The 55551-nt window shown below is 51.6% G+C and carries 61 protein-coding genes and 2 tRNA genes (1 of these 63 only partly in view); 33 read left to right on the forward strand and 30 right to left on the reverse strand.

The window, feature by feature from the left end; translation table 11 throughout:
* Positions 1-158, reverse strand: a 158-nt coding sequence (locus GKC03_01040; GenBank protein NYT11120.1) for a zinc ribbon domain-containing protein, incomplete at its 3' end; no start/stop codon positions are given.
* An 83-nt stretch (positions 159-241) separates the two neighbouring features.
* Positions 242-1033, reverse strand: coding sequence for a glycosyltransferase (locus tag GKC03_01045; protein NYT11121.1), 792 nt, complete (start codon positions 1031-1033; stop codon positions 242-244).
* Positions 1034-1276: 243 nt separating this feature from the next.
* Between GKC03_01045 and GKC03_01050 the strand changes: the two genes are divergently transcribed.
* The 4 genes from GKC03_01050 to GKC03_01065 are packed head-to-tail and all read left to right on the forward strand — an operon-like array spanning position 1277 to position 4909.
* Entirely contained in the window at positions 1277-1735 is a 459-nt protein-coding gene (locus GKC03_01050) for an N-acetyltransferase (protein ID NYT11122.1), read from the forward strand.
* Entirely contained in the window at positions 1732-2832 is a 1101-nt protein-coding gene (locus tag GKC03_01055) for a DegT/DnrJ/EryC1/StrS family aminotransferase (protein NYT11123.1), read from the forward strand. The genes GKC03_01050 and GKC03_01055 overlap by 4 nt, the downstream gene beginning before the upstream one ends.
* Positions 2829-3782, forward strand: coding sequence for a Gfo/Idh/MocA family oxidoreductase (locus tag GKC03_01060; GenBank protein ID NYT11124.1), 954 nt, complete (start codon positions 2829-2831; stop codon positions 3780-3782). The genes GKC03_01055 and GKC03_01060 overlap by 4 nt, the downstream gene beginning before the upstream one ends.
* A gap of 11 nt (positions 3783-3793) precedes the next feature.
* Positions 3794-4909, forward strand: a complete 1116-nt coding sequence (locus GKC03_01065; GenBank protein NYT11125.1) for a glycosyltransferase family 4 protein — start codon at positions 3794-3796, stop codon at positions 4907-4909.
* Here GKC03_01065 and GKC03_01070 read toward each other — a convergent pair whose 3' ends face one another.
* Entirely contained in the window at positions 4910-6391 is a 1482-nt protein-coding gene (locus GKC03_01070; GenBank protein NYT11126.1) for a flippase, read from the reverse strand.
* A gap of 305 nt (positions 6392-6696) precedes the next feature.
* Here GKC03_01070 and smc point away from each other — a divergent pair, with 305 nt between their 5' ends.
* The 3 genes from smc to GKC03_01085 are packed head-to-tail and all read left to right on the forward strand — an operon-like array spanning position 6697 to position 11697.
* Complete coding sequence (gene smc / locus GKC03_01075; GenBank protein ID NYT11127.1) at positions 6697-10290, forward strand: chromosome segregation protein SMC; 3594 nt, start codon at positions 6697-6699, stop codon at positions 10288-10290.
* On the forward strand, positions 10287-11198 hold the full coding sequence (locus GKC03_01080) for a hypothetical protein (GenBank protein NYT11128.1): 912 nt from the start codon (positions 10287-10289) through the stop codon (positions 11196-11198). Before smc ends, GKC03_01080 begins: the two co-directional genes overlap by 4 nt.
* A gap of 1 nt (position 11199) precedes the next feature.
* Positions 11200-11697, forward strand: coding sequence for an SMC-Scp complex subunit ScpB (locus GKC03_01085; GenBank protein NYT11129.1), 498 nt, complete (start codon positions 11200-11202; stop codon positions 11695-11697).
* On the opposite strand, the gene GKC03_01090 is transcribed toward GKC03_01085, so the two are convergent.
* The gene (locus GKC03_01090; protein NYT11130.1) at positions 11698-12714 is read right to left on the reverse strand and encodes a TIGR00341 family protein; all 1017 of its coding nucleotides are present in this window, start codon (positions 12712-12714) and stop codon (positions 11698-11700) included.
* A 160-nt stretch (positions 12715-12874) separates the two neighbouring features.
* Between GKC03_01090 and GKC03_01095 the strand changes: the two genes are divergently transcribed.
* The 7 genes from GKC03_01095 (at position 12875) to glmM (GKC03_01125) (ending at position 20066) form a co-directional block, all read left to right on the forward strand.
* The gene (locus tag GKC03_01095) at positions 12875-13090 is read left to right on the forward strand and encodes an RNA-binding protein (GenBank protein ID NYT11131.1); all 216 of its coding nucleotides are present in this window, start codon (positions 12875-12877) and stop codon (positions 13088-13090) included.
* 50 nt (positions 13091-13140) lie between these two features.
* On the forward strand, positions 13141-14103 hold the full coding sequence (locus tag GKC03_01100; GenBank protein ID NYT11132.1) for an NDP-sugar synthase: 963 nt from the start codon (positions 13141-13143) through the stop codon (positions 14101-14103).
* Positions 14104-14202: 99 nt separating this feature from the next.
* Positions 14203-15852 (forward strand): iron ABC transporter permease, encoded by a 1650-nt coding sequence (locus GKC03_01105; GenBank protein ID NYT11133.1) that lies wholly within the window; start codon positions 14203-14205, stop codon positions 15850-15852.
* Positions 15852-16943 carry an ABC transporter ATP-binding protein gene (locus GKC03_01110; GenBank protein NYT11134.1) on the forward strand — a complete coding sequence of 364 codons (1092 nt, stop codon included), beginning with the start codon at positions 15852-15854 and terminating at the stop codon, positions 16941-16943. The genes GKC03_01105 and GKC03_01110 overlap by 1 nt, the downstream gene beginning before the upstream one ends.
* On the forward strand, positions 16944-18026 hold the full coding sequence (locus GKC03_01115; GenBank protein NYT11135.1) for an ABC transporter ATP-binding protein: 1083 nt from the start codon (positions 16944-16946) through the stop codon (positions 18024-18026). It begins immediately after the preceding gene.
* Positions 18019-18702 carry a DUF47 family protein gene (locus tag GKC03_01120; protein ID NYT11136.1) on the forward strand — a complete coding sequence of 228 codons (684 nt, stop codon included), beginning with the start codon at positions 18019-18021 and terminating at the stop codon, positions 18700-18702. Before GKC03_01115 ends, GKC03_01120 begins: the two co-directional genes overlap by 8 nt.
* 8 nt (positions 18703-18710) lie before the next feature.
* Positions 18711-20066: a phosphoglucosamine mutase gene (gene glmM, locus GKC03_01125; GenBank protein NYT11137.1), complete on the forward strand. Its 1356-nt coding sequence runs from the start codon at positions 18711-18713 to the stop codon at positions 20064-20066.
* Here glmM (GKC03_01125) and GKC03_01130 read toward each other — a convergent pair.
* From GKC03_01130 to GKC03_01145, 4 genes are read right to left on the reverse strand one after another with little or no spacing between them, the layout of a single operon-like run.
* Positions 20061-20633 carry a TMEM165/GDT1 family protein gene (locus GKC03_01130; protein ID NYT11138.1) on the reverse strand — a complete coding sequence of 191 codons (573 nt, stop codon included), beginning with the start codon at positions 20631-20633 and terminating at the stop codon, positions 20061-20063. The genes glmM (GKC03_01125) and GKC03_01130 overlap by 6 nt on opposite strands.
* Positions 20634-20636: 3 nt before the next feature.
* Complete coding sequence (speB, locus tag GKC03_01135; protein NYT11139.1) at positions 20637-21491, reverse strand: agmatinase; 855 nt, start codon at positions 21489-21491, stop codon at positions 20637-20639.
* A 3-nt stretch (positions 21492-21494) separates the two neighbouring features.
* Positions 21495-21881, reverse strand: a complete 387-nt coding sequence (locus GKC03_01140; protein ID NYT11140.1) for a translation initiation factor IF-5A — start codon at positions 21879-21881, stop codon at positions 21495-21497.
* Between the two features lie 42 nt (positions 21882-21923).
* Positions 21924-22961 carry a ribosomal biogenesis protein gene (locus GKC03_01145; GenBank protein NYT11141.1) on the reverse strand — a complete coding sequence of 346 codons (1038 nt, stop codon included), beginning with the start codon at positions 22959-22961 and terminating at the stop codon, positions 21924-21926.
* A 210-nt stretch (positions 22962-23171) separates the two neighbouring features.
* Here GKC03_01145 and GKC03_01150 point away from each other — a divergent pair, with 210 nt between their 5' ends.
* From GKC03_01150 to GKC03_01160, 3 genes are read left to right on the forward strand one after another with little or no spacing between them, the layout of a single operon-like run.
* The gene (locus GKC03_01150) at positions 23172-23771 is read left to right on the forward strand and encodes a hypothetical protein (GenBank protein ID NYT11142.1); all 600 of its coding nucleotides are present in this window, start codon (positions 23172-23174) and stop codon (positions 23769-23771) included.
* Entirely contained in the window at positions 23759-24652 is an 894-nt protein-coding gene (locus tag GKC03_01155) for a RimK family alpha-L-glutamate ligase (protein ID NYT11143.1), read from the forward strand. The genes GKC03_01150 and GKC03_01155 overlap by 13 nt, the downstream gene beginning before the upstream one ends.
* A complete protein-coding gene (locus GKC03_01160) occupies positions 24639-25109 on the forward strand; it encodes a GNAT family N-acetyltransferase (GenBank protein ID NYT11144.1) in 471 nt (156 codons plus the stop codon). Before GKC03_01155 ends, GKC03_01160 begins: the two co-directional genes overlap by 14 nt.
* Before the next feature lie 51 nt (positions 25110-25160).
* Here the strand turns inward: GKC03_01160 and GKC03_01165 are convergent, their stop codons facing one another.
* Positions 25161-25349: a helix-turn-helix transcriptional regulator gene (locus GKC03_01165; protein ID NYT11145.1), complete on the reverse strand. Its 189-nt coding sequence runs from the start codon at positions 25347-25349 to the stop codon at positions 25161-25163.
* Positions 25339-25740, reverse strand: coding sequence for a DUF2178 domain-containing protein (locus tag GKC03_01170; GenBank protein NYT11146.1), 402 nt, complete (start codon positions 25738-25740; stop codon positions 25339-25341). Before GKC03_01170 ends, GKC03_01165 begins: the two co-directional genes overlap by 11 nt.
* A 167-nt stretch (positions 25741-25907) precedes the next feature.
* Between GKC03_01170 and GKC03_01175 the strand changes: the two genes are divergently transcribed.
* Positions 25908-26525 carry a histidine phosphatase family protein gene (locus tag GKC03_01175; GenBank protein NYT11147.1) on the forward strand — a complete coding sequence of 206 codons (618 nt, stop codon included), beginning with the start codon at positions 25908-25910 and terminating at the stop codon, positions 26523-26525.
* 23 nt (positions 26526-26548) lie between these two features.
* Here the strand turns inward: GKC03_01175 and GKC03_01180 are convergent, their stop codons facing one another.
* Positions 26549-27169, reverse strand: coding sequence for a class II aldolase/adducin family protein (locus GKC03_01180; protein ID NYT11148.1), 621 nt, complete (start codon positions 27167-27169; stop codon positions 26549-26551).
* Positions 27159-28172: an S-methyl-5-thioribose-1-phosphate isomerase gene (mtnA, locus tag GKC03_01185; protein ID NYT11149.1), complete on the reverse strand. Its 1014-nt coding sequence runs from the start codon at positions 28170-28172 to the stop codon at positions 27159-27161. The genes GKC03_01180 and mtnA overlap by 11 nt, the downstream gene beginning before the upstream one ends.
* Before the next feature lie 169 nt (positions 28173-28341).
* On the opposite strand from mtnA, the gene corA reads away from it, so the two are divergent.
* Together corA and GKC03_01195 are read left to right on the forward strand one after the other, a co-directional pair.
* Positions 28342-29406, forward strand: coding sequence for a magnesium/cobalt transporter CorA (corA, locus tag GKC03_01190; GenBank protein ID NYT11150.1), 1065 nt, complete (start codon positions 28342-28344; stop codon positions 29404-29406).
* 94 nt (positions 29407-29500) lie between these two features.
* A complete protein-coding gene (locus tag GKC03_01195) occupies positions 29501-30247 on the forward strand; it encodes a helix-turn-helix domain-containing protein (GenBank protein NYT11151.1) in 747 nt (248 codons plus the stop codon).
* Between the two features lie 94 nt (positions 30248-30341).
* On the opposite strand, the gene dapA (GKC03_01200) is transcribed toward GKC03_01195, so the two are convergent.
* The 4 genes from dapA (GKC03_01200) to GKC03_01215 all read right to left on the reverse strand — a co-directional run bounded on the left by dapA (GKC03_01200) (position 30342) and on the right by GKC03_01215 (position 33646).
* Complete coding sequence (gene dapA, locus GKC03_01200) at positions 30342-31808, reverse strand: 4-hydroxy-tetrahydrodipicolinate synthase (GenBank protein NYT11152.1); 1467 nt, start codon at positions 31806-31808, stop codon at positions 30342-30344.
* 3 nt (positions 31809-31811) lie between these two features.
* The gene (gene dapA, locus GKC03_01205) at positions 31812-33236 is read right to left on the reverse strand and encodes a 4-hydroxy-tetrahydrodipicolinate synthase (GenBank protein NYT11153.1); all 1425 of its coding nucleotides are present in this window, start codon (positions 33234-33236) and stop codon (positions 31812-31814) included.
* A gap of 208 nt (positions 33237-33444) precedes the next feature.
* Positions 33445-33517: transfer RNA gene (locus GKC03_01210), tRNA-Val, on the reverse strand.
* On the reverse strand, positions 33503-33646 hold the full coding sequence (locus GKC03_01215; protein NYT11154.1) for a hypothetical protein: 144 nt from the start codon (positions 33644-33646) through the stop codon (positions 33503-33505). Before GKC03_01215 ends, GKC03_01210 begins: the two co-directional genes overlap by 15 nt.
* A 40-nt stretch (positions 33647-33686) precedes the next feature.
* Between GKC03_01215 and GKC03_01220 the strand changes: the two genes are divergently transcribed.
* Positions 33687-33929, forward strand: a complete 243-nt coding sequence (locus tag GKC03_01220; protein NYT11155.1) for a hypothetical protein — start codon at positions 33687-33689, stop codon at positions 33927-33929.
* Between the two features lie 13 nt (positions 33930-33942).
* The gene (locus GKC03_01225) at positions 33943-34923 is read left to right on the forward strand and encodes a bifunctional N(6)-L-threonylcarbamoyladenine synthase/serine/threonine protein kinase (protein NYT11156.1); all 981 of its coding nucleotides are present in this window, start codon (positions 33943-33945) and stop codon (positions 34921-34923) included.
* A 1-nt stretch (position 34924) separates the two neighbouring features.
* Here GKC03_01225 and GKC03_01230 read toward each other — a convergent pair whose 3' ends face one another.
* Genes GKC03_01230 through GKC03_01245 form a run of 4 tightly spaced genes read right to left on the reverse strand, consistent with a single transcriptional unit; the run spans position 34925 to position 37813 of the window.
* Positions 34925-36271, reverse strand: coding sequence for a DHH family phosphoesterase (locus GKC03_01230; GenBank protein NYT11157.1), 1347 nt, complete (start codon positions 36269-36271; stop codon positions 34925-34927).
* A 6-nt stretch (positions 36272-36277) separates the two neighbouring features.
* Positions 36278-36733: a 30S ribosomal protein S15 gene (locus GKC03_01235; protein ID NYT11158.1), complete on the reverse strand. Its 456-nt coding sequence runs from the start codon at positions 36731-36733 to the stop codon at positions 36278-36280.
* A gap of 58 nt (positions 36734-36791) precedes the next feature.
* On the reverse strand, positions 36792-37163 hold the full coding sequence (locus GKC03_01240) for an NUDIX domain-containing protein (protein NYT11159.1): 372 nt from the start codon (positions 37161-37163) through the stop codon (positions 36792-36794).
* On the reverse strand, positions 37160-37813 hold the full coding sequence (locus tag GKC03_01245; GenBank protein ID NYT11160.1) for a fibrillarin-like rRNA/tRNA 2'-O-methyltransferase: 654 nt from the start codon (positions 37811-37813) through the stop codon (positions 37160-37162). Before GKC03_01245 ends, GKC03_01240 begins: the two co-directional genes overlap by 4 nt.
* A 76-nt stretch (positions 37814-37889) precedes the next feature.
* Between GKC03_01245 and GKC03_01250 the strand changes: the two genes are divergently transcribed.
* The 4 genes from GKC03_01250 to GKC03_01265 all read left to right on the forward strand — a co-directional run bounded on the left by GKC03_01250 (position 37890) and on the right by GKC03_01265 (position 39904).
* Positions 37890-38357, forward strand: coding sequence for a hypothetical protein (locus GKC03_01250; GenBank protein ID NYT11161.1), 468 nt, complete (start codon positions 37890-37892; stop codon positions 38355-38357).
* Between the two features lie 129 nt (positions 38358-38486).
* The gene (locus GKC03_01255) at positions 38487-38840 is read left to right on the forward strand and encodes a hypothetical protein (GenBank protein NYT11162.1); all 354 of its coding nucleotides are present in this window, start codon (positions 38487-38489) and stop codon (positions 38838-38840) included.
* 1 nt (position 38841) lies between these two features.
* Positions 38842-39117 carry a hypothetical protein gene (locus GKC03_01260; protein NYT11163.1) on the forward strand — a complete coding sequence of 92 codons (276 nt, stop codon included), beginning with the start codon at positions 38842-38844 and terminating at the stop codon, positions 39115-39117.
* Between the two features lie 133 nt (positions 39118-39250).
* Entirely contained in the window at positions 39251-39904 is a 654-nt protein-coding gene (locus GKC03_01265; GenBank protein ID NYT11164.1) for a DNA alkylation repair protein, read from the forward strand.
* Between the two features lie 6 nt (positions 39905-39910).
* Here the strand turns inward: GKC03_01265 and GKC03_01270 are convergent, their stop codons facing one another.
* Positions 39911-40855, reverse strand: coding sequence for a hypothetical protein (locus tag GKC03_01270; protein NYT11165.1), 945 nt, complete (start codon positions 40853-40855; stop codon positions 39911-39913).
* 2 nt (positions 40856-40857) lie between these two features.
* The gene (locus GKC03_01275; protein NYT11166.1) at positions 40858-43530 is read right to left on the reverse strand and encodes a phosphoenolpyruvate protein kinase; all 2673 of its coding nucleotides are present in this window, start codon (positions 43528-43530) and stop codon (positions 40858-40860) included.
* 116 nt (positions 43531-43646) lie between these two features.
* Here GKC03_01275 and GKC03_01280 point away from each other — a divergent pair, with 116 nt between their 5' ends.
* The 3 genes from GKC03_01280 to GKC03_01290 all read left to right on the forward strand — a co-directional run bounded on the left by GKC03_01280 (position 43647) and on the right by GKC03_01290 (position 45600).
* A complete protein-coding gene (locus GKC03_01280) occupies positions 43647-44426 on the forward strand; it encodes an inositol monophosphatase (GenBank protein NYT11167.1) in 780 nt (259 codons plus the stop codon).
* A 122-nt stretch (positions 44427-44548) separates the two neighbouring features.
* Positions 44549-45223: an NADH kinase gene (locus tag GKC03_01285; GenBank protein ID NYT11168.1), complete on the forward strand. Its 675-nt coding sequence runs from the start codon at positions 44549-44551 to the stop codon at positions 45221-45223.
* Complete coding sequence (locus tag GKC03_01290; GenBank protein NYT11169.1) at positions 45220-45600, forward strand: hypothetical protein; 381 nt, start codon at positions 45220-45222, stop codon at positions 45598-45600. The genes GKC03_01285 and GKC03_01290 overlap by 4 nt, the downstream gene beginning before the upstream one ends.
* On the opposite strand, the gene GKC03_01295 is transcribed toward GKC03_01290, so the two are convergent.
* Positions 45597-46823, reverse strand: a complete 1227-nt coding sequence (locus GKC03_01295; protein ID NYT11170.1) for an NTP transferase domain-containing protein — start codon at positions 46821-46823, stop codon at positions 45597-45599. The two genes, GKC03_01290 and GKC03_01295, sit on opposite strands and share 4 nt — an antisense overlap.
* Positions 46820-48121: a phosphoglucosamine mutase gene (glmM, locus tag GKC03_01300; protein NYT11171.1), complete on the reverse strand. Its 1302-nt coding sequence runs from the start codon at positions 48119-48121 to the stop codon at positions 46820-46822. Before glmM (GKC03_01300) ends, GKC03_01295 begins: the two co-directional genes overlap by 4 nt.
* A gap of 273 nt (positions 48122-48394) precedes the next feature.
* Here glmM (GKC03_01300) and GKC03_01305 point away from each other — a divergent pair, with 273 nt between their 5' ends.
* Entirely contained in the window at positions 48395-48607 is a 213-nt protein-coding gene (locus tag GKC03_01305) for a hypothetical protein (GenBank protein NYT11172.1), read from the forward strand.
* An 82-nt stretch (positions 48608-48689) separates the two neighbouring features.
* Here the strand turns inward: GKC03_01305 and GKC03_01310 are convergent, their stop codons facing one another.
* A complete protein-coding gene (locus tag GKC03_01310) occupies positions 48690-49250 on the reverse strand; it encodes a 3'-phosphoesterase (GenBank protein ID NYT11173.1) in 561 nt (186 codons plus the stop codon).
* 237 nt (positions 49251-49487) lie between these two features.
* Between GKC03_01310 and GKC03_01315 the strand changes: the two genes are divergently transcribed.
* Together GKC03_01315 and GKC03_01320 are read left to right on the forward strand one after the other, a co-directional pair.
* Positions 49488-49572: transfer RNA gene (locus GKC03_01315), tRNA-Leu, on the forward strand.
* A 149-nt stretch (positions 49573-49721) separates the two neighbouring features.
* Positions 49722-50174, forward strand: coding sequence for a hypothetical protein (locus GKC03_01320; protein NYT11174.1), 453 nt, complete (start codon positions 49722-49724; stop codon positions 50172-50174).
* Positions 50175-50177: 3 nt separating this feature from the next.
* Here GKC03_01320 and GKC03_01325 read toward each other — a convergent pair whose 3' ends face one another.
* The 3 genes from GKC03_01325 to GKC03_01335 form a co-directional block, all read right to left on the reverse strand.
* Positions 50178-51500, reverse strand: a complete 1323-nt coding sequence (locus GKC03_01325; GenBank protein NYT11175.1) for an MFS transporter — start codon at positions 51498-51500, stop codon at positions 50178-50180.
* 71 nt (positions 51501-51571) lie between these two features.
* Complete coding sequence (locus tag GKC03_01330; GenBank protein ID NYT11176.1) at positions 51572-51907, reverse strand: DUF1634 domain-containing protein; 336 nt, start codon at positions 51905-51907, stop codon at positions 51572-51574.
* A 10-nt stretch (positions 51908-51917) separates the two neighbouring features.
* Positions 51918-52757, reverse strand: coding sequence for a sulfite exporter TauE/SafE family protein (locus tag GKC03_01335; GenBank protein NYT11177.1), 840 nt, complete (start codon positions 52755-52757; stop codon positions 51918-51920).
* A gap of 97 nt (positions 52758-52854) precedes the next feature.
* On the opposite strand from GKC03_01335, the gene GKC03_01340 reads away from it, so the two are divergent.
* Positions 52855-53709: a hypothetical protein gene (locus GKC03_01340; protein NYT11178.1), complete on the forward strand. Its 855-nt coding sequence runs from the start codon at positions 52855-52857 to the stop codon at positions 53707-53709.
* On the opposite strand, the gene GKC03_01345 is transcribed toward GKC03_01340, so the two are convergent.
* Both GKC03_01345 and GKC03_01350 read right to left on the reverse strand, forming a co-directional pair.
* Positions 53710-54345, reverse strand: coding sequence for a 50S ribosomal protein L15e (locus GKC03_01345; GenBank protein NYT11179.1), 636 nt, complete (start codon positions 54343-54345; stop codon positions 53710-53712).
* A gap of 476 nt (positions 54346-54821) precedes the next feature.
* Positions 54822-55551, reverse strand: the 3' end of a protein-coding gene (locus GKC03_01350) for a DNA polymerase II (GenBank protein ID NYT11180.1). The gene runs 1709 nt beyond the window's last position; 730 of the gene's 2439 nt are visible here — the last part of the coding sequence; its start codon lies off the right edge, out of view; its stop codon occupies positions 54822-54824.

Raw genomic sequence — 55551 nt, forward strand, 5'->3', positions numbered from 1 at the left:
TCGTATCCTGAATAGTCTCTTTGGATCGGCTGGGAGTAGTCTGGCTGCGATGCCGTGTAGTCGGTCTGTGCTTGCTGCTGCGACAGGTTGGATCCGCAAGTGGGACAGTAATTCTCACCAACGCCAACATTCTTGCCGCAGTTTGGACAATATGGCAAGTTCGTTCCTCCCTTTGGAGTTACATCTCACTTTCCATATTAAAATGTGTCATATGATTACCAGAAGGTGAATTTGTACTGAATTACCTAGGATAGGGCCCCTTGTTGCCAAAGAACTTGAAAGCCACATATCCAGCCATCGCGCAGAACAACCTTAAAAGGGCCCAGGCGTTCATCTTCTGCCTGAACATTTTAAGAGGATCGTATGAACCCCAAAGTCGACCGTGCTTCAAAGTCAGCTGTTTCCTCCCGACACCATTCCAGAAAGCCTGCTTGAAGAATCCGTAGACCGTACCCCTGGCCCGATGATAGATGATCGAGTTTGGGTTGTAGATGAGCGAGTATCCAGCATCCACTGACCTGAAGTTGAGGTCGATATCCTCCGCCGTTATGAACCATGGATCGAAGAAGCCAACCTCCTCCAGCACATCCCTGCGGAAAGCCATGTTGCAGCTTGGAAATGAAATATCGAACCCCTTGTGGAAGAGTTCAACTCTTTCAAGGTCCTCCCATGCACTCAAACCTATGTTGATGACCTTGCCTGCAGCCATGTCCGCCCCTTCCATTATCGTCCTTCTGATCTCCTTGATCCAGAAAGGGTTGGCGATGCAGTCTCCACCCACGAAGGCAATGATATCTCCTTGAGCCATTGAGATGCCGAAGTTGGTGCTCTCACCTCTCGTTCCCGGTTTGATATACAACTTGATGAAATCGTGTTTATCCGCATACTCTTGGACGATCTCTCTGGTGCGGTCCTTGCTCTTGGCGTCGACCACCACCACCTCCAGAGGCTGTTCTTGGACGATCAGGCTGTCGAGGAGGTCCGCAATGTTGCGCTCCTCGTTCATGACATTGAGCACTACACTGACCTTCATGTTGACTTGCCCTCATGGTCTGGGCCGCTTATCTCAGTTTCGGAATAGGATTTCCCTTCGGAATAGATACTTACGATATTCCTAAATAGTAACATGAATAGGCTCGTCAAAGCTCCGGATGTAAATGAAGGGAACACATCTGCCATTCATTTTCTCCACGGGCAGATATTAACAATGGATTTCGAGACCTTTGGCCATGAAGGACAACTTATTAAGTTAGGGAAATCATTCAATGGCACTGACATGAAGCTCATGGGCAAGTTCTACCAGATCGAGGACTGCAAGATCGGCGAGGGGACCGTTGTTTGGGATTTCGTCAACCTCTTTGGATGCACGATAGGGAAGGGATGTAGGATTGGATCCTACGCAGAGATCGGAAGAGGCGTCATCATAGGCGATCGTTGCAAGGTGGAGCCGTATGCTTTCATTCCCCCTGGTGTCATCATAGAGGACGAAGTATTCATCGGCCCTCATGTCTGCTTCACCAACGATTACTACCCAAGGGCGGTTGGGGATTGGGAAATTGTGCCAACCACCGTCGAGAAGGGGGCGTCAATAGGAGCGAACAGCACCATACTATGCGGGATCACGGTCGGAGAAGGGGCCATGGTCGCAGCGGGTTCAGTCGTAACTAAGAATGTCCCTCCAAGGACATTGGTTGCCGGAAATCCAGCGGTTGAGAAGGGGATGGTCAGAAAATGAGAATAGGCCTTTGCAAACCGGTCGTCACGGAGGAGATGATAGAAGCCGCAACCGACGCTCTGAGGAACGAGAGATTCGTTCTGGGTGAGAGCGTTTTCAAGTTCGAGGAGGCTTTTGCCGACTACGTAGGAACGGAGCACGCCGTCTCCGTCTCGTCAGGAACCGCAGCCCTTACTCTCACGTTGATCGCTATGGGCATCAAAGGGAATGAGATACTCACTACCCCATTGTCTTTTGTGGCCACCGCCACCAGCATCGTGCATGCCGGTGGGACGCCCCGTTTTACAGACGTCCAGGAGGACGATTTCCTCATTGACCCCACGGACATTGTTACCAGGTTGACTGAACGGACAAAGGGCGTGGTACCAGTTCACCTCTTCGGGCACCCTTGTGAAATGGATGCAATATTGGAGATTGCCTCTGAAAGGGGATTGGCGGTCGTCGAGGACGCTGCTCAGGCGCACGGGGCCAAATACAAGAACAGGAGGACGGGGTCTCTGGGCGACGCCGGATGCTTCTCCTTCTACTCCACCAAGAACATGACAGTGGGTGGCGATGGAGGTATGGTTACCACAGATGATGAACGACTGGCCGAGGACATTCGGAAGTTGAGGCACTGTGGCAGGGTCTCCCAATATATTCATGATGTATTCGGTTTCACCTCGAGGCTGAATAGCGCTAATGCCGCCTTTGGGTTAGTTCAATTGAAGTACTTGGACGAATGGAATGAGCGGAGGAGGGCGATAGCATCACGCTATACTGAACGCCTCCGGTATTTGGAGGGAATAACGACTCCACCCATGCCTTCCAGGTATCGCACACCTGTTTTTCATTTGTATGCGATCCGAGCAGAGAACAGGGACGGGTTGGCCAATCACCTGAACACCCAGGGGATTGAGTGTGGTATCCATTATCCAGTTCCAATTCACCTGCAACCCGTTTACAGGGAGGTGTACGGTTACAAGGAAGGGGAATTTCCTGTGAGCGAGTCGTTGACCGGTAGGCTACTCTCTCTGCCAATGTTTCCGGAGATGACCGACGAAGAGGTCGACTACGTCTGCGAGTGCATAGAAGATTATTACGGAGGGCTTGAATGAGGAACATCAATGTTGCTGTTCTAGGTACGGGCTACTGGGGAAGGAAAATAGTTGATGAGTACTGCAATATACCGAGTGTTAAGCTCAAGGCCGTTGCCGACATCTCGGATGAGAATCTGGAATTCTGCCGGGACAGGTACGGGGTTGAGAACCTCTACAAGGATTATCGGGAAGTCATAGAGGACGACTCCATCACTGCTGTGAATGTATGCCTCCCCAACAACCTTCATTATAAAGTGTGCCGGGAGGCCCTTGAATCAGGGAAGCATGTCCTGGTCGAAAAGCCGATGACTCTTACATCTGAAGAGGGTTGGGAGTTGGTCAACCTGGCTCAGGAAGACAACCTCACTCTGTCCGTAGGGCATATATATCGTTTCAACAACGCCATGTTGGAGATCAAGCGACTGATCGATCAGAAATTCTTCGGAAGGGTGTTTCTCATGAACTTCGAGTGGAAGAATTTGGAGAGGCCTTTCCAGGACAGGGACGTCATAGTGGACCTAGCACCTCATTACTTCGATATTATGAACTTCCTCCTGGGGGACTGGCCCTCTAGGATCACATGTATCGGACGTCCCTATCGTAGGGGCGAGCTGGAGGAAGCGGCCTACATCATATCCGAGCTCAAATCGGGCACCTTGGCACACGCTGACATCAACTGGCTTTCACCCAAGAAGGTAAGGCAGATCGAGATTGTTGGAGAGAACCGATCTGTCATCATCGACGCTGTCGCCCAGGAAGCCACGGTGCACGAGAGCGGTTACACATATCGTTTGGGCATTGAACGCAACAACACAATAAGGACAGAATTGGTACACTTCCTTCAGTCGATCGGCGATCCGCTCACCGAGACCAGGAACAGCGGCATCATCGGTGTCAAGACAGTGGAGATGATCGAGCAGGCGAAGCGTTCCCTTGTCGAGGGAAAGACCGCAACCCTTCCCTATTAGGAGGTGATCCGGTGGGGCGCAGGATTCTCATGCTCCTTGCCGATGAGTACCGTCCCGATCCGAGAGTTCGAAAGGAGGCTCTTGCGCTGGTCGAGGATGGTATCAATGTTACCATTCTCTCATGGGACAGGGGACACCACCATGAATCAAGATCGGAAAAAGAGGGCTTGAAGATCGAGTGCGTCCGTACTGGAAAGGTGTACGGGCTATTGAAGCTGGGTTTGAATTATCCACGTTTCTTCCTCAAAGCCTTTGGAATCAGCCGCAGAATGGACTTCGATTCAGTGCATGCCCATGACCTCGATACCCTTCTTCTTGGGGTGGCAATAACCCGTCTGAAAGGCGTACCATTGGTCTACGACGCCCATGAGCACTACGCTGCCATGGTCGCAGGTGATGTTCCCCCATTCTTTGCTAGAGTTTTCGACCGTTTGGAGGCTTGGGCACTACGATATGTTGATCTACTGGTGACGGCGAACAGTAAAATCGAGGAATATCTTCTTCCTCATCTCCGTTCTCCAAGAGTGAATTCCGTGGTAGTGATGAACTGCATCGATTATGTGGACCAAACTCCAACCCACAGGGATCATGATGGTATCATTGTATTTTACAGCGGCTCGCTTGAGTCAACAAGGTACGTCGAAGATATCGCTCTTGCCACCCTTGATATTGAAGATTGCACATTCAAGGTTGCTGGAGACGGTCCACTTCGCCAGAGGATCGAGCAACTATCGAAGACCCAGGATCGCATTATATTTATGGGGTATGTTCCGCATCAGGAGCTTCTCGAATCGATGATCGACATCGACCTCGTTGCTTGTTTGATGGACCCTTCGAACGAGAACAATAAGATTGGGACACCGAACAAGCTGTTCGAGTCGATGGTCCTCGGAGTTCCAGTCCTGGTGTCTGAGGGAACACTCAGTGCTGAGATCGCATTGGAGGAGGGGTGTGGAATCGCGATCAATTGGAGCGAAGGTGATTTCAAGGAAGCAGTTGAAACGATAAGAGATTCCCGGATGAGAAGGGAGATGGGTGACAATGGTCGAAGGGCGGCCAGGGAAAAGTACAATTGGGGCATCATGAAGAAGAGGCTGGTGGATGCCTACCGTTCCCTTTCCCCATGATCACTTTCTCTTCATCTCGGAGACGATGTAGTCTTTCATTTCCTTGGGATTGACCACGTTCAAGAAATAGTCAATATCCTCGCGTTTGAGCTCACCGAACAGCGCGAGTAAGCCACCGAATATAGCCAGTGTCACTGCCATGTATCCGAAAAGGTCCCACCACCGCTCCATCGGCCATATCATGGAGAGGCCTACAAGCGCCAGTCCGGTAATGGCTGCTGCCGGTATCATGAGGAGTAGTCGTGGATTCATGGTGGTCTTGGTCAACTTCCACACGATGAACCTGGTCGTAACAAGAAGTGTGGCGAAGGAGAACACCCTGGCCAGCGCCGCCCCTTCACCAGCAAGTCCCGGGAGCTCAAACCCGATGAGGCTTGGAGGAACCAACAGAAGGAGGAAGGCGATGTTGACCGAGAGGCTTACAGCCCATAACTTTGCACTCAGATCTGGCCTATTCACAGCGTTAATCTGGGAGAAATATATCTCATTCAGAAGGATTATGAGAGTAGAGACTGAGAGTAGTCTTAGAATGTCTCCCGCGATCTTGAATTCCTCTCCGCCAAGGATGATCATGCAGACTTCCGGTCCAAAGACCCATATAAGCGTCACGGCCGGGAAAGCTATCATGGAGATGTAACGTTCTGCCTTCCTTGTTTTGTCCCGTACTTCATCCAGATTCCCCTCAGAATGCATCTTGGAGAAAGCCGGGAATGTGAGTGTTGATACTGCCAGACCTATCATTAGCAAGAGCTCAAGGATGCGAGATGCACCTGTGTAATATCCAACATCAGTACTTGACCAAAAGAATCCTATGGTGACCTTATCGATGTTACCCATCAACGCGCTCATGATAGATATGGTGGCGATGGGGATCGCGAATACCATGTAGCTCTTGAAGAGTACGGGTTTCCGAATTCTAAGGTGCTTCTGAGACAGTATGAACAGCCCGGTAATGGCCATTGCCAGTCCACCCAAGACATATGCGTACGATAGCGTCAGGTCGTCCAGCCTGTTCAATGAGATGAAAATAACGAGGGGAACCCTGATCAGGGGATCCATTAAGAGGGTGATCTGGGTCTTGGCTGACTCTAGCTTGGCGTCAAATGTGTATGTTGCTAGATGGGCTACATCATAGAATACATGGTAAAGAATGAACATGAAAATTATGTTCATGGAAGAGTCTGTCAGCTTGAAACCCAGCAGCTCAGTCCAAACGAATAGGCTAGAGAGGACTATCACCACCATTGTGCAGGTAAGCAACAGCTTGACGATCAGATAGGTGCTTACGCAATCTGAAGGGTCCTTTCCTTCAGAGAGTCTTTTCAGGTGGGCCGCATTGAAACCAAGATCGGCGATGCAATTGAAGGTCGCCACAAGGGCCAAGGACCAAGAGATGGTGCCGTAAGTATCAGCACCCAAGTATCGGAAGATGAACATTAGTCCTATGAATCCCAATCCGGCCGATACGGCCCTTGAGGTCATTATAAGAACAGACCTTCTTCCGATCAAGGTATCAATGGTCGATATCCAGAAGTGTATTTAATTCTGTTCAAAGGAGGAATGTCCGACAAATGCTCTCGAATTCCCTCAGATTGTAAGGGCTGGCCTTAAGGGATTTGATTTCTGTTATCGAGATGGGATTTGAGTGTATGGATAAGCCAAATATTATATACCCAGTATCCTATATAATCTACCGTCCGACAGTCGTCGGACCAATGATGGGATGCGAGTAAGGGCCTTGCAGAGATCGAGGACTCGATTTTCGCTTCCCCCTTAGGGGGAGGAACATGCACCTCAAGCAGATCGAACTTGAGAACTTCAAGTCCTTTGGGCAGAAGCTTACTATTCCCCTGCTCGAGGGATACACGGCCGTCACTGGGCCTAACGGGTCGGGAAAGTCGAACATATCAGATGCCATACTGTTCGTCCTGGGACCAAAGAGCTCAAGGGCTATTCGGGCGGGCAAACTAACCGACCTGATATTCAATGGTGGAAAGTCCAAGAAACCTTCGACCTTCACCAAGGTATCACTGTTGTTTGACAACCAGGACCGAATGATCCCATTGAACAGTGACATTGTGAAGCTGACACGTTTGGTAAAGCTGTCTCAGGTTGGAGAGGGCTACAATTCATATTTCTACGTGAACGGACGCAAGTCCACACTCACCGAGTTCGACTCCCTCCTGTCGAACTCGAGGATCTCTGCTGATGGTTACAACCTCGTGCAGCAGGGTGACGTGACAAACATTGTGGAGATGACAGATCTCGAGAGAAGGCGGATACTGGACGATATCTCGGGGATCTCTCATTTCGACAATGATATCGCCAAGGCCGAGGAGCAGAGGAGGGAAGCCGAGCAGAACATAGAGCGTATCTCAATAATACTCACAGAGCTGGAGCGGCAGATTGATCAATTGGAGAAGGACAGGCAGACCGCCACCAAGTACCTCGCAATTCAGGATAGACTCACCCTCTCTAGAGCTCAAATGGCCCATAAGAGGAAGGAGTCTACTGTCATCGAGATACAGTCCATCGGTTCTCAGATCGAGGACCATGATCGTGAGATTGAGGGCCTCAAAGCCCGACGTCAGGAGATCATTACAAAGACCCTGGAGATCGACGGTCTCATGAGCGATGTGGAGAGGGAGATCGACGAGAGGGGCGGTGAAGAGTTCCGCGAATTGAAGGAAAGGATCGATCAGGTCAGGATCGATCTGGCCCGCACAAAGGACGCGATGGAGCGTGCCCTTGATGATGTCCAAGAGATTAAGGACCAGCAGGAAGAGAGGAAGGAGGAGTTCGAGGCATTAGACCAGGAAATAGGTTCCTTGGAGAATGAGTTTGGAGAGATCATTTCCAGCATAGATCATGATTCTAAGGTTCTGCAGAAAGGACGTGATGAGGTCGCAGATCTCGAGGGAAGTATGAGAGAGTGCGATTCGGAATTGGACAGTCTGGAGAAAGAGGTAGTTGACCTAGATGGAGTTGTCCGCTCCAGTGAGGAGGAACTTCATGCCAAGAGGCTGGAGAAGGACAGATCCGCGGATCGCATGGAGAGGCTCAGGGCAGAGGTCGCGAACATTGAGGAGGAGATAAAGAACCTCGAATTCGAGGTCAGCGACATCGACTGGAACCTGAAGGAGATCCGGACAGAGGACAAGGATTCATCAAAGAAGCTAAAGAAGGCGGAGGAGGATTTCCACACCAAGAAGCGTTTGGAGGAGAAGCTTGGCCGCGAGGCCGAGGATCTCGAACGGGCGATACACCGATTGACCCGTGAATACAATCATTTAAAGGCAGAGGCGGAGGCCGCTGAGAGTGTGGCCCGTGGTTACACCCGGGCAGTGAGCGCAATACTGGAAGCGAGGGATAGGGGCCAGATCAAAGGGATCCATGGTACCATAGCAGAACTGGCCAAGGTTGACGATAAGTACGAGACGGCCCTCAACATAGCCGCGGGGGCGAGGATGCAATCTATTGTAGTAGACGACGACGAGGTCGCATCCAACGCAATCCAGTTCCTGAAGAAGGGCAACCTGGGAAGGGCCACATTCCTTCCATTGAGCAAGATGAGGGAGTACCGACCGAAAGGAAGGTCCCTGATGATAGTCAAGGAGACCTTGGGTTTCGCCATCGACCTCATCGACTTCGATGAGAGCTACCGGTCCGCGTTCAGCTACGTCTTCGGGGAAACCTTGGTTGTCGAAACGCTCGCAAAGGCAAGGAAGCTGATGGGCGGTGTCCGGTTGGTCACATTGGAAGGGGAGCTGATCGAATCCTCCGGAGCTATGGTCGGAGGAACCATTCAGAGTTCAAAGCTCAAGTTCGGAGTCTCATCCAGGGGTAAATTAGAGGAGATCGGCAGGGAGCTTCAGGCCACCACCACACATTCCGAGCAGGTCGCTTCTGAGCTAAGGCAGGTTCGAGCTGATCTGATCGAAATCGAGCGTATGATCCGCGAGATCAATGGTTCGTTCGATCTCAAGGGGGACAGGGTCAAAGCCCTTGAGACGAAGAAGCAGTCCATTCTTGTGAGGCTTAAGGAAACCAGGTCCCAGCGAGCTGAGAGGATCGAGGAGAAGGAGAACCTTGAGGGCCAATTAAAATCCCTTATCGAGGAAATCGAGACATTGGTATTGGAGCTTGACAAGCTGAAGGGAGAGCGAGAGGAAAAGCGGAAGAATATCCTGGAACTTGCCCCCAAAGACCTGTCCCAAAGACTGAAGGATCTGCACTCTCACATCAATCAGATTACATCCAATCTTTCCGAGCTGAAAGGCAGGAAGGAGGGTCTTGAGACCAAGATCCGCCTTCTCAGGGAGAGGAGGGAAGAACTCGCTTCATTGGACAAAGAGCAATGCGAGAAGATATCCTCGCTCGAGACCGAAGCCATCGCATCGGGAGAGATGCTCAACGGACTCAACGCTGAGTTGAAAGCCCTGCGCAAGATCGAGGAGTCAATGGGCGAGGAGATGGAATCGCTCAGGCGCAGGAAGGAGGATCTGTTCAAGGAGAAGACCCGGCTGGAGGCAGAGAGGGATACCATTGATAGTAAGATCGAGACCTCCTCTGATTTCTCCATAGGCCTCAGAACCAAGTTGACAATAGCTGATGAGAAGCTGAAGGAGATAGAGGACGAGATCAAGCAGTACAATGTGGAGGTCGAGCTTCCGCTTCCCACCCTTGAGCGCTTGAAGGAGACCATCAGGGAATGCGAAACATCGCTGGCAGGGATCGGACCTGTGAATCTCAGATCCATCGACGATTACGAAGAGAAGAAGAAGCGACACGAGAACCTCAATCTTGAGGTTGAACGTCTGGAGACCCAAAGAACCGATCTCCTGGGATTGATGAAGGATCTCAATGAGAAGAAGAAGGGATCGTTCCTCCAGGTATTCGAATCGGTGGGAGAGAACTTCAGGCGAGTCTACGCAGAGCTTTCCGGTGGAGGTGAGGCAGAGCTCGCTTTGGCGAATCCCAAGGAACCCTTTGAAGAAGGGCTCATCATCCGTGCCAGGCCTAGGACCGGGAAGACACTGAGGCTGCAGGCGCTAAGCGGAGGGGAGAAGAGCCTTACCGCCCTTTCATTCATATTCGCCATTCAGGAGTACCAACCCTCGCCATTCTACCTCCTTGATGAGGTGGACATGTTCCTGGATGCGGTCAACGCGGATATGGTCGCAAGGCGCATACAGAATGCCTCAAGGAGCGCCCAGTTCGTGCAGATCACCCTTCGAAAGGTGACCATGGACAAGGCTGATCATATCCTGGGTGTCACCATGCAGGAGGCCGGTATCAGCAAGGTGATAATGCGCCCCAACATGAACGAGGAGATCTTCACTGAACCAAAGAACGAGGTGGCAACGGAGGGAACGACATGATCTCCCGCGACAGGCTTGAGAGGGTTCTGGATCATCTGATGTTCCACAAGGCGATCATCTACGAGGAGGACCGAGCCCGCAAGATCGACCAGTACTTGGATGTTCTGAACAAGTCAGAGGAGAACGATTACTTCTCCTCCGCTGACGATACTGACCGCTCCTTCGAGGTGGTTTTTGAACTAGTGATATGCAATGACCTCGATCCCTGGGACATAGATCTCATGGAGTTCGCCCGCCTCTATGCGCGGCGGATCGAGAACAAGGAGGTCGACTTCATAGTTGCGGGTAAGTTGCTGCTGCTGGCCTGGACGATCCTTAGGAGGCAGAGCGAGGAAGTCCTCAACTTTCAGGAAAGGGTGGATCAGGACGAGCTCTTCTGTGTCGAGTGGGACACGGATTCCCTGGATCTGTTCATCGAGCACCAGGAACCCAACTACTTCGATGATTTCGATCCGGAAAGCGTGGAACTCTGCGAGGTGATTCGCCACAAGGAGCGGAGGCCGGTCATGCTCGTCGAACTTCTGGATGCCTTCGAGGAGGCACGTAAAGAGGCAAAGATCAAGCTCGAGCGCGCCTTAATGAGAGCTCAGGTCCAGGAGGAGATATTCGATGAGAATGCTCATCAGGAAGAGCTTGAGAAAGACGTCGAGGAGGTGTGGGAACGCATCCTCCGCTGCGGAAGTGGTCCTATAAGCATTGACGACATCAGCAATGGCGTCAAGGAGGATCTGATCATGGTTCTGGTGTCTCTTCTGTTCCTGACCAGGATGGGCAAGATTTCAATATGGCAGGAGGACCTGCCCCACGGGAAGATATTCTTTGAGGTGAAGATGCCATGGGACATCGGCACTCTGGAGGATGTCTCCGAGGCAAAGGTCGAAGTGGTCGATGACAAGGCGGTGATATGATTTGGACCCCATCAGAATCGTTGAGGCCGTGCTTTTCTCCACGTCCCGACCCTTGAGGGTGGCAGACATTGCTAGGGAAACGGGTTTGCCACAGACCACCATTAGGAAGGCGATCAAGGATCTCGCTTCCGAATATGATGAAAGGGGGTCGGCAATCGAGATCGCAAAGATAGGTCCCTCTTTCTCCATGCAGCTCAGGGACGACATGGCAGTTGCGGCGACACCATTCGCCGAGAAAGAGGTCCCTGAGGAGGCGCTGAAGACCGCCGCTATGATAGGATATCATCAACCAATCCTGCAGAGCGATCTTACCAGGATGTTGGGAAGCGGTGTGTACGATCATGTGCGAGCTCTTCGTTCATTGGGTCTGATAAAAGCGAGAAAGGTAGGACATACCCTGGAACTGACTACCACCAAGCGATTCTCTGAATACTTCGGCATCTCGAACACTGACCGAGAGGGGATCAAAGAGTGGTTTGAGTCAAAGATAAAGGAATGATCATATTGCTCCCTGCGAGAACAGGATGGCCAGAATCAACAACAACAGCAGGGCTGTCCACAGCATTATTGAATTCCTAATCGATTTCTTGGCCTTCTCGGCTTCCCACCATTTTCGGGGGGTTATCCCCTTCGCCAAGAAGACCATCACTCCCGAGAGGTTGATACAGATGAGGTTGATCAGGAAGAGTATGCCCGCTCCTGCCGCCAGATCCCAGTAGCCTCCGGCAAGTAGTAGTCCAAATGTCACCAGTGGAGGAACCAGGGCTACCGCAACCATCACGCCCACCAATGCAGTGGCAACCCCCACAGTTATAGAAAGTACCCCAGCAGTTCCCGAGGCAAGGGCGAGCAGCACATCGGGTAAACCCGCAGACGTCCTCGATGCGATCTCGAATGTCGTTGGGTCCACCTTGAAGATCAGCCCCATGATCACGGCGAACAGCACCGCCATCGATATGCCGATCAAGTTGGCTTTCTGGGATTTGAAGGCCAGTTCCCTGTCGCCCAAGGTGGTGGCCATTGAGAAGGCGACGTTCGGACCGAGCATGGGGGCTATAACCATTGCGCCTATTATCACCGCCACGTTGTTGGTGTAGAGTCCTATGGCCGCTACCACGGCGGAGATCACAATCAGGCTGAGAAAGGTGGTGTTGATATCCGTCATATCGGTTATGTCGTTGTAGAGTTCTTCGCGGCTGATCCTGAGCGGCACCCTCTTCTTCACGGGTTCCTTACCTTCCCCCCCTTCCTTTGTCTCCTCTGGTTCTTTGGGTCGAGGAAGGGAGGCCTCCACCGGAAGCAGGATCACCCTAAAACCCTCTGCCCACGCAAGCTGACTCTCCAGGTCGTCCAGGATCGGCTCGGCATCCTCAGCCTTCACCAGTATGATGAAGATGGTCCTTTCATCGGGAAGGCTTTCCTCCCACATGTCGAGTTTCTCATGTTCTTTCATGATGTCAGGAATCCTGTGACCCCTGCCCTTTGGAACGATTACCTCGATCAATCTCTGAGCCATTCCCTTTCTCCTTAGATCGAATGAATTGACAAAGAAATATTTAATTCCCAGATAATAGACCTTCCTACTCTGCGGTATAATGGATGAATAGTCGCTCTCTTCCATTCATTGATAAGGAAAGGTTTAAATGCGGTACCCACAATCTCAGGGAAGTGATATCATGGTGATGCCACTGGCGTTACTCGAGAAATCGTTGGATAAGAAGATATCTCTCCTCCTGAAGGACAACAGGATATTAGAGGGCAAGCTGATTGGATATGATGACTACATGAACATGGTCCTTGAGGACACTGAGGAGAGGACTTCTGAGCAGACGCGCCGACTCGGCATCGTAGTTCTCAGGGGAAACAATGTGGTGAGCATTTCACCGATGTGAAGCTCCATATCTAGGATCCCCGATCCATTTCAGTTTTTCCGGTGTAGGAGATGAAGGCTGCAATACTAGCGGGTGGGTTCGGAACAAGGTTGCGTCCTCTCACTCTTCATACGCCCAAGCCTTTGATCCCCTTGTTGGGAAAACCACTTGTCATGCATATAATCGATGCCCTGCCCAGTCAGGTTAACCAGGTGGTTCTGGCAGTCAACTACATGAGGGAGCATATCGAGGAATACTTCCAGACCCACGATGTGGGAAGAGAGGTCATCTTGGTGGAGGAGAAGGAACCTCTGGGTACCGGCGGTGCGATCAAGAACCTGAGCACCTACCTGGATGAGAGGTTCATCGCCTTCAACGGAGACATCGTATCCTCCGTCGACCTTGACAGCCTGGTCAGCTATCACGAGAGGTGCGGGGGAATTGGAACGCTCTCCCTATGGAGGGTGGATGATCCCACCGCCTTTGGAGTGGTTGCCCTGGAAGGAGATGGGAGGATCACCCAGTTCCAGGAGAAACCGTCCCCGGAGGAGGCTTGTTCTGACCTGATCAACGCCGGTGTATACATCTTCGAACCCGAGATCCTGGATAGGATAGGTGAGGGAAAGGTCTCCATCGAGAGAGAGGTGTTCCCAAAAATACTCGATGAAGGGCTGTACGGATTCAAATTCCACGGTTATTGGGTCGACTGTGGCACGGGTGAGAACTTCCTGCTAGCACAGCGCATCCTGCTCGAACTAAACGGGGATAGCACTTGGGACTGCGAGATCAATGGCGGGGTGGAGATTGTCCAGCCCAATCATATGACTGGAACCGTGATGTCAAATTGCAGGATCGGGCCCTTCGTCTACTCTGAGGAAGGAGTGAGCGTTGGAAGAGGGAGTGAGGTGAGGTCAAGCATCCTGCTTCAAGGCACCAAGGTTGGCCAAGATGCCCTCGTCGTCAACTCCATACTTGGTCCTGGTACCCAAGTCGAAGATGGCATGAGGGTCGTGGACACTATTCTAATGAAGTGAGCCCCGATAGTATCATCCTTTTAGCAACAGGAATGCAGAAAATCGGAACCGTTTTATTCGAGGATACTTTACCCAAGTCTTGCAGGGGCGACATTCACGATGGGCTTGTCAGACTCGATCTTAGGGTTAGTGTCTGGTAGGGCTTTCCGTAAAGGTTGGAAAGTCTTCATCATCGTCTTTTTCCTCATCTTCGTTATCATTCCCACCATCTATGTTCTCACCTACGTATTCACTGGATGGGGGGATATTCAGGAATATGTTCTAAGCGACAAGGAAACAATGGACATCATCGTCAATGCCATATTGGTTTCCTTCGAGATCGCTACCATCGTCACCATCGTGGACTTCATCGTGGGGCTTCCAATGGCCTGGCTCATGGTCCGGAAACAGTTCAGGGGAAAGAAGTACCTCGACACCCTGATCGATATGCCATTGGCGGTTCCCACCGCTGCTCTGGGGTTCTCAAGTGCCATCTTCTGGGCCGTCACTCCCGAGTCCGTTGAGGCCCCATGGTTCGCTGTTGGCACCATAACTTCTCCCATGCTCCTGATAATCCTCCTCCATATTGTCTTCTCCTATCCTTACATGGTGAGGTCCCTTTCCGCGATACTGGAGACCATTGATGAGAACTATGAGATCGCTGGGCAAACCCTGGGTGCGAGCAAGCTGACCGCGGTCAGAACCATAACACTGCCGCTATTCCGGGCAGGCCTGGTCACAGGTGTGATATTGTGCTTTGCTAGGAGCCTGAGCGAGACAGGTGGTACCATGATCGCGATTTCCACTATGGTCGGCGCCAAGGGTTTCTACACCGGACCAACCTTGATCGGAACCTGGAAGAAGATGTCCGAGACGAATCCAGAGCTTGTTCCAGCGCTTGCTTTTGTGAGCATATTACTCATCATCCTTGCATTGATTCTGCTGGTGGTTCTCAAGCTCGTCATCATGAAGGTGAAGCTTCCCATGAGGAGGGTGTTCCCTGGTCCTGAGAAGCTGTTCAGCAGGGGTTTGATTCCCCGCCTGAAGGACTCTGGAGCCCTGGTCTTCCTTGTGATATTCGTTCTCATCCCCTCTTTCTTCATATTCACTTATGTGTTCATCGCCTCCCCTGCTGGGGGTGACTGGTCACTGTTCTTTGAAAGTCTTGGATACTCCTTCGTCGTAGCCGGAATAGTCACCGTGATAGACCTGGCTCTGGGGGTCCCCCTCGCCATATACATCGCCAGGAACGGGACGAAACGCCTCGCAAACGCCTTGGACGTTCTGGTCAACGTTCCACTTATCGTTCCCACCGCTGCTCTGGGCTTCTCCCTTGGACTATTTTGGTCTGATCAGGGGGCCATCCCGGCTTTCCCCTTGCTGCTGGTGATCTTGGCCCATGTTGCCTTCACATATCCCCTAGTGGTCAGGAATGTGGCAGGTGCGGTTGAGGAGATAGATGTATCCTATGAGGAAACGGCTAGAACCCTGGGAGCCAAACCATTCCAGGCCTTCAGAAAGATACTCTATCCGTTGGTCAAGAGCTCCATCCTGGCCGGATCGATAATGGCATTCACCAGAAGTCTTGGTGAAACTGGAGCCACTCTTGCAGTCGTCAGCGATGCCAAGACTGTCCCCGTTTACATCGTAAACCTTGTCACGGAAGGCTCTTACTATCAGGCCGCCCTGGCCTGCATCGTTCTCATATTCGTTTCATACCTGGCAATGCTCCTTCTCAGATACGTCACAGTAAAAAGGAGGGCTGCCTGATGCCTGAGATCATCTTGGAGGATATTACTGTCACATATGGTAAGATACAGGCAATGAAGGAGCTCAATATCGAGGTAAAGGACGGTGAGTACCTATGTCTCCTTGGACCCACCGGAGCGGGAAAGACCACCACCCTTCGGGTGATCTGCGGACTAACGACTCCTTCATCAGGCCGGGTACTTTTCGATGGAAAGGATATCACCGACACGGATCCTGAGGAGCGTAGAGCGACCATGCTGTCCCAGACATATTCTCTGTTTCCGCACATGACGGTGGAGAAGAACATCGCATTCGGACCGGAGATCCGCAACTGGGACGAGAACGTGAGGAAGGAGGCGGTGTCCAGCATGCTGGACTTGGTGAGGCTCACCAAGAGAGCGGACGCATATCCCAAAGAGCTTTCGGGCGGAATGCAGCAGAGGAATGCTCTGGCAAGAGCCCTTGCCTCGGGAGCACAGGTCCTCCTATTGGACGAGCCCCTGAGAGCACTAGATGCCAGGTTGAGGCTGGATCTTCGTCAGGAGCTTCGATCACTCGCAAAATCCTTGAACATCACAACGGTGCATGTGACGCATGACCAGGACGAGGCCTTGGTCATGGCCGACAGGATCGCCGTCATCCGGGAAGGGGGAATAATCCAGGTGGGAGCGCCTCGTGAGGTCTTTGAGAATCCAAGGTCTCCATTCGTGGCCAACTTCATAGGTCAATCCAACTTCATCACGGGGGTCGTGAAGCAGACCGGAGAGACCACGGTTCTCGAGGACCGGGCAGGGAGATCTCTGCCTGGAATGCAAAGCGTTCTTGATCTGGAGGAGAAGGCCGTTATCAGCATGAAAATAGGCCAGACTTCCATATCCAAGACCGAGCCTGGATTCCTGGAGGGAGAGATTGAGCGACTAATATTCGAGGGACGCTTTGTGCATGTTGACATGCAGGTCGATGATATTGGCAGATTCAGCTGTAAGATCCCTCCAAGAAAGATGGACGAATTCCAGAGCGGAGACATTGTCCAGATTTCCTGGGAACCAAGCAAGGCGACCATATTCCCCTATCCCAAAGATGGATTGGAGAACGAGCTGAGGGTGGAATAGATGCCGGAGGTCAGATTGATTGATATTGAAAAGCGGTTCGGACCAGTGGTAGCCGTCACTGATGTGAATCTGACCATTGAGGACAGGGAGTACGTCACAATACTCGGACCATCAGGATGTGGCAAGACAACTCTAATCAAGATGATCGCTGGAATCTGGGAACCCACTCAAGGAAGAATCACCATTGACGGCAAGGATATGGAGGGAGTCCCGATGGAGGAGAGGGGCCTTGGTTACGTTTTCCAGAACATAGCGCTTTTCCCTCATCTGAGCGTTCTCGACAATGTCTCATATGGCCCCAGGGTCAGGGTCCTGGGCAAGGAATATATTGAAGAGGTGCCTAGGCGCTACCTTGGAATGGTCAATCTTCTGGATAAGATGGGGATGTTCCCCTCAGAGCTTGCTGGTGGCGAGCAGCAGAAGGTATCTTTGGCCAGAGCTCTCTCTTCTGGCGCCAAGCTTCTGCTTCTCGACGAGCCGCTCTCGGCTCTTGACGCAAGGGTGAGAATGGACCTAAGGTATGAGTTGAGAAGACTTGCCAAGGATCTGGGCCTCACCGTGATACATGTGACGCATGACCAAGAGGAAGCGATGTCAGTTTCCGACAGGATCGTGCTCATGAGGAACGGCAAGATAGTCGAGATCAACTCCCCAGAATTGCTCTACAAGGAACCGAGAACAATCTTCTCAGCGAACTTCGTGGGGGAGACAAACCTCATCGAAGGCAGGGTGGTCGGAACGGGGAAGATCACAGAGGTGGGGCTGAGGGATGGGACGATCATCGGGCTGGAAAGGGGAGGTTTCTCCAAAGGGGAGGCCGTAGTGATCTCTGCAAGGCCTGAGAACCTGTATCCCTCGGACACTGGCTTGTTCGCAAGGGTAAAAGGCTCGGTGTTCATGGGTACCTATCTTCGGGTGACCGCTCAAACAGAGGGGGATGATATCTTGGAATTCGATGTACCTGTCTCAGAGGACAAAGTTTTTAGTGAAGGTGACAACGTATGGCTTCAGGTGAATGGAAGGATGGCCATTCTTTTCAGTAGACCTGAGGAAGGAATCGAGGAGGCGGTGAAACTTGAGTGATGCCAAATCTTTAATGGACTGGTTCGGAAAGAGACGGGAATCGCTCGTCATGAAGCAGCTGAGGAGCCATGCACTGAAGGTTTACGACACCATATCGGAGCTCAACATCGCCATTGAATCAGTATCAAACGAGGATCCCAACAAGGCTCTGGGTGCCATCAAGAGAGTGCTGCTCTCCGAGAAGGCAGCGGACAACCTCGAGGAGTCGATTAGTGAGGAACTCAGCAAGGGAGATCTATCATCCAGACAGAGAGAGGATCTGCTCCACATGGTTCGAAGGATGGACTATGGTGCAGACTGGGCCAAGGAAGCGGCCATGAACCTCAACCTTATCGTCGAGGCGGAGGTCAAGGTTCCCAGGTCTCTTTGGATTCATTACTTGGACATGACGGGAATGCTCAAGGAAGCCGCTTATCACCTCAAGGAGGCCGTGGAATGCCTAGGAAAGGACGAGAGAGGCGTCCTCAACCATTGGCGCCATGTGGAGGAGATCGAGCATGACCTAGATGATAAGTATTTCCAGACAAAGAAGGAGATACTTGTCGCAGACATGGATGTAAGAGCCATCTTCCTAATGCGCGACATTCTCCACGGCATGGAGAACTCCGCCGACAGTTGCAAGGATGCAGCCGATACGATACATATTTTTGTCACCGCCGAGATGTACCAGCGGTAGGTGCATTGATGAACGGGAGACTCTTTGGCACCAATGGAGTCCGCGGCGTGGTCAACGAGGACATGAACATATGTCTGGCCATGGAGCTAGGACAGGCGATCGGCGAATTCATGGGAGGAGAGGTGGCCATCGGGACAGATACCAGGACCTCGGCCCAAATGATCAAGAGCGCCGTTTCCTCAGGGCTCATGGCCGCCGGAGCCGATGTTGTTGACCTGGGGGTAGTCCCGACCCCAGCCCTTCAGTATTTCATCAAGACCTCGGAAGCCCATGGAGGGGTCATGATAACCGCCTCACACAACCCTCCTGAGTTCAACGGGATAAAGTGTGTGGATGCCGACGGTACCGAGATGCCAAGGGAAAAGGAGGAGCTGATAGAGGCTCTATATTTCGAGAAGAGGTTTCACCACAGGGGTTGGAGGGAGGTCGGTTCGATCATTCCTTCGGCTGATGCCATCAGGCAGTATTCCAATGCCATACTGTCTCTAGTGGATGTGGATGCCATCAGAAAAGCGAATCTATCGGTAGTCCTGGACTGTGCAAACGGAGCGGGATCCCTGTGTGCACCGAATCTCCTGGAGGCGATGGGTGTAAGGGCTGTCACCCTCAACTGCAATCCACAGGGCACGTTCCCGGGCCACCCAAGCGAGCCCACCCCCGATCACCTCGGAGATCTCATCTCTCTTGTGAGAGAGACAGATGCGGACCTAGGGATCGCGCAGGATGGCGACGCGGACCGAGCGATCTTCGTCGACGAGAAGGGAAACTACCTGTACGGAGACAAGAGCCTGTCCATCTTGGCGATGACCGCGGTCCGGGAGAAGGGGGGTACTGTCGTCACACCTGTCTCGTCTTCCTCTTGCGTGGAGGACGTTGTCAGGAGGGAAGGGGGTGAAGTGGTCTATACCAAGGTAGGTGCGCCCATAGTCGCTCGGAAGATGATCGAGATCGGGGCGACCTTTGGTGGGGAAGAGAATGGCGGTCTCATATTCCCAGAGCACCAGTATTGCCGGGACGCGGCAATGACCACTGCGAAGATGCTTGAGATCTTATCGACCCAGGGGACGCTCTCCGAGCTTGTCAAACAGGTGCCAGTATATCATCTTGACAAGAGAAAGGTCAAATGTCCCAATGAGCTGAAGCAGCAGGTTCTAGGGACCATAGCCAGCATGGAATCTGACCGTAGGGTAGACCAGACCGACGGTTTGAAGATCTACTTTGATGATGGATGGACACTTGTGAGACTTTCTGGAACAGAACCGATCGTAAGAATATACTCAGAAGGCATAACTAGAGAATCGGCGAGAGATCGTGGAGAGAATTACGAAAGATTGGTGCGCGATCTCATCTCAAAAGGTCTATGATATAAGTGCCTGGACCATGAAGATCAATCCGAAGAGGATGAATATTGCTCCACTGCCCAGCCTGATATATCTCTCCGGCACTCTCCTTCCGATCTGATCCCCGAGCAGTACCATGATCGTGGTGATTATCGCAAATGCCAGCATGGTTCCTATGAACACCATCCCGGCTGCTCCAGATTCGGCGGAAAGAGCGATAACGGACAGCTGACTCTTATCACCCAGCTCCATCAAAGCTACCATTCCGAAGGTGGCGATCCCGCCTCCCCATTTCTGGAATCTCATTTCCTCCCCGTTGCCGTTCTCATGCGTGACAAGGGTGTAAATCCCAAATATGAGGAAAAGAGCGGCCGCGCCTATCTGCAGCCAGAACTGAGGTACTAGCTGGAAGATAACCTCACCAATGAGTACACCGACTGCGGTTACGAGGGCCAGCGCCGCGAGGGCGCCCAACAGGACAGTGAACCTGGAATACCTGGATGATAAGGTTATCACAGCGAACATGGTCTTATCGCCAAGTTCTGTCACCAGAATCAGAACGAAGGCCGAGATCAATGGGCCCAAGTCCATGTCTCACACTCTTTCCGCTTTCCAGGTGGTCGCTATCACTTCTCTTATCAGCCTGGCAGCAAGCGCTGCGGTATTTCCGTTGTCGTACGGCGGGCAAACCTCGACCACATCGAAGCCCACGAGCCTATGCGCTAAAAGACCGATGCATTTCTTGACATCCAGATCAGATATTCCAAAGGGCTCCGGGGTCCCGGTACCAGGGGCGCAGGAGGGGTCTATCCCGTCGATATCAAGGGTCAGGTAGATCCTCTCCTGGTGGATCATACTCAAGGCTTTCTTCACCGCCCAATCAATGCCCTTCTCCCTTATGGTGAAAGCATCTATGAACTCGGGAACATCGCCCTGAAATTCCTCACTCGACATAGACCTGACGCCCAATAAAACAACATTTTCGAGGCCGACATGCTCGGTCAACCTGCGAGTGACGCAGGCGTGACTGTATCTTCCACCCAGATATTCCTGGCGGAAGTCGAGGTGAGCGTCGATGGATATCACACCAATCTCATCGTAGCTCTCGACAGCAGGCATGGTTATGCTGTGCTCACCACCAATGATTATGGGGAATTTCCCTCCTGAAACCAAGGATGAGATACTTGACCTAGCGTTCTCCACCATCTCATCCACAGTCCCGAACTCTTCCATGTTGCCCTTATCATGTATCGCAATGTCCATAAGATCGACATCATGTTCGAAAAGGTATGTCTCAAAATTGTAGGACGCCTCCCTTATCGCATTCGGTGCAAACCTCGCTCCAGAACGGAAAGAGGCTGTCCTATCAAAAGGTATCCCAATGATGATATAACTCGCGTCCTCGATAGACGCGTTGGCATCTGCGAATGAAACGCCTGGAACTACCATAACCTATACCCTTGTGATCATTCGTCTTCCCATTGCTTCTAAGTACATGATCTCCTGACCGGCCTCGATCTGGCCCTTGTACTCGTTTTGCATGGGAAGATTGAATGTCTCATAGGTGTCCAGGTCCATGATCTGGATCTCCTCGCCCATTATCGAGAGGACCTGGCCCTTGCGCTTGTCAATCATAGGGACCTGCACCTTATGCTTCACGGGGTGCACGATGCTTCTCTTCTGGCCGTCGAATATCCCGACCGCCTCGATCCTGGCCTTGGCCTCACCGTGCTTTCCGGGCTTGGACGTTGAAATAGATACAATCTTGCAGGGCTCATCATCGATCAGTACGTACCGGTTAACCTTGAGCTCTCTCACCTCAGCTTGGGTCCAAGACATGGCTATCAATCAGGGATATGGCATCATGGATAAAAGTTTTGTTCATTTCCTCCGCTTCGACTTCTTTCTCTTAGGAGGGTTTGGATACTTCTTCTTGATTTCCTCCGCTCTAGCATCCAGCTCCTCCTTTAAGCGGTCTGCTATGAACTCACCGCCCCACTCATCTACCTTGGCGGCGATAGAAATCTTACCCGCGAGCGTGCGGGCCATCTTTCCCCTCTGCCATGGTGCCGCCCTGTGCACCAGTGGGTGCTGGTATATCACCCCATGCTTTGGTGGACGCTTGCCGTTCTTCAGGTGAAGGAACATGGCCTTCTCAGCGCCGAGAAGCTGGACGGTGCTCGAAGGAAGCTGTGAAAGGCGCTTCAATCCACCAGCCAGGGAGATCAACCTCGCGCCAAGATTGGCCGTCAGCAAATGCGTGAGGTTTGGTGCCACTTCCTCCATGCTCTCCGCCAGGTAAGTCTCCAATTCAGATTTTCTCTTATAGAGCTGGATTAGCTGGGCTGCAAGATCTCTTACGGGGGCGATGTCCCTCTCCTCCATCTCGTGTCCCACCGATTCAAGGTCAAGTTCTAGCTCCTTGATGACCGCGTCCCGATCTCCCAAATCCAGGATGAGCAAGGGGTACCTTTCGTCCCGGGCATAGTCAGAAAGCTCGGGGAAGTACAGTCCGTACCACTCGTGGAGCCGCTCGCTCATCAGGTTGATGGTCTCAATAAGGTCATCTATCGCCCTTATCGCCTGGAGAATGCACCTATCCCTGCTCACAGGTTCTCTTGTCCGAAGCTTGGCAAGGTTTACCATTACCTCATGCATGAGGTCTCTACCCAGGCCATAATTCTCTGGTTTTATGAAGGAGGAGTCGAAGAACACTGGCTTGCCTAACTTGGAAAGGCGAGGGTCCGAGACCCTGACACCCTTACCAGCGAGTTCCTCCTCCTCGAGGAGTATCTCCCCTCGCTGAACCGCGGCCATCCTTTCGGCCATGAGCTGGGGATCTTTTCCGAATAGGATGTGTTTTTTCACCTTATCCCCGTCGCATAGGAACACGCCGAACCACTTGGTGACCAGGATCATGCTACGTGAATGGGAGACCGGTTAATTCTTTTTATCGCATTCCCCAGAGGGATTTCCCCCGGGAGCTGCAATCCACAGTAAGTTTGAAATACGCAGAAATTGAATTGACCCCCGGATTAAGGGATACCTTTGAATCTCAATAGCTTAGCCCAGGAACGGGAATAGATGGGTAGTGTACTTTTTCTTCTGAATCAGGAATTGAATCAAGAAATGCTTGGACTACGCGAGAGTGAACAGCTTTGGTTCAATCTCCATGGTGATTACACATACATGACCGAAGGCTACTACCTATCTCTTGACGCAGAGGTCGCAGGGAGGAAGGTATACCCCTCCACTCGGGAGATCATGGATGCATACACTGCTCCTCTTGCCGCAGAGAAGGCAAAGCTTGGAGGCATCCCTGTCCTCGAGGGGCGCATAATAAACTTCCCCCATGATGTCAAGCCACCTCTGATTGCCTACCCCGTGAACCCATTCTCCACCGGTTACGAGATCATTGAGAACAAGGAGGAGGTGGAGACCAAGGTGAAGCGCATAACGATGTCCGGTAAGTTCGCGGCTCACGTTCAGCAGCTCCCTTCGAATTTCAGGATCGATACCGTCCGGTGCATTATGGGAAGGACGCTGGTGAAGGAATACAGGGACTTCGTGAAGCGGGCGTTTGAGGTGTTCCATCTTCCACTGATGAAAATCAAGACCGTGGTCACGCCTGCTAGCTATCTGCTATCCTCCATTGAGCCGCTGCTTCAAGAGGACCTGACCCTGAACGAGAAGAGGATTCTGGAGGGGATGGGCGTATGGCGAGAATAGCGATATTCACAGAGAGATACACCATAAGCAGGTCCCCAGAGCTCACATCCCTGTCTAACTTCAGGCTTGCCGCCTTTCAAATGGGGCATCAGCTTGATTTCGTCTTCAGGAATGATATCCAGCTGCTTGAGAACTACGATGCTGTCTTCATTAGGGCGTTAACAGATCCAATGAATGTCACCTATGTGGTCTCCAGGATGGCGGAGATGAAGGGAAAACGGGTCCTGGATGACTCGGAAAGCATCCGGATATGCTGCGACAAGGTCTACATGTACAAGCGGTTGATGCGGGACAACGTATCCCTACCGGACACCGTCTTCCTGGATTCCGATGAGGTGATCGAGGAGAATGCCCACGAGCTCTTTGAGACACTGGGCGTTCCCTTGGTCCTTAAGGCTCCTGAGTCCAGCTTCTCTGCCAAGGTGGAGAAGGTAAGCGACCCCCAGGAGTTCGTCAGGATCGGGAAGAGATTCCTTCGCAGAACCGATCGGATCATTGCCCAGCAGTTCATTCCAAGCGATTTTGATTGGAGAGTGGTCACCCTTGCTGGAAAGGCCTTGGCCGTCGTCAAGTACGTCATGCCCAAGAATGGCTGGAGGATCTATGACCGAAGGGAAGATGGCAAGACCTCTGTCTGCACTGTTCAATGTCCCCCGATGAGTGAAGTCAGCAAGGGCCTGATAGATGTTGCCCTCAGCGCATCCAGAGCAGTTGGCAATGGCCTTTATGGGGTGGATATCAAGGAGGTCAATGGTGAGTTCTTTGTCATAGAGGTCAATGACAACCCCAACATTGACGCAGGTTTCGAGGATGAGGCTAATCCGGAGATCTATTCCAGCATCGTGAAGTATCTGGTCGGTGAGGATTTTGAAGGAATTTGAGGGTCAAAAGATCTCCTTCAGACCAGCCGAAAAAGCAGATGTCTCCATGCTCGTCGATATGGAGAGCATGTCTTTCCACGAGGCGGACAAGTTCTCTAGGCGAAAGATAGGCCGCTACATTCACAATCCCTCTCGCTCGATCATTGTGGACGTGATCGAAACCGGGAGCAGACCGGTAGGTTACTCGGTCTATCTGACCAGAAGTAATTCTAGGACGATATCGCTTCACTCGGTCTGTATTATCCCAGAGATGCGTGGTAAGGGCATAATCAGAGCCTATCTTGATAAGAGACTGACAGGCTTTAGGGATGTGTACAACAAGATCGTTCTAAGGGTAAGAACAAGCAACACCGCGGCAAGAGACCTGTATCGTTCTCTTGAGTTCTCCGTTGACGGCGTGGAGGCAGGATATTATCCAGATGGAGAGGACGCCATCAGGATGACCAAGAGTCTTTGACCCCTCTCCGGAAATACGGTCAAGGAACTTATACCAACCAATTCCAACATATTATGGTTTGAAAATATCCTCTATGCTCAGTTGGAAGTAACCTGCGATCTTGAATGCTAGGTCGAGTGAGGGGTCGTACTTTCCCTTCTCTATGGCAATAATTGTCTGCCTGGTAACCCCAACTCTGCTGGCTAACTCCTCTTGGGTGAGGTCATGCATTGCCCTGAGAACCTTGATCTTATTCTGCATCAGTGAACTCCCCAAGCTTCCTCCTATAATATCCATAGAACCCAATATAGCAGAATATGAGGAAGGAGGCCATGAATCCCATGGCATATCCGGGTAAGGAGACACCCGCGTACCCCATCTCTCCTAGAGTAACCATCACTCCGCCTCCTATTCCTGTAACGACTCCAACGAACTGGACAGTCCTTCTGGAAGCGAGCTCACTTATTCGGTAGGTCCTTTCATCGATTATCGATCCATCAACTCGACGTCTCAGACCAAGTAGGCATAGAATAGCCACTGGAACAACAATCAAGGGCAGAGCATAGATTTCTAGGAATGTGGAGAGCACAACAATCAGGGCTACAATGATCAAACCCAATCTTGAGTAGAACCTGTATCTCATAGGATTCATTTCATCACCTGAATGTAAAATATATATTACATTATGTTATATTAACTTTACTTATTGTAAATATATATAGACTTATCACCACTAACTCCTGCCGACGAGAAGCACCATAAGGATTATCACGAGAATGAATGATAGCCCGGTCTGCCTATCTTACTTGGAGGTCTTTCATGGCCTGGCGAAGGATATACATACTCAGGCATGGAGAAACCGACTGGAACAGGAAAAAGCTGTTCAGAGGACGTTCTGACATCGAACTCAGTCAAAGAGGGAGAGATCAGGCGAGAGCAGCTGCGGAAACCTTTCGCAGAAAGCAGATATCGTCCATGTACACCAGCCCCGTGCTGAGATCTGTGGAGACTGCTGAGATAGTATCAGAGATTATTGGAATTCCATTCACTGAAGCACTGGAACTCTCTGACCCAGATTGTGGAAGATGGACCGGAATGGATTTGGAAAAGGTTCGAATTATCTACCCTCAAGAGCACGAATTAATGGAAAATCACCCCTCCCAGCTACGATTCCCCGGGGGAGAGAGCGTTTTTGAGGTCTATGAAAGGGTGTCCCGTTTCATTCTTCAGGATCTCTGGGACCTTGAGGATGGAAACATCCTTCTGGTGACTCACAACTTCATCTTTCAGGTGTTCTCTATGGCCGTCCTAGGGTGCCACCTAGACAGCTTATACAATTTGGAGATGGACAACGGTGCCATCTCAGAGTATGTGAGAAAAGGAGACAGGGTGATCCTGGTCAAGGTGAATGATAACAATCATCTCGAGGGGATCTGAGAGATCCTTCGAATCATAAAGGATCATATGCGGAGGATCTTCACTATCTCCTGATCAGGGAGCTCCTCTGCTCCGCCAAGCATTTCTGCCCGAACCTGGATGCTGGCTATGAACTCCATTTCCTCCAGCCGATTGAAGGCTTCATTAAGATCGGTTCCTACTGCAAGTGCACCGTGTTTCTCCATGAGGTATCCTTTGCCATCTCCCTTTGCTGACTGGAGTGATGAAGCGAGATCGGCCGAGCCCGGCGTCCTGTAAGGTACCAGTGGGACCTTACCCAGCACCACGACCCCCTCCGGAATCAGAGCGGTCTTGAGAGGTATACACTTCACGGCAAGTATCGTGCAGAAGGGAGGATGACCGTGGAGGACGGCGTTTACATCATTCCTCTTGTAGAAGGCTGTGTGTAGCGGTGTCTCGATCGAAGGCTTCTTTCGGCCCTTGAAGCTGTTGTCCCTCAGGTTAAGAACGATGAGGTCGTCTCCCCTCATCTCACCTTTCCTCACACCGGAGGGGGTTATGAGGATGGTCTCCTCATCCAATCTTGCGCTTATGTTACCTCCGGTTGCGAAGGTGAGGTTCCTTTCCGCCATGAGTTTCCCGAACCTCACGATCTCCATCCGGAGACTGCTCTCAGAGGACATCGTTCTCACCCCTAATCTTGTGAATGTCCTCCACTTTCAATACACCGATTTCCGTGATGAAGGCGGTCACCAGCTCTGCCGGAGTCACATCAAAGGCCGGATTGAAGGCCGGCGAACCTAGGGGAGCGATCCTCGTACCATTTATCATCGTCACTTCATCCTCCGATCGGTGTTCGATCGGTATTTTCTCACCGTTACTGATAGAGAAATCAAAGGTTGAGAACGGCGCCGCGACATAGAACGGAATGCCAAGCTGCTTTGCAATCACCGCTTTCTCATAGGTGCCTATCTTGTTGGCGAAATCACCATTGGATGCTATTCTGTCCGCTCCGGTGATGACCATGTCAACTCCCTGTTTCATGTAATGACCGGAGGCTCCATCTGGGATGATGGCATGGGGAATCCCCTCGTTCAGCAGCTCCCACGCCGTGAGTCGCATCCCCTGCAATCTAGGTCGAGTCTCTGAAACGTACACGAATAGTTGCTTTCCTTTGGTCCAAGCCTCTCGGATGGAGGCAAGGGCAGTGCCGATGTCAACGGCAGCAAGTGCTCCAGCGTTGCAGTGGGTCATAATCTTGGCCCCATCTTCTATGAGAGAGGATCCATACTCCCCGATACGCCTGCACCTATCCACGATGGTATCTGCGTACTTCTCCGCAGCCTGCAGGGCATCCGCTCCGGACCGGATGGAATTCAACATGTGATCCACCGCGTAGAAGAGATCGTTGGCAGTGGGTCTAGATCCCTTGAGGGTTGCTTCCGCCTCTGCGATGTCCTGCCCCCTGATAGCGGCCAATGCCATTCCATAAGCAGCGGCCGCGCCGATCGAGGGGGCACCCCTTATTGTCATGTTGGCAATGGCCTCTGCCACCTTCCGATGGTCATCGAAATCGACTATGATAAAACGCTGGGGAAGAGTCCTCTGATCGATCATTCTAACTCTTCCGTTCTCGAACCAGACCGATCTGATATCGCTCTCCCCGTTGCCTATAACCACCTTCAATTGTTCACCACTCGTAAATGGATATTAGGAATAGAAAGGTATCGTTCTCTAGGGATCCCTGACTATTTGGATTGGCTCAAACTGGGTTCGTAAAGAAACTCATAAATCTTAGATATCGATATAATATTCTGGAGGGAGCATGAACACCACTAAAAGGCTGAGCCGGGAAATGAACAAGCTCTTTAGGACCTCCTCCAAGGGGAGAGGACTTCCCCCGGGTGCCTTGGTGTTTGTGGGTGAGGAGAGGGAGGAAGAGCCCAAGATACGTGTCATCGACTACGACATGACCGAAATCCAGGAATGGAAGGAAGCCACTGTACAGGAATGCGTTCGCCTCAAAGAGACCTCCACGATTTCATGGATCAATGTCGATGGCCTGTCTAATATCGATTTGATCAAGGAGCTTGGCGAAGCGTTCGGCCTCCATCCTCTTGTACTTGAGGACATACCGCACACTGGTCAGAGGCCAAAGATTGAGGATTATGAAGATTACATTTTCATTACTGTGAAGATGCTATCCTTCGACGAAAAGGAGAATCTGGTGGACTCCGAGCAGGTATCGATAGTCTTGGGTGACAATTACGTGATCTCCTTCCAGGAGAAGGAGGGAGATTGCTTCGAACGGGTACGTGACAGGATAAGGAACAGCAAGGGGAGGATAAGGAAGATGGGGCCAGATTATCTGGCCTATTCGCTTTTGGATTCCATAATTGACAATTACTTCGAGGTGATGGAGGGCATCGGCAACTGGATTGAGAGCATCGACTTGGAGATATCCTCTGGTTTCATGAAAGACGCTCCAAGGGTCATCAACTCCATGAAGAAGCAGTTACTCATAGTCCGAAGATCTCTATGGCCTTTAAGAGAGCTCATCAACACCATGGCTAGATCAGAGAACACACTGATCACTGACGCGGTAGCCATATTCATAAGGGATATCTACGACCACACTGTGGAGTTGATTGAGACCATGGAGTCATTTAGAGACGTACTTTCAGGTCTCCTTGACATTCACATGTCATCGGTGAGCAATAGGATGAACGAGGTCATGAAGACGCTCACCATAATAGCCACGATCTTCATTCCACTGACATTCATTGCCGGTATCTATGGGATGAACTTCGCCAACATGCCGGAACTGAACTGGGACTGGGGGTACTATATGGTCTGGGCAGTGATGATCTCCCTCGCCCTTCTCCTTGTCCTCTATTTCAAGCGAAAGCATTGGATTTGAACCAAGAATTTCAGGTCGGTCGCCTCCTGTTCGGATGAATCTGCAGTCTTCACACATCTTAAATATTATTTCTTGCATTGGTGGATGGACTCTTATGGACAAGAAGTCGGCCTTTGACGTCTACTCTACAAGTTCCGGACTGAAACAGGTGTCTAATCCGGTCCGACAGAAAATTCTTAGCGAGCTTCAGAGAAAGGACCTTAGCTTGAGTGAGATCGCTTCACTTACTAGTAAAGCCCAATCCACCTTGTCCGTCCATCTTGACAAGATGGTTAAGGAGGGATTGGTCGCCTCAAGAGATGACCCTACGGACAACCGTCGCAAGATATTCTACCTGATTTCAAGACCCGTCGGAAGCTCGGTCGTCCCCAGGGAGGACCTGAGGAAAGCCGTGGGAGAAACCATCCAGAGCTCGATCGGTACCCCCAGCTCGTTCCTTAAGGGGATGATCAGGAGCATAATCCTGGGAGTTGAAGCCATTGGGTTCAACATGGACCCCGTCCTCAAAGACATTGGAAGGCAAATAGGGTCCGAGCTATCCAAGTCCATGAAATCCACCTCCATCGAGGAGCTGATGGAAGAAGTCCAGGAGTTCTACGAGATTCACGAAATGGGTGAGGTGTGCGTCTACACTTTCCTTCCCTTGACCTTGATCATCAGGGACGATTATGATTGCAAGGAACTTCCTGAAGCAAGCAAGACCCTCTGCCTTTTAAATGAGGGTATAATAGAGGCCATCTTGGAGACAAGATCGGGAGTACCTCTGAAGGTCACGGACACCGAGTGTTTCGGAACTGGAATGAACTACTGCAAATATGTGATAGAACCCTCAGTTTACTGAGGATCTACCCATTTTTTCGTACTTTGAAATGGCGCAATAATCACAGAAAAAAGGTGCGATAGGGAGGGGGTCCTCCCCGATAGGTTTTCGAACCTCATGGAGTGTACTTGAAAGGATGCCTGACTGATCTCTTCTGATAGAAGATCTCCTCCATTGTTGGCCTTCCCTCGATCGCCTTCCTTATGGCATGTCTGGCAGCCTTGTAGTTGTTCACCATGACCCTGCGCTTGTTGGCCGCTGCAGGGTGGACGAAAACGTTGGCAAGTAGCACGATATCATCTAGAATCTCCTCTGGAAGGAATCCATCCTTGATCGAGGCCTCTATGCCCCATTTGAGCCCATCGGCCGCATGAACATAGAGCAGCTCCTCCTGTGAAGCCGTCCTGGTTGAGATTGTGGGCACTAGTAATGTTCTGGGGCGGTCAAGTACGATGCGCATCTTAACCTGGTCCACATCCACTTCAAGGGCGCGATCTATGGCTTTATCGACAGGCCCTCCCTTGACTCCAATCAGCAGGTCAGTGTGGGCAGTCTCCTGCACGGGCGGTCCCGCGAATCCTTCCCCTACAAGTAGCCCGAAGTTTCTTACCACCGAAGGTGTCTGGGGAGTTGCGAACACATCGGTTCTAACAGTCTTATTTCCAAGATCGTACTCGATCTCCCTTTTGGATATCTTGCCCACATTTTCCAATTCTATCCTGAGTTCTTCAAGATCCTCGTGCTGGAAGGCGTCTCCGGGCATGGTAGGCCTTCTGGCTTTTCCAGGATCAACCCCCATCATCCATAGGCCCGCCTTGCATGATTGGGGTCCGCTTGTCCTGGTCACTATTCTAACAAGCTTCTGTATCTTCTGCTGGAGTTGCCTGGCCTCCTCAATCTCTCCATTGATGATATGGCGTCGGATATCCTGCCATATGTTTGGGATCAGATTGGCACTTGCCAGGATCACTCCATCAGCTCCCTCGGCCATAGCCGCCATAGCGATCTCATCGTGACCACACAGGATGCTGATCTTACCCCTGAACTTCTCGAAGAGGGCGGCCATGTATGGCATGTCCCCGCTGGAGTCCTTAATTCCGATGACGTTATCGAGGTAAGCCAGACCTTCTGAAGTCCACCACTTCTGATGGACTGTAGTGCACTGGGGTATGTTGTAAAGAATGATCGGTAATCCAACTGAGTTGACCTCATCGAAGTGTTCGTATATCTCCTTCCATGAAGGGTTGAAATAGTACGGCGTGACCACCAGGGCAGCGTCTGCGCCAAGGTCCATGGCGTCTTTTGTGAGCTGGACGGTAATCTTGGTACCGCTGGAACCTGTTCCCGCGATCACTGGTTTCCTCCCGTCCACTTGGTCCACCACGACCTCAATGGCACGGTTCCTCTCCTCCTCAGACATGTAAACGAATTCCCCGGTGGTTCCGTTGACCACGAATCCATCCACATCTGGCATCAGGTGCTCGACTAGATTCCTCAGCTTCTCCTCGTCCATGCTCTCGTCGCTCTTGAAGGGGGTAACGAGAGCGGGGTACACTCCCTTGAGCCATTCTGCCTTCAGCATCTATCACACCCCCTTCCCGAAGGCCTTGTCAATGGCCTGTGAGGTTGCGGCGTAGAAATTGTTGAACAGTATGTCTCTCTCCAGTGCGTTAGGATGGACGAATGCCTTAGTCAGCATCACGTGCGAATCGACGATCTCCATTGGTATGATACAATCCTCCACCTTGTCCGATATGGCCCTGGCTATGCCACCCTGTGCTGGGCCGTAGTAGATGTTTGCCTGTCTGAGGTTCTTCAGCTCCACCTTTGGAACGATCAGCGTTGAGGGTTTGGCCGAGAGATTGGGTTCCAGTACACTCGGGAGCGCCTCGAATCCATGTCTCAGGTATACTATCTGCGAGGCGAAACTATCCCCGACCGGCCCGGCCTTTGGCCCAGCAACGAGATCGATTGACACCTTGTTGATGCCTTCACCAGCGTTCCCGTCCCCTACTAGGATTCCGACCTCACTTGTTTGTTCAGCGGTGATTCCGATATCTTCAAAGCGCTTCTCCAATGGAAGTTCAGGAAGATCCATTTTCACCTCCGAGGGAGGGACCTTTCCGATCTTCTCCAGCTCAAGGCGTATCTCTTCTCTGTCCTCGTGGAGGATAACACCTCCTACTTTGAGCGGTTTCCGAGGAGTCCCCATCTTGATCCCCATCGCGCCAAGAGCCGCCTTGATTGGGACAAAGCCACCATACCTGGTGAAGATCCTCGAGAGCTTCTGGACCTGCAGCTGCTCCCTGCGTGCCGATTCGAGATCCCCTTCCTTCACTGCCCTATACACCTTCTGCCAGATGTCTGGATAGACCTGAGCACTGGCGAGTATCATTCCAGTGCAGCCTCCAGCTAGGGCAGGGAGAACGACTTCATCATGGCCCACAACGACATTGATCTTGCCTTTGACCTTCTCGATGATCTCCATGGTGTAGGTGAGGTCTCCCGAGGAGTCCTTCAGGCCCACTACATTATCGATCTCAGCGAGATCCTCCACGACCCTCCTTGGGAGCACGCGCCCAACGCATTGGGGTATGTTGTACAGAATTATCGAAAGTTCTGTTGAATTGGCCACCTGCCAGAAGTGTTCGTAAATACCCTTATCAGACGGATGCAAGAAGTACGGCGTCACCACCAAACAGGCATCGGCACCCGCGTCCTCCGCATACCTAGTGAGCTCCATTACCTGCCTGGTGCCAGGGGCACCAGTTCCGGCGATTACCGGACGCTTTCCGTTCACCTGATCGATGCAGATGTCGAAGACCCTCTTCCTCTCCTCAGTTGTCATGTAGTCGAACTCGCCCGTGGTACCACAGGGAACGAATCCGTCAACATGTTCAAGGACCGTATCTATGAGGAGTCTGAAAGCCTCCTCGTTGATCTCCTTCTGCTTGTCGAACGGTGTCACGAGAGCCGGAAAGACCCCTTCTAATCGAAAGTCACTCGACATGACACTCAACCCAATTGTGAATATAGAAGGGTATATAATATATTCATATGCAAACAAGCAATTCGCTAGCCTTTAAGAGCATAGGATACGATAAATTGTAATAATTCCTCGAAAGACATTGAAATGATGCCATAATATGTCGCCAAAATGATGATTTCTATAGAAATTTTAAGTCGATATCAAATGATCCCTGAGGAAAACCAAGAAGTGGGCTCACCCGGATTTGAACCGGGGACCTCCGCCATGTCAAGGCGACGTCATAACCACTAGACCATGAGCCCCTGTGGGGAGCAGCATATGCCTTTCCTATCTAAATGCTTTTCGCTCGCCCCTCTGGCCAACCCTAGAAGAGCCCTGGTTGTATCCCTCTTCTCGGTGATTATATCTATAGATTCGAGGTCTCTCCGCAAGATATTAATCGACCCCCTATGATAGAGGGTTGGAATTAAGATGTCTGAGATATTGTTATTCACCAAACCAGACTGTCAGAAATGTGATTATGTGAAGGAGAGGATACCAACTGGAATGGAGATCCAGCTCGTAGACGCCTCTACCCCTGACGGAATGGCCGAGGCCGCCTTCTACGAACTCCTTGATAAGCCAACCCCGATACTCGTTGTTGATGAAGAACCCATTACCGGTGCGATAAACATCTTGAACAAACTGAATTCGCTCTCCGGTGGGAGCGCGTAGAGGTATCGCTGTCATGATCTCCCTGGGTATCGAGGGAACTGCCCATACCGTGGGTGTCGGCATCGTCGATGACAATGCTGACATACTTGCCAATGAGCTTAGGATGTACAGACCGGAGAAGGGAGGCATCCATCCCAGGGAGGCGGCGAATCACCATGCTGAGAATGTAGTTCCTCTGGTTGAGAAAGCCCTTGAGAAATCAGGTCTGGAATTCGATGACATAGACATCGTCTCCTTTTCCCAGGGGCCCGGACTGGGCCCTTGCCTGAGAACGGTGGCCACCGCGGCAAGGGCACTCTCACTGTCCCTTGATATTCCCATTATAGGCGTGAACCATTGCATTGCGCACCTGGAGATAGGGGTGGCTAAGACCGGTGCATCTGACCCCGTGCTCCTCTATGCCTCGGGAGGGAATACTCAGGTAATTGCCTTTGCCAACGGAAGATACCGAATCTTTGGCGAGACCCTCGATATTGGCATAGGCAACATGCTGGACAAGCTTGGTAGGGAGATTGGACTTGGGTACTATGCTGGGCCTATCATCGAGAAAATGGCTTTGGAGGGAGAGAACCTACTAGATCTCCCATACTCAGTGAAGGGAATGGATATGGCCTTCTCTGGAATTCTGACTGCGGCTCTCCAGCAATACAAGAAGGGGGAGAGACTGGAGGATGTTTGCTTCTCTGTGCAGGAGACCTGTTTCGCCATGCTCACCGAGGTCACGGAAAGGGCCATGGCACATGTTGAGAAGGAAGAGGTCTTGCTTGGCGGGGGAGTGGTCCAGAACAAGAGATTCAGGGGCATGGTGCAGGAGATGGTCTATCAGCGGAATGCCGAGATGTTCGTTCCCGATGCCAAGCTCTGTGTGGATAACGGTGCTATGATAGCCTGGACGGGACTCGTCATGCATGAAGCTGGCTTCAAAATGACAGTTGATGAGACGGCCGTCAACCAGAGATTCAGGACAGACGAGGTCGAGGTCACCTGGAGATAGCTCACTTCGTTTTCAAGACCTTCTGCTCGCCCACGATAGAGTTCACAGCCTCTAGGAACTCCTTCTCCCTTTCGAATGGGACTGTAGCACCACTGGCGATTGCATGTCCCCCTCCCAATCCTCCCGCGCGCTCTGCACCTCGTTTGAGTGCTTCTGATAGATCCACGCCCCTCTCGAGCAAGGAGAACGTTGCACGGGAAGAGACCCTGAGCTTACCTGCCTTCTCGGCCAGGGCAAGTGTTGGCTTGCTCTTGTCCGCAATGTATTGCATGGCGATGCCACAAACAACCCCGGAGAGGCTTGGGTTCTGATTGTGGAAGAACTGGATGTTTTCCATCTGTTCGATTCTGTCCTCAATTCCGGTTAGCGCAGTCAGAACCTCGGAGTCGTAGTCTGCCTTCAGCGCTCTTGCTTTTTCAAGAGCTTGGGGATCTCCCAATGTGAGAGACAATCCTACTCCATCCATGCCCATTCTTCCGCAGGCGTTTAGAAGGGACGACAGCTCTCCTGCCTCCATTTCCCAGGATGGAAAGTAATAGGTTTCCCCAGTGAGCTCATCAAGCGTTGAAGGTTCGACGCCTTGCTCCAGCAGGATCAGTGTAATCAGTGAGGCCAGTTTCCTTCTTTTCATCTCATCGATGGAATCCCCCTGCTCCTCGGAAGTGAGTCCAGCCTGCCCTAGAATCGATGCCGTCCCCTCCTTCGAACCACTGATGCCTGATAGGTAGGGCTCGAACCTTCTTTCGATCTCACCCAGAGGCCCTCTGGGGAATAGAGATCTTCTTCCAACCTCGACCAGGTTCCTTGATTTGCCCCCTTTCAGCAACCAGGCGTTTATACCGGTCAATCCTCGAATGTCCTGCCTGTCGCCGGCGATCCCTGCGAAAGCCACGGGCAGTAGAGGCCAATTGCCCTCGTTCATTTCGATCGCAAAAAGCATGCATATCGCGCTTGCCGATGACCCGGTCATCCCATCTATTCCCCATAGGTGGGGATTGACGTGGATAACATCTTCTGAATCTCCCTGAGGACGGTGATGGTCAAGTACCACAACCCTGCCATTCAGTGAGCCCAGTTCTTTCAGCATGCCACTGCCCATATCTGAGAATACGATGCAATCATGTCCCTCAGATGACAATTTCTCTATCATCTCTTCATCGAGCGATTTTGCTAGAGTTACATGAATGCCAATACCTGCTTTGAGAATAGAATTGGAAAGAACTCCCGCCGATGAGATACCATCGGCGTCGTAATGGGAAATCAAGCGGACCTGGGAAAACTCGCGGACCGAATCGACCGCCATTGAAACCCTCTGGAGGAGTCCCTCGGGGAGCTCGTCCGCGGTCATTTACCCTCACTGGATCTGGAGTTCTGCGGTCTTGATCGAGTACTTCCAATCCGCGGGAATGACCCCAGTCTTCTTGTAGTACTTGGTGAGGCGCCTGATCTTAGCTTCGATCAATTGCAGGCTCCTCTTATTGCTGATGTCCTTATGGTTTTCGGTCATATGGGAGTTGAGATTGATCGCCTTCTTCATGAGGCTGACAAGATCCTCAGGAAGCTTGGGCACAAGATCATTCTCCCTCATCACGTCGGTTATGCTCTTCCCTACGGAGAGCCTGACAGATGGAACACCATACTGATCCCTGAGGACCAAACCTATCCTTGAGGAGCTTATTCCGTCCTTTGCCATTCTAACTATCTGCTCCTCGATCTCCTCGGATCCAAGCGGCACCCACTCTGGCTTCTCCGTCAATATCGGCCGGGTCGATCCCGATCGTCCTCGTCTCCTGGCATGCATACGGGCCATCTACATCCTCCATAATAGTCTCAATGGATGAGGTACGAGCCAATGCGACTCTTACTATTTAAGCCTTAGTTGTTCCTGCTATTTCTTCCTTCCCCTTGTCCAGGCTTTCACGGGCCCAGGCGATGATATTCTCATACTCGACCTCAGGGAAGGCAAGTCTGTCGGGAAGCCGGTCGAAGAGAGCCCAATCCATCTCTCCAATCCCTTCTCTCCGTATGGTGCCGGAGAAAACTGCGGCTTTCCCCATGTCCATTCTGGCCATTGGAAAGAAGAGGTGACCGGATTCCTCCAAGTACTCTCGCTTGATCGCCTTCTCTGGCAACTCATCCACTTCCATGTGACCTCCAGGCATTTCCCATCCATCTCTTCGGGGGTTGTAGACCATCAAGAACAGATCATCAATGAATCCTACGGCGTAGACAAACCTCATCTGCGCTTCACCACCATCATGGCGTGATCTTTCTCGTAAGGGTCAAGGGGAACCATATCCACCATTTTCAGACCAACCCCAAGGAGTTCTGACCTGGCCTCATTGAATATCTCAGCTGGCCTTCGTGAGACATCTTCCGATCTGGATTTCAGGGCAAGCATCCCTGTACTGGCCCCGAAATGTTCCATGTTCCGTATCAGTATGGAAGCCTGCCCCCTCTGGGCCACATCCTGGTAAACCACATCTACATTTCCCACCGCGAAGTCAAAGCTAGACGGCTGCGTCGCATCCGCAAGCAGGGGAACCATGTTGCCCCTGGCATCGCTGACCATCACCAGGTCCCTGAATGAACGAGGCGAGATCTCAACACAATATAGCGTGCCTGAGACCAGAATATCTGAAAGATGGGATGCCGTGGTACCGCTCGCCGCTCCCAGATACAGCACCTGGGTATCCTCTTTGAACGGGAAGAAACTGCCCCCAAGTTTCAAATAGGCTGCCAATTTACTTCTGGAGTGCATCCACTCCCTGTACTCCTCACCTCCCCAACTGACCAGCTTTTCTCCGTAAACTCTCACCCCAGGAACAAGGTTCATAGTGTACAACCTTCCATTGTCCATGTGGACGCCAAAGAACCTCGTCGCCTTCATTTTGGTTTTTGAATCCATCCATTCCAGGTAACCGTGTGGCCAACTTATTAATCCTATCATGCATGTTTAAACAACAGTGTCCGATGAAGATCCGGAGGCTCCAAAGCAGGAAGAGATAGAGGACCTATCGAAGAGGATTGGGCAGCTCGAGGAATCACTAAGGGACGTTGCCCGACCCTACGCGGAGCTTTCGGATCACATATCTCGTTTCCAGGACATCGTAGGTCGATACTTCCGCCTGCTGAATCTCTATCAAAAGCACGGCTCGATATCGATTGACGTAATTCTCCCTGAGGTTAAGGACCCCATCTCCAAGGAGATAATGAGAATCCTGCTGGACAAGCCAGGTCTGAACATATCCCAGATCACTGAGGAACTGAGATCCCGTTCAGGTTCGGCCTCCCGGCGTATAGTCAGGGGGAGGCTGCAGGTGCTGCTGGAGAATGGTCTGCTAGTGGAGAGCGCTGGAAAGAAGCAGAAGACCTATGAGATATCCGAGTCCGTGGTCAGGAAGTGGTCACAAGTGCTCGGATTGTCCAAGTAAAGTGACCAACATATGAATGAAACATGAAGCTGAGATACCCTCGGACATTGAAGGAAGAGATCAGAGGGAAGGAGCACATTCCCAAGGAACTGTACTCGTCCCTCATGATTAGGTAAGGAGGTGAACAAAATGGGAGACGACATGAAGGACGCCAAGGAGTTGAAGGAGATCATGGAGGTAATCTCCGAGACAGTGCCCGAACTCCTTGATAAGATAACCAAGGTGCTCTACGATGCCCAGGAGGGGGAGAAGATGGGGCAGGCAGTGGCCGCCTTCTACAAAGCCCTCGTAGATAGCGGGATGAGTAACGAGCAAGCCTATGCTCTAACCAAGGAGTACATGTCCTCCATGAGCCTTGGGGGAATGATCTCCGGCTTAGCCAAGCAGGAGATCCACACTCACACTACGCCCAACCATGATATCGAGGACTCGATCAAGGAGAAGATCAAGAAAGAGATCATCAGCGAGTTGGAAAAAGAGTGACATGTCCCGAGACGAAGATATGGAATCGGTTCTGACGGTGGCAGCCTACGCACCGGCCGTCATCATCCGAGTAGGGATTTCCTTCCTCAAGCTCAAGAGGAGGGCGAATAAGGCCGCTAAATGCTTCTACAAGGAGCTCCTGAAGAATGGGATCCCCCCACGTGAGGCAAGGAAGCTGGCGGATGATTACACCTCAGTAGTGAGCGTCCGATATTGGGCCAAGAATCTGGGTGGCTTCACCAATTTTGGGGAGATTTTCCGTTCGGCCAAGCCCTAGCTATTTCAATTCTTCATTTAGCACCTTCCGGTATTTTCACCCAGGTCTCAGAAAGTGATTTCTATCATATTTTCCGTAACTTTGAAAGGAGATCTAATTGAGCTGCGAGAAGCTGATTCTCAGGCTCGAGTCCATGGCGTCTCCCACAGGATCCGAGGGAATGGCAAGGTACGGCATCAGGTCGGAGAAGGTACTCGGGCTCTCGATGGGGGAATTGCGTGAAATGGCGAAGGAGCTGGGAAAGGATCACCAACTCGCTCTATGCCTTTGGGCGGCCGGATTCCACGAATCTAGGATTCTGGCTGCATTGATTGACGATCCCTCGCGTGTCACAGAAGAACAGATCGAGTCATGGGCGATGGATTTTGACAACTGGGCGGTCTGCGATAGCGTATGCGCTAGTCTCTTTCGGCGTACCCAATTCGCTCGCTCCAAATGCTTGGAGTGGCCCTCAAGGGAAGAGGAGTATGTCAAGAGAGCGGGTTTCACTCTCATGGCAGCATTGGCGGTCCATGAGAAGAAGGAAGGAGATGGACTCTTCGAATCGTTCTTCGAGATCATCGAGAGGGAATCCATGGACGACAGGGAATATGTCAAGAAAGGCGTGAACTGGGCCCTGAGGCAGATCGGAAAAAGGAATTCGTCCCTCAACAAAAAGGCGATCCAGGTTGCCGAAAGGATATCCAACCTGGACTCGAAAGCAGCCCGTTGGATAGCCTCCGACGCGCTGAGGGAGTTGAAGAGCGAAAAGGTGCAGGAGCGGATTATGAGGAGAGTAAGTCGCTGATCTAAATCAGGGGTTTCCCACTATCCTCATGATGTCTGGTCTCTCCCTTATCAGGTACTCCGCTATGCCGTAACCCACCTTATCGCCCATCCTGTACTCGGCAAGCGTCTCGTGCATCAGTGAGATCCCATGTCCCTCTGGATTGGGAAACTCCATTATCGCCTTCTTCACTATGTTCGCGGTCACGTGATGGTTGCTCCCCTCCTTGTCGTTCAGGACCATCTCGAACGATTCCGGGGCTCCAGCATCACCGTAAACAGTGTCGATCTTCGCTTCCATAATGGGTATGTTCCTTCCATCCAGATGAATAAAACCAGCATCCACTACTCCCTGATCCACTACGAGTTTTGTGACATTCAAGGCGCAATCCTCTGAAAACTGACATGTGAGCCAGATCCACATTCTGGGAGCGGTCCAATCCCTTACCCCCCAGGAGTGATCCCTCTCCCCTAGTCCATTGATTTCGTACTGTTTCCCACCGATCTCGAGGAGTCCCTTCACCCTCCCGAACTGCTCGAGATGCTCGGAGGCAACCTTCTTAGAGATAAGCTCCTTCTCGGGGGAGACACAATCCCTGTAATTGAAGACGTCGTTCAAGCCTTCCCAGTCGAGCATGAATGACACCCTTTTCAGAGGCCGCCCCTCCTCGAAAAGGGAGTAAAGACCGCCGTTGAACATGAGCGTCCATCTCTTTTCGGGCACTATCTTCTGGAATACTAGCCCTCCGGCGTTGAGCTCCGTGTCCTTGAATGGGACGTCCCTCTTGATGCCGATGATATTTCCGTCTGGCATCATAAGGAAGCAGAACATGTTCTTCTGCAGGCGGTTCGGCTTGAGGCCAATCCTCATGAACGCGCAGATGTCGTTTTCCTTGTCATAGAAACTGAAATAAAAGCTCTCATTCCAGTCCAGATCCCTTCCGAATCTATGAATGACGTCAGTGTCCGCCATGTTCAATCACCTTTCACATAGATCATTCCATCATTGCCGTCCAGCACGAGCTCCTGCCCAGTGCTGAATATCTTGGTGGCATTCTTGACAGCGGTAACCGCTGGTATTCCGTACTCCCTGGAAACGACCGCTCCATGGGATAGGATCCCACCTGTCTCTGTGATCAGCCCTCCAAGCTTGGAAAAGACCGCTGTCCAACCGGGGTCAGTGTTGGAGGTTATCAGTATCTCTCCTTCCATGACCTCGGAAAGATGCTCGATGGAGTCAACCACCCTAGCCCTTCCCTTTGCCACTCCAGGACTGGCTGATGTGCCAGTTATCTTGAGGGAGTCCCCGTCCCTTACCTGGGTATCATCGAACTCCACCTTCCCCTTGAGGAATTTGGGTGGAAGGACCCCCTTGTACCTATCGAAGTCCGCCCTCCTTCTCCTGATATCGTCCTTTGATGTCAGAACTCCACCCTTTGCGATATCGAATATCTCCTCCTTGGAAAGGAAGAAAATGTCATCCAGATCATCTACTATGCCCTTCTCGAGATACCTTCTACCGTACTCTAGGAACAGGCGTCTCCATCTGTAGATTATATGGTCTAGATAGAAACGCTGGTTCTCCCTGAATTGAAGATAGATCTGGGCGTTCTTCAGCACGATACGGAAGATCCCTCTCCTGAAATACCCCATTTTCAACCTGGATATCTGGTCCAGAATTTCCACCTCGGCCCTGGCTCTCTCCTCCTGCTTTCTCCTCTCCACCTCGTCAAGATCCAGGACTGGAGACCTTACGAGGGCTTTGAGGACATCAACAACGAGGGTTGGATCGTCACCCCATCTTGGAAAATAGACCTCCCTTGTATGGGAGCGGTGACCATATTCCTGCAGGAAGATTTCAAACTCCTTCCTGAATGATTTGAGTCCAGGCTCATGATCCAGGCTCTTGAGGAATCTCCCAGATTCCTCTTCCTCCATTCTTCGGAGGACTTCTGGATCGTCCATGGCAACCTTGGCAAGTCTAGCTATGGCAATGTTGGTCTTGATAGTCTTGTTGTCGGGGAGACCGGAGATGAGCTTGGAGTAAAGTGCCCCCGATCGGTCATCAAGCCAGTCGATCAGCCATCTCTTCACCATCAGATTGGTTCCGATGCTGTGAGTCACCATCCCGTACCTGATCAGCCTGTAGTGCTTGATATAGCTGCTCTCCATGTCCTTGAACTCGTGGTAGAGGGCCTCATCCTTGATCTTGGTCAGGTCCTTGGCGTCGAACTGGGCCGCCTTCTGCATGAAACCTTCAGCCCATTTTCTGTATGCCTTGTCCGTGCGGAGGATCATCCCGTCGGGGTCTAGGACCGCTATCCGTACCTCTGCCAAGAGCCTCTTGGCTACCTTGGTCCTCGCATTTGCGATGCGTTCCTGGTCCTTCTCCGGGAAGTAGTTGAGAAGCTCCTTTGTGCGGGAGAACTTGGGATTGTATGTGAAGACCGATTCCAATACCTCGGAGTTGAAGTAGATGTGTCCCTTGTGAAGTCTCAGGAGTTCTTTGTCGGTTAGTTCTCTGTAGCCCATGATCTTCGAGCCCTCATGATTGACATACTTGATCAGGTACTCACCTAGCAGGGAGAAGAACAGTGGGGAGGTCACATCTGCCCAGTACTCATCACCGTACGCCCTGGTCCAGAGTGTCTGATCCTCCTCGTCAAGAGTGGTTATTGGCCTCGATTGAAGGATGAATATGTCCCCTCTACTAATGGACCACTCGATATCCTGAGGGACCCCAAAGAACGCCTCAATGCTCTGACCAACTTGAGCCAATCGTTTGACATCACTATCGGTGAGCGATGGCTGTAGCCTCTTCTCCTTTCCCACTTCCACAAGTGACTTCCCCCCTTCGTTGAGGAGAATAGCCTTGTGTTTCTTGCTGATCTCCTGATCCAATATTCTTTGCCCTGTCCTTTCCACCATGAAACGGTCGGGGCTTACCAGACCAGAGACGATAGCTTCCCCCAATCCCCAGCTTGATTCTATTATGATGTCCCCTTGGGTTGGGTTCAAAGGATCGGTGGTGAACATTATACCAGAAGACTCAGATGCCACCATCCTCTGGACCACCACGGCGATGCCCCCCTCCATATGATCGATGGCCACGTCATGTCTATACCTCAGGGCACGAACATTCCAGTATGATGCCCAGCACCGCTTGACATGATCAGCGACCTCCGCGGAAGAGACACAGAGGAAAGTGTCCTGCTGACCCGCGAATGAAGCATCAGGAAGGTCCTCAGCGGCAGCCGATGATCTTACAGCCCAGAGTTCTCCTCCACACTGCTCAAGGGCGATATCAATGGCGCTCAACAGTTCAGGTCCGATCTCACCACCGAGAACCTTTTCCCTCACGCGTCTTGAGCAGGCCTCGACTTCTGATTCGACATTGAAATCGGTTGAATTAAGGCAGTCCAGTATCTCAACAATGATTTCGTTGGACTCGACGAATTCCTCATATGCCGCAACCGTGACAACGAAACCTGGAGGTACTGGGAAGCCTTCGGAAAACATCACTGCCAAGTTCTTGGCCTTGCCACCCACCTCAGATATATCCTGGTCTGGTGAATCGAAGAAACGGATGTCAGAGGAATCGTCCCCACGCTCACCGAATGCCGGAAGTCCTCCTGCCCCCTCCGTCATAACGGCGACATTATCTTTTCTGGCAATATAATTGTATGCCATCATCTATTCGCACTCTGATCAAGATAGGGTGCCAGTGCAGAACATAAATACTGCTTACCCTCATTCTACCGGCGATGAGACACGAATTGGAGCGAATGGCTCAGCATGTGAAAGACAGGATCGACAATCTTCCTGCAATGTTCGAAAGAGGAGAGGAGATCATGGAGGGGGCTGATGGCACCCCCACCACCGGTATCGACAAGGTTGCCGAGGACGTCATTGTAAGCTATGTGGAGGAGAAGGATCTCCCCTTTAATATCCTCAGCGAGGAGATAGGCTACGTGGACAGGGATGCGGAAGAGACCCTCGTGGTGGATCCCATCGATGGTACCAACAACGCGGTGATGGGGCTCCCGTTCTTCAGCGTCTCACTGGCAATAGGAACTCGGTCCCTGATGGACGTTAGAATGGGCCTGGTCAGGAACCTTGTGACCGGAACCTCCTACTTCTCGGAGCGGGGGAAAGGCGCTTTCAAGGACGGGTTCCAAATTCATTCTCGGGATTTCCAACAGGAGAGCTCTCTATTCCTCATATACATGGGCAAGTACGCTAGCTATGAGACTATGAGGGTGGCTAAGAGTGTTGAGAGGGGCCGCTCGATCGGGTGCGCTTCTCTTGAGATGTGCCTGGTCGCTGAGGGCATGGTCGACGGTTATTATATGAACTGCGAGAAGTATGATAAGTCGATAAGGGTGGTCGACATCGCTGCCAGCGCCTTGATACTGAGGGAAGCTGGAGGCGAACTGCTGGATCTAAACGGTAGACCGCTGGACATGCCATTCAACCTTGAGGCAAGAAGCAACTTTGCTGCCATAGGTGATCTCAAGGCTGCGGAGGTGATCATATCAGAATAGGAATAACGGCCAACATCCATGTTCCAGACGCACTTGCCATAAGCAAGGAAATCGTCAGGAATCTGAAAGACCAAGATATTCAGGTAGAGGATACAATCGCTCCTCACCTGGAAATGGAAGGGATGAGCGTGGAAGACATGGATGTGGATGTCCTGATCACCGTTGGAGGGGACGGTACCATACTCCGTTCCCTTCAACTCAACGACGCTCCCATTTTGGGAATCAACGCTGGTGTTCTTGGGTTCCTGACAGAGATACCCAAAGAGGGAATCGCCGATGGTATGAAGAGATTGATCAACGGCCATTACATCCTTGAGGAGAGGATGAGGCTGAAGACCATGGTCGGTTCTGAGCGCCTCCCTGATGCTCTCAACGAGGGAGTCATCCACACCGCGCACGTGGCTAAGATCCGCCAATTTGAGGTATATGTCGACGAAGAGCTGGTGGTCGATACAAGGGCCGACGGAATCATCGTTGCGACCCCAACGGGATCCACCTGCTACGCTATGAGCGTGGGAGCTCCCATCGTCGATCCGAGGGTCAATGCACTGGTCATTGCTCCTATGGCCCCATTCAAATTCTCGGCTAGACCGTTCGTGGTACCCTCCACGAGCTGCATAAGGATAGAGCTTGTAAGGAGGAGACCATGCGTGCTGGTTCTGGATGGTCAGGATGAACTGCCCTTGAACAACGGCGAGGAGATCAAATTCACCCGCTCAGAGAATCCCGCCAAGTTCGTCAATCTGGGAAGCAGTTTCTACTCCCGGACCAGGGAGAAGCTCATTGGTTACACATGACTCCAAAAAGAAGGGTCTGGGGGATAGAGAGGGAGGTTCTTGAGATGGTCAACGAATCTGCCAAGGACACCTTTCCCAATGAATTCGTGGCCACACTTCGCGCGGAGGAAGGCGTCGTCACCGAGGTACTTCTTCTCCCAGGCACTATACAGGGTTCACGTTCTGGGGTGCTGCTCCTGCATATGCTCCCGATCGACTTCAGCGTGGTGGGTACCGTGCACTCCCACCCATCATACAGCAACCACCCCTCAGAGGCGGACCTTTCACTCTTCGGCAGGTTTGGTAACACGCATATCATAACCTGTCTACCTTTTGATCTCAACTCCTGGCAGGCATACGACTACAACGGGAGAGAGGTAGAGTTGGAGGTCGTTTAGAAAACCATGCTTCCTGGCGCTATCCTGCCCTTGGCAAGTGCACCAGGACCAATTCGGGAATTCTCAAAGATAATGGTCCCCACATCTATCACACTGTTGATGCCCGTCTTGACGTCATCGCCCATGATCACGCCAAGTTTCCTCCTACCAGAGTCGACCATCCCCTTCTCGGTGGAGACCATCACATTCCTGTCATCGAAGCGGAGGTTGGCCACCTTTGTTCCACAGCCAAAATTGCATCTCTCCCCTATGATGCTGTCTCCCACATAGTTATGGTGAGGTATCTTGCTTCCGCTCATGATTATGGAATTCTTTATCTCTACAGCCGCTCCCACCCTGCAGTTCGGGCCGAGGCAGGTGTTGGATCTGACGTAGCAGTTGGGACCGACGTCACATCCCGTGGATATGAAAACGGGGCCTTCGATGTAACTACCTGATCGCACCCTTGCTCCGATCTCCACGATGACCTCTCCTTTGATCACTGCTCCTTCTTCGATATCTCCTTCCAAGCTCCTGGAGATCTTGGACATCAGGACCTCGTTAGCATTGAGAAGATCCCATGGATGCGCCACATCTATCCAATCCCCCTTGAGCTCATGGATCGTGATGTCGGTCTTTCTTGAAAATGAGTTCAGAGTATCGGTGATTTCGTACTCTCCTCTGGGCGACCTTTTCGTGTTCCTTATCTCTGGGAACACCTCAGGGGTCAATATCATTACACCTGCACTCACCAGATTGCTTGGTGGAACATCTGGTTTCTCAATGATCCTTTCCATCTTGCCATTTGTGGTCTCTATGACCCCGAAACGCCTGGGGTTTTCGACAGTGACCGCCCCCAGTACTGGCCCGCCCGTTTTCTTGTGAAGGGAGATCATGTCACCGAGGTCCTTTCTCTCGATTACCAGGTCACCATTCACACAGATGAATGGGCCATTCATGATCTCTTCTGCCATTCCGATGGCATGGGCCGTACCAAGCCTCTGTTTTTGTTCAAGGAATTCGATCTCCAGGTCATCACCGAAGGTCTCCAGGAGGAACTCCTTGACCCTGTTGCTCTTCCATCCCACTAGCACCTGGAACTCCGTAATACCAAGGGAGGCCAGGGCATATATCTGGTGACAGAGAAATGGTTTACCCGCGACCATCACCATGGGCTTGGGCACGTTTGATGTGAGCGGCCGGAGTCGGGTCCCCTCGCCTGCAGCAAGTACGAGCGCTTTCATTCTAGACACCTCCTGACGACATATGAGGCCTTTTCCATCAATTGACTGAGCGTTTCATCATCTCTGGCTTCGGCGGTGATTCTTATCTTGGGTTCAGTACCAGAGAGCCTGATCAGGAACCAGCCTTCCTCGAAATCCGCCCTGAAGCCATCCAGGGTAAGGAGGCGATCACATTCCATCACCCGCATCATCGACGAAAGGCTATCGGCTACCTTCCTCCTTGCATCAAGCTGGAATTTAAAAGACATTCTTGAGACCGGGTATGAGGGGAGTTCGTCCACCATCTCCGACAAGGGCCGTTCGACCACCATACTCGCCAGCAGGGCCGCGGCATACACGCCATCGGGACAGTAGGTCTGGTCTGAGAATATGAACGTACCAGAAGGCTCTCCGCCGAATTCGAGTCCACCTTGCTTAAGTGCTTGCGATACGAAGACGTCCCCAACTCGAGTCCTCACCACATTGTCTCCCACTATCTCGTCCAGTATCATGGATGCATTGATCGGTACCACTATACCGCCTTTGAATCGGGAAGCGAAGAGGGCCAGGAGGCGGTCACCATCGACGAACCTGCCTTTCTCGTCAACCGCCACCATCCTGTCACCATCACCATCATGAGCAATTCCAAGATCTGCTCCCTTTGCCCTTACCATGTTCAAGAGGTCTGTGAGATGCTCCTCTGTGGGTTCCGATAGCCTGCCTGGGAAATATCCGTCGGGCTGGCAGTTGATTGTTACCACCTGGCATCCAAGTTTCCTAAGAAGAATGGGAGTGATGTTGCAGGTAGCACCGCATCCGCAGTCAATGACGATTTTAAGGTCAACATCATCGATCGATTCCATTATGGAACTGATGTGTTCATCCACCGCTCCGACATGATTACGGCAAGTTCCCACTCTATCCCAACCAACCGAATTATCCATTCCCGCCTCTATCCTGGATTCCACAGACCTCATCTGCTCATCGTTAAATGCCGAACCATCTGGATTCCACATTTTCACTCCATTGTATTCAGGCGGGTTATGTGAAGCGGTAATCATGAGCCCGCATTCGTAACTCTTGGAAGCCCTAGCTAATGTTGGGGTGGACACCAACCCGGTCAAGGCCACATCGGCCCCCACCGAGGTTGCGCCTGATACCAGGGCTTCCCTCACAAGATCCGTGCTGGTCCGTGTATCATTGCCAATAATTATGCTCCCATATTCACTTCCCACGGCGGCTCCTATTCTGGCTACCAGATCGATGGTGATTTCACTCCCTACCTGGCCACGTATCCCCGATGATCCGAAAAGTGACATGGTTATCGGCTCTGAGCAGTGTAGAAGGCTGTTTACAGATAAACTTTGCTAACTCCAAATCCTTGAAAATACTGGCTTGCAGATCTTTGAATTACTGGATAGATGCCAGACATATTGAAATCGACCGAATCATTTTTAAATGAAAACGATACTGGATAGTTGTCATTATAAGAAAAATTTTATATATGAGTCATATCAATTACATTCTGGCCATTCTAGCCAGTCATAGCCAGTAGAGTGGCCAACACCTAATGGGAGGAACTAAAGTTGGTGATGGAGAAGATTACAACGGCGAAGGCTAAAGATATTGCAAAGAAAAAGGGTCTTAAGCCGGGTCGCGTGAAAGGGACGGAAGGCATCCAATTCACCAAGGGGGACAACGCTCGCCTGGAGATTATCTCATGGGATGAGTTTGAGAAGACCCTTAAGAATCGGAAGCTCGCTGTCTACGAGAGCGGCGGTTGGATGAAGATCATGAAGAAGTAAGCTTGCTTCTTTGTTCTTGATCCGGATGGCCCAAGAAAAGGGGCTACCTTTCAGGGATGCCCCCATGCGACTTTTCAGGATGTTATTGTATTTTTTCTTCTCTATCTCCATTCTTGGTAACCTCTCCTTTCTCTTCGAGCCCGGGATGGTCTTCTTGGACCTCCAGAGTCCTTGACCGCTCCGTACTCGATCCTGATAATTTCATGATCAGCCAGTTCTTCTTTTCCTTTTCCCTCCCGCCGAACCTGATCAGGGCAAATTTTCCTTTCAATTTCTTCCCTTCTAGGGAAATGACGATCTTCCCTTCTTCCTTCTCAAGAAGGTTGTACTCTCCCTTGTCCCAGATCTCCACTTTCCCTGCGCCGTACCTACCCTCAGGGATCTCACCTTCGAAATCTGCGTATTCTATTGGGTGATCTTCAGTTTCGACTGCCAGGTGCTTGACCCCGACATCATCTGGAATACCCTTGGGCACCGCCCAGCTTCTGAGAATGCCGTTCAAGGAGAGCCGGAAGTCCCAATGAAGATGAGAGGCATGATGCTCCTGGACGACAAAAATACTGACATCATGGTTCCCCCTGGCTCCCATAGGCTCGGGGGTTGCATCGAAGTCCCTCTTTCTCATATATTCTTCAAGACGCATATTGACAATTATTTCTAATGATTGGCAGTAATGAAATAGCTTTCCCAGTATCAGCTGTCTCTGAATTCGCTAGGAGTTCAGAAACGGGTAGTTGGGACTGATCCAAGTTTACCATATTATTGCGCTATTCAATTATGATTGGATTCATCCATTTCCAATTGGATGAATCATGTCAATTATTATCTTGGTCAGGGCAATCTTTTAGTACCTCCTTGTGATTGAACCTACTCTATATAAGCAGGGATAACCAAGCCTGGCCAACGGTGCTAGATTCAGGGTCTAGTCGCGAAGGCGTTCGGGGGTTCGAATCCTCCTCCCTGCACTTTTTCATGCTTTACTCTAGGTTTCATCATTCTTCGAAGCTGTCCGTCTTCATTGCGAATGAGAATACTGATTACTTGGATTCAGAATCGTTCAAAAAACCCCGAAAACTAGATATTTTTGATATCGGATTGTCAACATAGGGCGCACATGACGGCAATTATTCTTTACGATAGCAAATTTGGGAACACAGAGCAGATCGCCAAGGCCATATGCAGCGGAATGAAGGAAGTGGGATTCGACGACGTCTCAGCCAAGAGTGGTGGCACCACAACCCCTGACGAACTGCGAATAGCCGAAGTCTGGATCTTTGGATGTCCAACACAGAAGGGTGGAACCAGTGGAAGGTACAAGAAGCTCTTCAAGTGGATGAGGAAGAACATGGTACCTGATAAAATTGGGTTTGCCTTCGAGACGAGACTTGAGGGTTCTGAGGGAGGGGCTGCCGCAGTGATTGAAGCGGTTATGCAAGAGTGCGGTGTTGAAATCATCCACGAGCCCGAATCGTTCGTGGTCGAGGGGAAGACAGGGCCCCTGGTCTACGGGGAGATCGATAGGGCTATCACTCTTGGAAGGAAGATCGCAGGAGAACTGCGTGATTGAGCCCTAGGTCGTTCTGGCCTTTGGACCCTCTGCGTCTGATACGGGAGTGTCAACGTCGATTCTTCTCAATGTGAGCACGGCTAGGAGCAGGAACCCGGAGGCTACAATGAACGTGGGCAGGAATCCGAATAACTGGGCTATGAATCCTCCAATCACGGAACCAGCGATCGACGCGAGACCTTGAGTGGCGTTGTACATTCCCATCCCTTCAGCCCTGAACTCCTTGTAGGAAAGGTTGGAAACAAGTGCATTTCCTGCCACAGACAAACCTGCCCAGCAAAGTCCCACCAGGGCATGTAGAAGGACGAAAACGATCACGACGGTCCACTCAGCCATAGGGAAAAGGGTGACCAAGAAGAAGCTTGGAAAGAGTATTATCCTGCCACTGGCCGCAAGCCACTGCACCTTCTTTCCTCCGATCTCCGCCACCAGCCTTCCTGCCAACCTGTAAGTCAGGGCAGCCATCAAGGATGAGCCGACATAGATCACGAACACCAACGAGCTGGGGAGCCCAACATAGGACTTGAGAAAAATGGGGAGCGCCACGTAGAAACACAATCCTCCAGTGAAAAGGAAGAAGACCACCATATAATATCTCCTGAGGGGCTTGGGGAAGTTGCTGTAGCTCAGGTTGCTGGCACCCACGCTTACGACATGGACTACCCGGTTGGGGAGATAGCGGGCTTTCTCGAATAAGAGGATTGGAAAATCCAGGACCTTGAGGTCGACGGATCTCCTATCAAGCTTATGCTCGGGTTCCGGAATCCATTTCACCGCTAGCAGTATGGATAGAGCGGAGATGCTTGCGGCAAGTATGAAAAGAGCCCTCATCGGAGTGACCTGATCGGGGCCAGTCATCACCATCAACCATACTGAACCCAGAACTAGTCCTATCACCCATCCGATACCACCAACTCGGCTAAAATCTCCCAGCCGTTTAGCCCATTCTTCTCTTTTGAAGACCTCTAGGATCAATACCGTTCCAATGGGCGCCGCCGCTGTGGAAAGAAGGCCCAACATGAAGTTCGCGAAGAAATAGCTGGCTAGGTCGGTAGAGACTCCCATCATGAAAAGGGCCAAAGCGAGACCGCCGAATCCGATGAGTACGAATATCTTCCTGCGCTTCAGGGTGTCAGAGAGGTTTCCCCAGAGTATGTTGGAAGGAACCGATGCCGCGGAAGAGAGGGCGCTTGCCATACCCACGTCCCCGAGTGTTCCACCAAGGGCCTCTGTTATGAATAGGGGGATAAGAGGTGATGTACTCCCACCAGAAACGTTGAATGGAAGGAAAGAGTAGTACCATTTATCATCGGATTTTTCGGACATCCTATCCCTCTGATGCAATTAATCGGTGCGAGTCATGAATCTTTCGGGCCATTTTGATATGCCTGCATAGGTTATCCGCCCACAACAATGGCAATTCCCACCACTACCAAGACCATGACCGCCACCAGAACGAATCGGGCTTCCTTGTTTATTGTAAATATCACAAGTGCTGCTATCACCCGGGTGAGCGGCGTAGCAATGAGTAGGAGTATCCCAAGATCGATGACCGCGATTGGGTTTCCCTGCAATATCCCTTCAAATATCTGAGTCAGTGAGAGTGGTATGGCCTCCCATGTTCCTTCAGAAAAGGCGAACATGATAAGCCCAATTATCATCACCGTGACGCTGAGGAACATGCCCACTGATAGGACAGTGCGGATGTACCAGTTAACATTCGTGTATTCCATGGCCATCACCTCACAATGCGGAAATCACCCCCGCCGCATACAAGATCATCAGAATCGCGATTACCATCAGGACCAGTGCGAATGTCGTTCTGAGATATTCGGACCTGGCCAGGTGAGCGACCCTGGACCCGACCAAGGCACCGAAGAACACTCCCACTGCCACGTTCGCGCTCACCACTGGGGACAGAGATCCAGAGGCATAGTATACCAATGCTCCCGCTAGTGCGGTTACTCCAATCATAAAGTTGCTGGTGGCCGCCGCCGCCTTGAGAGGAACACCCATCCAGATGTTCATAACGGGGACCTTGATGGTACCCCCGCCCACTCCTAAAAGGCCTGACATGTTGCCCGCGAAGAAGCTGGCAATAAGCCCCCGGGGAATGTGTCTGACGCAGTAGCTAACTTCCTCACCAGTATTCTTATCAAGGTAACTTGCAGAAAGCTCCGGGAAGCCAGGAGCTTTCTCGTCAAAGGTAGCCAGCCTTTCAGGTCGGCGGATCATGTGAATGGCGCTGTAGACCAAGAGTGCAGCGAAAGCCACCGCCAGCAGTGATTGGTCAGTGTAGATTGCCAGCAATGCGCCAACCGCCGATCCAAGGGTGGTGGCCGTCTCCAGGACCATCCCCAATCTGATATTGCTGATCCCCTCCCGTACATAGTAGGTTGCGGCCCCAGTGGAGGTCGCAATGACCGCCACTAGTGATGCCCCTATGGCCTCCTGGATGGGAAGTCCGAAGATGAGTACCAGCCCGGGTATGATTATCACTCCCCCTCCCAGGCCAAGCAGGGAACCTAGGATGCCAGCCAGAAGTGCCATTATCAGGATGCCCGCGAATATGATGATGTCCATGGGCCACTCACCGAACGAGGGCAATTCATGAAGCTAGCGGTAGATATGGTTTCCGACACAGCAAAAATGTATTATTGTGAGGGGCAATCATACCCTCGTGGACCTTATCATCGTTCGCTACGCCGAGATGGGCCTTAAAAGCCGTCCTGTCCGACAGAGATTCGAGAGAATACTGATCGACAACATGATGGGCGCTCTAGCGTCAGCGGCGGTGGAAGGACTCATCTCCACCGAGTCCGGAAGGATATACGTGAGATCGGACGATGAGGAGGGTGCCATGAAAGCGATATCCATGGTATTTGGCGTGGCCTCTCTCAGCCCGGCCCTTCAGTGCAAGGGGACCATGCAAGATATCAGGAGAAGGGCCGCCGAACTCTCCATCACCTTGATGGGTGAAGGACAGAGCTTCGCAGTGAGGGCAAGACGGGAAGGGGTCCATGATTTCACCTCCATGGATATCAATCGTGAGGTCGGATCAGCTGTATGGACTGCAAATCAGGACAAGGGTGTCAGTGTCGACCTCCAGGAACCCGATGTCGAAATTTTCGTGGAGGTCAGGGGTGCTAAAGCCTTCATCTTCCACAGGTCCATCTCGGGACCAGGAGGGCTCCCTCTAGGAAGTCAAGGTAAGGTGGTGGCCTTCGCCAGCCAAGAAAGGGACCTGCTGGCTGCATGGCTCATGATGAAGCGTGGCTGCAGGGTGGCAGTGTTGACTGAGGAAGAGGATTTGGTATTCAACCTCAGGAAGTGGGACCCCAACCTCAGAGTAGAGCATCCGTCAAGTCAGGATTATATGCTGGATAGGTGGGGAGCCCTGGCTACCGTATATGGATACACGTTCCATGAGATGGAGACGATTACCGCAATTCATTCTCGATTACCATCATTCTTTCCACTGGTAGGAATGGATGATCGGGAGATCGATGAAAGGCTGAAGGCCATCCAGGCCTGATCACTTGCCCTTTCTGTCATGTGCCCCGATCGAGGGTCGTATCTTTTCGGCTCCCTTGCCTTTGTAGCCGAGGCCTCGACCCCTCTTTCCAGCGGAGGTAAGGCCGCGATATGCCCTTCCCTTATGTTTTCCAGTGCAGATCCAGTTGATCTTTGGATCGCTCTTGATCACTGGATGATGGGGATCGATCATTATGATCTCGAACCACTCGTACTTACCATCCTTATCGACCCAGTATGAGTTAAGCACCTCGAGGTTTGGATACCTCTTGCAGGCTCTCTCCTCCGCGATCCTCTGGAGGTTCTTGCCCACAGTGATCTTGTTGATGCCCTTTCTCTTGGGTCCTCTACCACCCTTAATCTGCCTCTTCCTCAACGACCCTTTTCGAACCCTACCTCTTACAAGCACATATCCCTGCTTGGCCTTGTAGCCGAGCCGCCTTGCCCTGTCCAATCTGGTAGGTCGCTCTATACGCAGGAAGTTCTCTTCCTTCCTCCACTCGATACGTCTCTCCCACTGCAGATTCTTAACATAGGAGTTCTTGGGATCGTTCCAGGCGTCCGCAATGTAACCGTAAAAACTCTTCCCGGAGGGAGCTGACTGGCCCTCCGACTCTTCGTTGGTCTTGTCAACCATCTCTTTGGCCATAGTATCACCTGCCGCCTGCGCGGCGTTTATGGATTCACCCTTTCGGGCACATCTCCAACGGGATTTCTCCCGTCACTTGGAACCTGCAGTCTTCTAAGCATTACTTAAACGTTGCGTATTAGCTGGGCGTTTCATTGCCATTCTTCGCCTTTGAATAGGCGCAGTTCGACCTCTTCACCATAGCATGTCGTCCCTGAAAGTTCTCTCGCCCAGGGCCAACAGTATGAGCTCTCCCAAATTCATGACCTTCATATCGTTGTGGTTACCCTTTTCGATCAGGTTCTGTCCCATCTCACGCAGTCGGTGATTATCAAGTCAACATGATAGCATTCAACGCGCTTGATCTCCTTCCCAAGCGTTGTTAAGAGAAAGTGAAGGACAGTTCATCCTCGCCCCCGGTTCCATGCTCCATGAATCACTTATCGGAGTCAAATATTACGTAGCAATCTCAAGACACGTCCCTTTCAGAAGAAATCTTCGAGCGTCTTGGAATTGGATGTGGTCTTTGGTTTGGTCTCGACCTTCTTCCTATGCTTTCGATCGTTGCCGAATGTCTGATTGAATAGGGTGAACTGCTGCGAACCCATCATCAGGCTTTTCTCGTCCCAGCCGAAGACCTCCGTGGCACGGGCGACGGTCTGTGCCAATCTCTCAGCGTAATACTTGTAATCGGGCGATGACTCGAATTCCCTGCCCGAGATGTAGGGTTCAACCTCCTGAGGCGTCTTCTTGCTGTTGATTACAACCCAGGATACCTTCATCCCAGGAATGAACTCGTACCCCATGTCCATGAGCTTCTTCGCAGCCTGGACGTTGACCTGGGTGTCGGGATCCTTGTAGTACGAGAATTGCTTCACGGTGCGAGATATGACCAGCTTCTCCACTGGTATCTTGCCATCCATGGTATCCTTCACCCGCTGTCTCGCCAGGCTGACAGCCTCCTCGGTCTCCTCCCCCAGAATCTTCCTGAACACCTCCATGAGCACCTCGCTCTGGAGGTCGAAAGAGTCCGTTCTCCTGACCTCGTAGCCTCGGATCAGAAGCTGCTCCTCTGGCCAGACCACCTTCCCCACATATCTCTTCTTCTTTCCATGTGAGAACAGGGGTTCAAGGACCCTCTCGAACTCAAGGAGGGCGCCTTCTTTAGAGAACCGTGAGGCCATGCTGCTCCCGAACTCCACCGTTTGATCAAGA

It is taken from the genome of Methanomassiliicoccales archaeon (genome assembly GCA_013415695.1).
Classification (GTDB): domain Archaea; phylum Thermoplasmatota; class Thermoplasmata; order Methanomassiliicoccales; family JAAEEP01; genus JAAEEP01.

What these genes read in the sequence shown, in the direction of transcription:
- GKC03_01055 (NYT11123.1), top strand. Translation starts at nt 1,732, where the DNA reads ATGAGAATAGGCCTTTGCAAACCGGTCGTCACGGAGGAGATGATAGAA.
- GKC03_01175 (NYT11147.1), top strand. Translation starts at nt 25,908, where the DNA reads ATGGCCTGGCGAAGGATATACATACTCAGGCATGGAGAAACCGACTGG.
- GKC03_01090 (NYT11130.1), bottom strand. Translation starts at nt 12,714, where the DNA reads ATGGCTCAGAGATTGATCGAGGTAATCGTTCCAAAGGGCAGGGGTCAC.
- GKC03_01285 (NYT11168.1), top strand. Translation starts at nt 44,549, where the DNA reads ATGAGCGTGGAAGACATGGATGTGGATGTCCTGATCACCGTTGGAGGG.
- GKC03_01320 (NYT11174.1), top strand. Translation starts at nt 49,722, where the DNA reads ATGACGGCAATTATTCTTTACGATAGCAAATTTGGGAACACAGAGCAG.
- GKC03_01220 (NYT11155.1), top strand. Translation starts at nt 33,687, where the DNA reads ATGTCTGAGATATTGTTATTCACCAAACCAGACTGTCAGAAATGTGAT.
- GKC03_01275 (NYT11166.1), bottom strand. Translation starts at nt 43,530, where the DNA reads ATGACGGAGGGGGCAGGAGGACTTCCGGCATTCGGTGAGCGTGGGGAC.
- GKC03_01110 (NYT11134.1), top strand. Translation starts at nt 15,852, where the DNA reads ATGCCTGAGATCATCTTGGAGGATATTACTGTCACATATGGTAAGATA.
- GKC03_01280 (NYT11167.1), top strand. Translation starts at nt 43,647, where the DNA reads ATGAGACACGAATTGGAGCGAATGGCTCAGCATGTGAAAGACAGGATC.
- GKC03_01270 (NYT11165.1), bottom strand. Translation starts at nt 40,855, where the DNA reads ATGGCGGACACTGACGTCATTCATAGATTCGGAAGGGATCTGGACTGG.
- GKC03_01255 (NYT11162.1), top strand. Translation starts at nt 38,487, where the DNA reads ATGGGAGACGACATGAAGGACGCCAAGGAGTTGAAGGAGATCATGGAG.
- GKC03_01045 (NYT11121.1), bottom strand. Translation starts at nt 1,033, where the DNA reads ATGAAGGTCAGTGTAGTGCTCAATGTCATGAACGAGGAGCGCAACATT.
- GKC03_01230 (NYT11157.1), bottom strand. Translation starts at nt 36,271, where the DNA reads ATGACCGCGGACGAGCTCCCCGAGGGACTCCTCCAGAGGGTTTCAATG.
- dapA (NYT11153.1), bottom strand. Translation starts at nt 33,236, where the DNA reads ATGTCGAGTGACTTTCGATTAGAAGGGGTCTTTCCGGCTCTCGTGACA.
- glmM (NYT11137.1), top strand. Translation starts at nt 18,711, where the DNA reads ATGAACGGGAGACTCTTTGGCACCAATGGAGTCCGCGGCGTGGTCAAC.
- GKC03_01095 (NYT11131.1), top strand. Translation starts at nt 12,875, where the DNA reads ATGGTGATGCCACTGGCGTTACTCGAGAAATCGTTGGATAAGAAGATA.
- GKC03_01080 (NYT11128.1), top strand. Translation starts at nt 10,287, where the DNA reads ATGATCTCCCGCGACAGGCTTGAGAGGGTTCTGGATCATCTGATGTTC.
- GKC03_01265 (NYT11164.1), top strand. Translation starts at nt 39,251, where the DNA reads ATGGCGTCTCCCACAGGATCCGAGGGAATGGCAAGGTACGGCATCAGG.
- GKC03_01295 (NYT11170.1), bottom strand. Translation starts at nt 46,823, where the DNA reads ATGAAAGCGCTCGTACTTGCTGCAGGCGAGGGGACCCGACTCCGGCCG.
- speB (NYT11139.1), bottom strand. Translation starts at nt 21,491, where the DNA reads ATGGTAGTTCCAGGCGTTTCATTCGCAGATGCCAACGCGTCTATCGAG.
- GKC03_01235 (NYT11158.1), bottom strand. Translation starts at nt 36,733, where the DNA reads ATGGCCCGTATGCATGCCAGGAGACGAGGACGATCGGGATCGACCCGG.
- GKC03_01335 (NYT11177.1), bottom strand. Translation starts at nt 52,757, where the DNA reads ATGGACATCATCATATTCGCGGGCATCCTGATAATGGCACTTCTGGCT.
- GKC03_01240 (NYT11159.1), bottom strand. Translation starts at nt 37,163, where the DNA reads ATGAGGTTTGTCTACGCCGTAGGATTCATTGATGATCTGTTCTTGATG.
- GKC03_01145 (NYT11141.1), bottom strand. Translation starts at nt 22,961, where the DNA reads ATGATCCTGGTCACCAAGTGGTTCGGCGTGTTCCTATGCGACGGGGAT.
- smc (NYT11127.1), top strand. Translation starts at nt 6,697, where the DNA reads ATGCACCTCAAGCAGATCGAACTTGAGAACTTCAAGTCCTTTGGGCAG.
- GKC03_01330 (NYT11176.1), bottom strand. Translation starts at nt 51,907, where the DNA reads ATGGAATACACGAATGTTAACTGGTACATCCGCACTGTCCTATCAGTG.
- GKC03_01115 (NYT11135.1), top strand. Translation starts at nt 16,944, where the DNA reads ATGCCGGAGGTCAGATTGATTGATATTGAAAAGCGGTTCGGACCAGTG.
- GKC03_01345 (NYT11179.1), bottom strand. Translation starts at nt 54,345, where the DNA reads ATGGTTGACAAGACCAACGAAGAGTCGGAGGGCCAGTCAGCTCCCTCC.
- GKC03_01195 (NYT11151.1), top strand. Translation starts at nt 29,501, where the DNA reads ATGGACAAGAAGTCGGCCTTTGACGTCTACTCTACAAGTTCCGGACTG.
- GKC03_01305 (NYT11172.1), top strand. Translation starts at nt 48,395, where the DNA reads ATGGAGAAGATTACAACGGCGAAGGCTAAAGATATTGCAAAGAAAAAG.
- GKC03_01100 (NYT11132.1), top strand. Translation starts at nt 13,141, where the DNA reads ATGAAGGCTGCAATACTAGCGGGTGGGTTCGGAACAAGGTTGCGTCCT.
- GKC03_01180 (NYT11148.1), bottom strand. Translation starts at nt 27,169, where the DNA reads ATGTCCTCTGAGAGCAGTCTCCGGATGGAGATCGTGAGGTTCGGGAAA.
- GKC03_01130 (NYT11138.1), bottom strand. Translation starts at nt 20,633, where the DNA reads ATGGACTTGGGCCCATTGATCTCGGCCTTCGTTCTGATTCTGGTGACA.
- GKC03_01155 (NYT11143.1), top strand. Translation starts at nt 23,759, where the DNA reads ATGGCGAGAATAGCGATATTCACAGAGAGATACACCATAAGCAGGTCC.
- GKC03_01260 (NYT11163.1), top strand. Translation starts at nt 38,842, where the DNA reads ATGTCCCGAGACGAAGATATGGAATCGGTTCTGACGGTGGCAGCCTAC.
- GKC03_01140 (NYT11140.1), bottom strand. Translation starts at nt 21,881, where the DNA reads ATGTCTTGGACCCAAGCTGAGGTGAGAGAGCTCAAGGTTAACCGGTAC.
- GKC03_01060 (NYT11124.1), top strand. Translation starts at nt 2,829, where the DNA reads ATGAGGAACATCAATGTTGCTGTTCTAGGTACGGGCTACTGGGGAAGG.
- GKC03_01070 (NYT11126.1), bottom strand. Translation starts at nt 6,391, where the DNA reads ATGACCTCAAGGGCCGTATCGGCCGGATTGGGATTCATAGGACTAATG.
- GKC03_01050 (NYT11122.1), top strand. Translation starts at nt 1,277, where the DNA reads ATGAAGCTCATGGGCAAGTTCTACCAGATCGAGGACTGCAAGATCGGC.
- GKC03_01245 (NYT11160.1), bottom strand. Translation starts at nt 37,813, where the DNA reads ATGAAGGCGACGAGGTTCTTTGGCGTCCACATGGACAATGGAAGGTTG.
- GKC03_01150 (NYT11142.1), top strand. Translation starts at nt 23,172, where the DNA reads ATGCTTGGACTACGCGAGAGTGAACAGCTTTGGTTCAATCTCCATGGT.
- glmM (NYT11171.1), bottom strand. Translation starts at nt 48,121, where the DNA reads ATGTCACTTTTCGGATCATCGGGGATACGTGGCCAGGTAGGGAGTGAA.
- GKC03_01225 (NYT11156.1), top strand. Translation starts at nt 33,943, where the DNA reads ATGATCTCCCTGGGTATCGAGGGAACTGCCCATACCGTGGGTGTCGGC.
- dapA (NYT11152.1), bottom strand. Translation starts at nt 31,808, where the DNA reads ATGCTGAAGGCAGAATGGCTCAAGGGAGTGTACCCCGCTCTCGTTACC.
- GKC03_01170 (NYT11146.1), bottom strand. Translation starts at nt 25,740, where the DNA reads ATGAATCCTATGAGATACAGGTTCTACTCAAGATTGGGTTTGATCATT.
- GKC03_01325 (NYT11175.1), bottom strand. Translation starts at nt 51,500, where the DNA reads ATGTCCGAAAAATCCGATGATAAATGGTACTACTCTTTCCTTCCATTC.
- corA (NYT11150.1), top strand. Translation starts at nt 28,342, where the DNA reads ATGAACAAGCTCTTTAGGACCTCCTCCAAGGGGAGAGGACTTCCCCCG.
- GKC03_01165 (NYT11145.1), bottom strand. Translation starts at nt 25,349, where the DNA reads ATGCAGAATAAGATCAAGGTTCTCAGGGCAATGCATGACCTCACCCAA.
- GKC03_01310 (NYT11173.1), bottom strand. Translation starts at nt 49,250, where the DNA reads ATGCGTCTTGAAGAATATATGAGAAAGAGGGACTTCGATGCAACCCCC.
- GKC03_01105 (NYT11133.1), top strand. Translation starts at nt 14,203, where the DNA reads ATGGGCTTGTCAGACTCGATCTTAGGGTTAGTGTCTGGTAGGGCTTTC.
- GKC03_01290 (NYT11169.1), top strand. Translation starts at nt 45,220, where the DNA reads ATGACTCCAAAAAGAAGGGTCTGGGGGATAGAGAGGGAGGTTCTTGAG.